The following is a 55,130-nucleotide window of genomic DNA, read 5'->3' as shown; positions in this document are numbered from 1 at the left end:
GAGCTGCTGATCGACGAGTCGCTGCGTCAGCTGGAGGAAACCTATCCCGACCAGCTGATCCGCCTGCACCGCAACTGCCTGGTGCCGCCCGCGCGCCTGCTGGGCCTGAAATCCCTCGCCGACGGCCGCGTGCTCGCCCGCCTCGCCGGTACCGATTTCAGCCCCGAGGTGAGCCGCCGCAACCTGCCGGCGCTGCGCAAGCTGCTGCGGATGGGGTGAACGCCGCCGACCCCGCAGTGGACGCGGCATCGGCGACAATGGCGCATACCGTTGTCGCCGTGGAGCCCGCATGACCCCCAACACCCTGCGCATCGCCACCCGCCAGAGCCCGCTCGCGCTGTGGCAGGCCGCGCACGTGGCGGCGCTGCTGCGCGCGGCCCATCCGGGGCTGGCGGTGGAATTGGTGCCGATGACCACGCGTGGCGACGAGATCATCGACCGGCCGCTGGCGACCATCGGCGGCAAGGGCCTGTTCCTGAAGGAGCTGGAGGTGGCGATGCTGGAAGGCCGCGCCGACCTCGCCGTGCATTCGCTCAAGGACGTGCCGGCGGAGCTGGAGGCGGGCTTCGCGTTGCCGGCGATCCTGCCGCGCGCGGATGCGGCGGATGCCTTCGTCAGCAACCGCTACGCCGACCTCGCCGGCTTGCCGCAGGGCGCGAGGGTGGGCACGTCCTCGCTGCGTCGGCAGGCACAGTTGCGCGCGCTGCGGCCGGACCTGGAATTGCTGGATCTGCGCGGCAACGTGGGCACGCGGCTGGCGAAGCTGGACGCGGGCCACTACGACGCCATCGTGCTGGCCTGCGCGGGCCTGGAGCGGCTGGACCTGGCCGCCCGCATCCGCGGTCGCCTCGCCGCGCCGGACTGGCTGCCGGCGCCGGGCCAGGCGGCCGTCGCCATCGAGGCGCGTGCCGACCAGCCGCATACGCTGGCCTTGCTCGCCGCGCTGGACGATGCCGATACGCGGCTGGAAACGGGCGCCGAGCGCGCGATGAACCAGGCGCTGGGCGGCAGTTGCACGGTGCCGGTGGGCGCGTGGTGCACGCTCACCGAACGTGGCCTGCACCTGTGCGGGCTGGTCGGCGATGCGGCAAGTGGCCGCCTGCTGCGCGCGCAGGCGGACGGCGAGGACGCCGAGGCGCTGGGCCACGAGGTGGCGCGGGCACTATTTGCGCAGGGTGCCGCCGAATTCCTCGGCACATAGACGCCGAAACGAAAACGGCCCCCGCCAGAAGCAGGGGCCGTGCATGCTTTCCCGAATCCCGAATCCCGAATCCCGAATCCCGAATCCCGGCCTTTAGAAGTTGTAGACCAGGTTGGTGGTGGTCAGCGTGTCGGTCTTCTTGATGCCCGGCAGCACGGTGCTGTTGTGGCGCACCTGGAAGCCCACCTTCAGCGCCAGCTTCCTGGTCATGCTCACGGCGAGGCCGGCGTCGTTCTGGATGTAGGTGTTCTTGGAGCCCGCTTCGGTGAGGAACGTGTCCTCGAGCGAGGTGTTGTCGGTGAGGCGGAGCTTGTAGTTGACCAGGCCACGCGCGACGGCCTCGTGCTCCACCGGCTGCGTCTGGTTGACCGAGACGCCGTCGATGACGATGGGGAGCTCGGCCGGGCGGTATTCCTTGTAACCGGGGCCGATTTCGAACGACAGCTCGTTGCGCGCGTCCTTCACCGCGATGTAGCCGTAGCCGATCGAGACCACGCCCTGCCACAGGTTGGCGCCGAAGTCGTCGTGGTCATAACGCGCCGCGCCCACGATGTAGCTGCGCGGGTCGAGCTTGTAGCCCACCGAGGCGCCGCCGTCGTAGCGGTTGGCGGTGGTCTCGAACTGGTCGATGGTGTTGCCGGCGGGGGTGACCACTTTTTCCTGCACCTTGGTGCGCAGCACGTCGAGGAAGAAACTGTTCTTCCACTGCTCGTTTTCCTGGTTCAGGCCGAGCTTGGCGTTGACGTTCTGCGAGCGGGTGTTGCCGGTGGCCGAGGCAAAGCCGAACTCGCCCGAACCGGTCCAGCCGCCGTTGCTGGCGCTCGAGCTGGAGCTGCCGTTGTCGCTGCTGCTGGCGTCTTGTGCGTGGGCGGCAAAGCTGGCGCAAGCCGTTACCAGCAGGGCAGCCATCAGGGTCTTTTTCATGGGTGGGGATCCCGTTTGTTAAGCAAATGTAAGTGGCACACCATAACGGAACCGCTTGAATTTGCAATGAACGTGGCGGTCAGGGCGACTTCGCTTCCCGTGCAGCGGCCAACGTGCCCTCGTACAGGCGGCGTTCCAGCCACTGGCCAAGCACGCAGCTGGAGGCGGCCAGCGCGGCGGCCGGCAAGCTGCCCGTGACGTCGACCAGCAACAGCGCCGTGCAAGGCAGCGCATAAGTCAGCAGTGCCGCGACGAGCCGCGCGGGGAGCGTGCCGCGGGAGGCGCCGGAGGGAGCCTCGGGCTCGCGCGACGATTGCCACAGCGCGCTTTCGAGCAGGCCCAGCCCGAGCGCCAGGGCCAGCAGCATGGTCCGCGGATAGGCGCCGTGGTGGCTGCTGAACTCGCCTTGCGCCAGCACGACCAGCCACAACCACAGGCCGCCGCTGTAGGCCGCCGTGGTGATGCGGCCGGCGGGGAGCAGGGCCGTGGCACGCAGCAGTGCGGTGGGCAGGAGGCTGCGGTCGTCATGGGCGGACAACAGCAGGTTGGCAAGGCTGCACGACATCAGCAGCGCCCCGGCCAACCGGATGGCCCAGAAACCGTTGTTGCCCTGCGCAAGGCATGCCACGGCCAGCACCGGCAACCAGGTTGCCAGCGCCATCAGCGCGGAACGGGCCGGGGAGTGGCCCGGCACGCCATGCCGGCGCGAAAACCCCGGTACCTGCAGGCTGGCCGGCAGCAGGCCGGTGCCCACCAGTGCCGCCCCCAGTCCCAGCGGAACCAGGGTGCCGCTGCGCCCCAGCGGACCCAGCCCCAGCAACAGGGACAGGCCCAGCCACAGCCAGGTGCCATAACCGCCGGTGGCCAGTACCTGCAGCAAGGTGGCGGCACGGGGTGGACGGTTGGGCGGCATCGGCGGGTCCATCGGGGAAGGTGGGCCTTCCAAGGTTAAGCCATGGCGGCGGGCCGGCGTCCGGCAGGCTTGCGGGCATGGCCGGGCATACCCATAGTTCCGGCTTGCCCGCCGTGAATGCCGAGTCGCCATGGATCGCTACGAACGTACCCTCACCCTGCATCGCCTGCTGAAGTCGGCACATTACCCGGTGCCGCTGGCCAGGCTGATGGAGGAGCTGGATTGCTCGCGCGCCACTCTCTATCGCGACATCGCCTTCCTGCGCGACGCACTGGGCGCGCCCATCGAAAGCGTCGGCGGCGAGCAGGCGGCGTGGCGCTACGAGCAGGTCGAGGGCGAGCGCTTCGAACTGCCGGGCCTGTGGCTCACCTCCGACGAGCTGGCCGCGCTGCTCGCGCTCAACGAACTGATCGGCCGCAGCGGCCCCGGCGTGCTGGCCGGTTCGCTGGCGCCGTTCAAGTCGCGCATCGAGCACCTGCTGTCCGACCGCGGCAGCGGCAAGGCCTTGCCGATCGAGCGCATCCGCGTGATTCCCTGGGGCGCGCGCAAGCTCGACCAGCAGGCGTTCCGCGTGGTGGCCGGCGCCGTGCTGGAGCGCCGGCAGCTGCGCTTCCGCTACCGCGCGCGCACCACCGGCGCCGACAGCCGCCGCACCGTGTCGCCGCAACGGCTCACCCATTACCGCGACAACTGGTACCTGGACGTGTGGGACCACGACCGCGAGGCGCTGCGCAGCTTCGCGGTGGACCGCATCGCCGAGGCGCAGGCGCTGGACGGCATCGCCCGCGACGTGCCCGAGGCCGAACTCGACAAGGCGCTGGCTTCCAGCTACGGCATCTTCGCCGGCCAGCCCAAGGCCTGGGCCACGATCCGCTTCTCTTCGCACGCGGCGCGCTGGGTGGCCGACGAGCACTGGCATTCGCAGCAGAAGGGCGAGTGGCTGTCCGATGGCCGCTACGAGCTGCAGTTGCCGTATTCCAATTCCAAGGAACTGCTGATGGACGTGCTCAAGTACGGCCCCGACGCCGAGGTGATCGCGCCGCTGCCGCTGCGCGAGGAGATGAAGATCCTGCTGCAGCTGGCGCAGGGCGCGTACCAGAACCCGCCACGGTAGTAGCACCCTGTGCGCGATGGCTCTGGTGCTTGATCGAAGCAAGAGCATCGCGCACAGGGTGCGCTCCTTATGTCTCGATTCGGGCCCGCGACTGGACCAGAATCACCGACTGATCATCGGTAGGGGCGGGGTGACGCCCATGCGCTCCTTTGGCTTCGAGCCAGTGCCGTAGATTCGCGCCGCTGTCCCGTCTTAATCTGCCGCAAGACGCAACGGTATCTACAGCAACGTCGATTGCGGCGCGGAGTAACTCAGTTTGCCGTCCTCGACCTGCGCCGCCGAAGTCCATGGATGCACCACGCTGTGCTTCAGGTCGAGGATGTGGACCACCTCGATGCCGCGCTGCTTCAGCACGTCGGCGATGATCGAACGGTGGCAGCGCCACCACACCGCTTCGGCGCACATCACGGCGGTGCGCTGGCGCGCCGCGAACGCCAGCAGCGCCGCCAGCCCGTCGGCGAATTCCGCGCTGGCGAGGTGGTCGGCGTAGCCGCGGAACGCGGCATTGCGCCAGGCGGTGTTCGGCGAATCCGGCTGGACCCGGCGGCGTCCGCCCAACTGGGGAAACCATGCGTAGCCGATGCCGTGCCCGGGCAGGCTTGCGGCCAGCGCGTCGCGCGCAAACTGCGGCTGGCGCCGCGAGCCGGGGAAACGGCGCACGTCGGCGACCGCCTCGATGCGGAAGGCCGCGAGCAGGTCGAGGAACTCCTCCAGCGTGCGGGTGGAATGGCCGATCGTCCAGATCGTGGCGGGGGCGGAGGTGTTCACGCGATCTCCCGCGGCGCGGCGCCCTTGCGCATGGCGGCTTGATCGGTCCGGTCGCGCCGGGTCCCGGGCCGCGGGGCGTCCAGGCCGCGGTGCCGCGGACAGCCCTCGTGCGAGGCGGCGGACGTGCGCGCCGGCATGAGGCGACCGGTGGCATGGCCGGTCCCGGAATTCCCGTGCAAGCGGCCGCTGGCGCGGAACTGCTGACTCATGGTGGCGGTCCCAGCCTGTTGACCATACCCGCCATCTTCGCACCGGCGGCATGCCGGCGGATCGTCGCCTGCAGGCAAGTCTCGCAATGGCAGGCTAGGATGGCGGCAATCCGACCAGGAGTACGACATGCAAAGCGGCAATCCGGCACTCAACAAGAACACCTTCCTCGACGCGGCCAGCGGCGCCGTGTTCAGCCGCGACGGCGGCGCGATGACCTTGAACGGCACGGTCAACAAGACCAGCCTGCTGCTGGTGCTGGTGCTGGTCGGCGCGATGTTCAGCTGGAGCCGTTTCGCCGGTCCGGCCAGCCTGCCCGCGCTGGGGCCGCTGGTGCTCGCCGGTGCGCTGGCCGGTTTCGTGCTGGCGCTGGTCACCACGTTCAAGAAGACCTGGGCGCCGGTCACAGCGCCGCTCTACGCGCTGGCCGAGGGCGTGTTCGTGGGTGCGCTGTCGGCGGTCTTCGAGATGCGCTATCCCGGCATCGTGATGCAGGCGGTGGCGCTGACCTTCGGCACCATGGCGGTGCTGCTCATGGGCTATCGCAGCGGGCTGATCCGCGTCACCGACAAGTTCCGCGCAGGCGTGGTCGCCGCCACCGGCGGCGTGCTGCTGGTGTACCTGGCCAGCTTCGTGATGGGTTTCTTCGGCCACTCGTTCGGCTTCATCACCGCCAGCAGCGGCGTCGGCATCCTGTTCAGCCTCGCCGTGGTGGCGATCGCGGCGCTGAACCTGGTGCTGGACTTCGACATGATCGAGCAGGGCGTCAACACCGGCGCGCCGAAGTACATGGAGTGGTACGGCGCCTTCGCGCTGGTGGTCACCCTGGTGTGGCTGTACCTGGAGATGCTGCGCCTGCTGTCGAAGCTGCAGTCGCGCAACTGACGGGCCGGAAGTTGCTCGACAGGGGGCGATGGTTTGCGCCATCGGGACGCGGGAGGGCGGGGCGCAAGCCGGCCGCTGGTTTCCGGGTGTGATTTCGGAAGGAGCTGATTCATGCCGAGCGTATTACGGCTCCAAGCTGGACTCGGCTTGCTTCGCCGCGCCAGCGTTCTTCCGCGTGACATGGTATTTCCGGTCATGAAGCCCCGTTCTTGCGGTTACGCTGGCCGGCATCGCCACGACAGGGAGCCCACATGAGCCAGTTCGCCCTGCTGGGCCAGCGCCGCTTCGCGCCGTTCTTCTGGACGCAGGCGCTGGCGGCGTTCAACGACAACGCCTTCCGCAACGCGCTGCTGGTGCTGGTGGCGTTCCAGCTGGGCCTGGACGACCGCGCCGCGGCCGTCTACACCAACCTCGCGCCGGCCCTGTTCATCCTGCCGTTCTTCCTGTTCTCGGCCAGCGCCGGGCAGCTCGCCGAGAAGATCGAGAAGACGCGCATCATCCGTTGGGTGAAGTGGTTCGAGATCGCCGCGATGGCGATCGCGGCGGCGGGGTTCATCACGCACCACGTGAGCCTGCTGCTGGTGGTGCTGTTCATGATGGGGTTGCACTCCACCGTGTTCGGGCCGATCAAGTACGCGATCCTGCCGCAGGCGCTGAAGCCGGCGGAATTGGTGGGCGGCAACGGCCTGGTCGAGATGGGCACGCAGCTGGCGATCCTGCTCGGCATGATCGTGGGCACCACGGCGATGGGCGTGGCGAAGGTCGGGCCGTGGCTCGCCGCCGGCATCACGATAGGCGTGGCGGTGGTGGGCTATCTCGCGTGCCGCGCGATTCCGCCCGCGCCGGCCACGGCGCCGGAATTGAAGTTCAACCCGAACACGTTCGGCGAAACCGCGCGCGTCATCCGCATCACCCACGCGGACCGCGCGGTGTGGAACGCGGTGCTGGGCATCTCGTGGTTCTGGTTCTTCGGTACCGTGCTGGTCGCGCAGTTGCCGATCTACACGCGCGAAGCGCTGGGCGGCGACAACACGGTGTACACGCTGGTGCTCACGCTGTTCACCATCGGCAGCGGCGCCGGCGCGCTGGCGTGCGAGAAGCTTTCCGGCAAGCGCGTGGAAATCGGCCTGGTACCGCTGGGCGCGTTCGGGCTCACCGCGTTCGGAGTGGACCTCTACTGCGCGCGCCACGGCGTCGCGCCGGTGCGTGGGCTGGACTGGCTGGGCTTCCTGCGCGGCGCAGGCAGCTGGCGCATCGCGCTGGACCTCGCGCTGATCGGCGCCTTCGCCGGCCTCTACGTGGTGCCGCTGTTCGCCTTCGTGCAGGCGCGCGCGCCACGCGAGAAGCTCTCGCGCATCATCGCCGGCAACAACATCATGAATGCCGTGCTGATCGTGGCGGCCGCCGGCTTCGGCCTGGGCATGGGGGCGCTGGGTTTCAGAGCGGCGCAGATTTTCTTCGTCGCAGCCTTGCTCAACGTGCTGGTGGCGACCTACATCTTCACGCTGGTGCCCGAGTTCATCCTGCGCTTCGTCACCTGGGTGCTGGCCAACACGCTGTATCGCGTGCGTGCGGATGGCTTGCGGCACATCCCGGAGGAAGGCCCGGCGCTGCTGGTGTGCAACCACGTGAGCTTCGTCGATCCGCTGCTGTTGATGGCGCACCTGCGCCGCCCGGCGCGCTTCGTGATGTATTACCGGATCTTCAACATCCCGCTGCTGAAGTTCCTGTTCAAGACCGCCAGGGCCATTCCCATCGCCGGGCAGAAGGAAGACCCGGCGGTACTGCAGCAGGCCTGGGACGCCGTGGACGCGGCGCTCGCCGACGGTGAGCTGGTGTGTATCTTCCCCGAGGGCGCGCTGACCCGCGACGGCGCCATCGCGCCGTTCCGCCCGGGCGTGGAAAAGATCCTCGCGCGCCGCCCGGTGCCGGTGGTGCCGATGGCGCTGCGCGGCCTGTGGGGCAGCATGTGGAGCCGGCGCGATTCCGCGCTGGGCCGCGCGCGCCTGCCACGGCGCTTCCGCGCACGCGTGGAGCTGGTGGTGGATGCGCCCGTGCCGCCGGAGCGCGCCAGCGCGGCGGCGCTGGAAGCGCGCGTGCGGGAGCTGCGCAGCGACATGGCGTGATGCCTTGTCGTGTAACAGCGCACCCTGTGCGCGATTGCCTTGGTGCTTGATCGAAGCAAAAGCCATCGCGCACAAGGTGCGCTCCTACGGATTGCCTAGCGCAGCCAGCCGCCGATCACGATCAGCGCCACCACGCTCAGCCAGGCCAGCAGGGCGCGCAGCAGGGCGCTGCGCAGGCGGTGCAGTTCGAGCAGGGCGTCGCTGCGTTCTTCCGCATAGCCTTCGCCGCCCTCGATGTCGACCTGGATGTCCGCGCGCGCCGTGGCGCCGAGGAAGCCCGGGCCCTCGTTGAGCCAGCTGTTCGGCAGGGCCTGCTGGTGCCAGCGGTTCCATGCGCCGATCACCGCATCCCAGTGGCCCACCAGGGCCAGCGTGAACACCATCAGTTGTGCGGGAACCCAGTCCAGCGCATTGGTCAGCTGGCGGGCCGTGCCGCGCGCTTCCGCATCCAGCGGCAGCGTGTCGTCGCGGCCCAGCGTGCGCGCCAGCCGGTACAACAGCGCACCCGCCGGTCCGAACAGGAAGAACCAGAACAGCACGCCGAAGCGTCGGCGCAAGGCGGCATAGACGGTGGCCTCGCCCAGCTCCACCGCGCGCCACGGCACGTGTTCGTCGCCCTCGCCCAGCGCCTGCGCGGCGGCCTCGCGGCTGGCGTCGTCCGGCGCGGCGAGGATCGCCTCGAGGTCGGCTTCGAAGGCGTGCGGGCCGAAACAGAACAGCAGTACCGCCAGCGCGAACAGCAGCTGCAGCAGGTCGGCCAGTGGCGAGTGGCGCAGCAGCCAGGTCGCCAGCGCGCACAGCACGAGCGGCAACAGCAGCGCCAGCACCACGCGGCCGGCGCCGTTGGTGTCGCCCAGCTGCGCGACCCAGCGACGGAAGCCGCCATCGTTGCGCCAATGCGCGAGGCGCGGTTGCCAGTGCAGCAGTCCGAGGGCGATCAGGGCGGCGAGCAGACGAAGGGCCATGCGCGGGGACTCCGTGAAATCGCCTCGCATTGTATGCGAGGCGTCTTGCCGTCACATGGCGATGCGCGCCGGCCCCAGCTCGTCCAGCTCCATGCCGGCGCGCTCGCGCAGCCAGTGCTGGAGCAACCGGTAGGACACCGACAACGGCGAAGAAGGCACGAAGCTGCCATCGGCGATGCCGTCGGCGATCTGCTGCGGCGTGAACCAGCGCGCATCTTCGAGCTCGCGGTCGCGCAGGTGGATCGCGGGATCGAGCGCCACGGCGGTGAAGCCCACCATCAGCGAAGCCGGCATCGGCCAGGGTTGCGAGGAGTGGTAGCGCACCGTGCCCACGCGCACGCCGGATTCCTCCATCACCTCGCGGCGCACGGCGTCTTCCAGGGCTTCGCCAGGCTCGATGAAGCCGGCCAGCGTGGAATAGCGCCCGGGCGGCCATCCGCTTTGGCGGCCGAGCAGGCAGGCACCCTCGTGCTCCACGATCACGATGATCGCCGCGTCGGTGCGGGGGAAATGCATGCGACCGCAGGCGGCGTCCGTGCAGTGCAGGCGATGTCCGGCGGAAACGACGTCGAGCGGTGCACCGCAGTACGCGCAATGCCGCGTTTCGCGATGCCAGTGCGCGAGGCCCTTGGCGTAGGCGAACAGGCCGGCCTCGTCGGCAGGCAGCAGCAGCCCAACCTCGCGCAAGCCGGCGCGGCGGGCCTGCAATGCGGATTCCAGCGCGGCGGCATGTGTGTCGCTTGCCGGTGCCAGCAGGAAGTGCGGGCGACCCTCGGCGATGCCGAGCAGCCACGCCGGCGCATCGGCGCACAGCCGCCGGCGTTCGTCCGCATCGAGCCAGCGCAACGTGTCGCGGTCGGCATGCAGGAAGGCGCGGCCTTCGGCATCGAGCAACAGGTAGCGTGCCGTTGGCGACGCGGCCTGCGCGGCCAGCCACGCCGCGTCGTCGCGGCGTTCGGCCATGCGGTCGAGGATCAGGCTGAGTCCGGCGAAGGTATTGGGCGGCGTCGCGGACATGGGCTGGCGGCGCTCAGGTGGAGAACGAGGAGCCGCAGCCGCAGGTGGTCTTCGCGTTCGGGTTGCGTATCACGAACTGCGAGCCGTTGAGGCTTTCGCTGTAGTCGATCTCGGCGCCGGTGAGGTATTGCAGCGACAGCGGATCGCACAGCAGGGTCACGCCCTCGCGCTCCAGCGCGAAGTCGTCCTCGGCCTGGGCCTCGTCGAAGGTGAAGCCGTACTGGAAGCCCGAACAGCCGCCGCCGGAGATGTACACGCGCAGCTTCAGGCCGGGGTTGCCTTCTTCCGCGATCAGCTCGTGCACCTTGCGCGCGGCAGCCTCGGTGAACACCAGCGGCGCGCCGCTGCTGCGGTAGTCGGGAACGGTGGGAAGCGGGACGACGGTATCCATGGCACTCAGATGGGGACGCTGGCGGGCCGTACAAGCATACTTCGCCCGCCTTGCCGTGGCATGACCGCGGGTGCGATCAGCTCTGCATCTTGCTCTGCAGGTAACGTTCCGCGCCGATGTCCTTGACCAGGCTCTGCTGGGTTTCCAGCCAGTCGATGTGCTCTTCCTCGTCGTGCAGGATGCCCTTGAACAGGTCGCGGCTGACGTAGTCGGCGATGCCTTCGCTGTGCGCGATCGCCGCGCGCAGGTCCTTGGTGGCGGCCAGCTCCAGGTCGAGGTCGCCCTGGATGCACTCCAGCACGTTCTCGCCGATGCGCAGCTTGCCCAGGTGCTGCAGGTTGGGCAGGCCGTCGAGGAACAGGATGCGCTCGATCAGGCGATCGGCGTGCTTCATCTCCTCGATCGATTCCTTGTACTCGTGCTCGGCCAGCTCCGCGTAGCCCCAGTCCTTGAACATGCGGTAATGAAGGAAGTACTGGTTGATCGCGGTCAGCTCGTTGTAGAGCACCTTGTTGAGGAATTCGATGACCTTGGCGTCGCCTTTCATGACCGTCTCCGCTGCCTGGGGATGCGACGACTATACGAAGTTCGCCGTCCCGCGGGCGGAACACGAATGGCTATGGTTTGCGCGTGGGAGCGCGGCAGGCTCAGGCGGCCGCGACGAAGGCCGGCAGCACGGTCGTCGATTCGTGCTGCTCGACCGCCTGTGCGAGGCAGGCGCGGGCCTCGGATTCGCAACAGCCGCAGCAATCCGAACAGCCGGTGCGCGCCTGCAGCTCCGCGAACGAGCGCACGCCGTCGGCGACTTCGCGGCGGATGTCGTGATCGGTGACGGCGTTGCACAGGCAGATGTACATGCCGTACATCTGAACGCAAATGCGAATGATTGTCAACTATCCGGTGGCGTCGGCGTCGCGCTGCTCAGGCGGCGCGCCAGCCATGGGGCGATTCGCCCGCCGCGGCATCGTCGTGCTCGCGTGGCGGGGCGTTGCCCAGTTCGACCTGGCACAAGCCCTCCACCAGCGGTGCGAAATGGCGCAGGGCGCGCTCGTACACCTGCCGCTTGAAGTTCACCACGTGGGCGGCCGGGTACCAGAAATCCACCCAGCGCCAGATGTCGAACTCGGGCTTGTCGCAGGCGTCCAGCCGCAGCGAGGCCTCGCCGCTGACCAGCTTGAGCAGGAACCACACCTGCTTCTGGCCGATGCAGGTGGGGTGCTGGTGGTGGCGCACGTAGCGCTGCGGCAGCTTGTAGCGCAGCCAGCCGCGAGTGGACGCCATCACCTCGACGTGCTCGGGCGCCAGGCCGGTTTCCTCTTCCAGCTCGCGGTACATCGCTTCCAGCGGCGTCTCGTCGCTGCGCATGCCGCCCTGCGGGAACTGCCAGCCGTCGCGGTTGATGCGGCGCGCCCAGAACAGGCGGCCGTCTGCATTCAGCAGCACGATGCCCACATTCGGACGGTAGCCATCGACGTCGATCATCTCGTCATCCTCGGGCCAAGCCGCGCGGCGGCAGCAGCCGGTGCGCGCTAGGCGATGGCCCGATTCAACCATGCAGGCGAAATCGCGGCAAGCCGGATGGGTTGAACCTGGACGTGCGCGCCATTAAACTGCCGCGCCCCGCCTCCGGGATCGTTGCGATCCGGTGCGGCGGCCCACCCCATGGCTATGTAGCTCAGCCGGTTAGAGCACAGCACTCATAATGCTGGGGTCGGTGGTTCGAGTCCACCCATAGCCACCATGCGCTCCATCCCGCGCCCGTGCGATCCGCGGTCGACGGATCGCCGGAGCAATCGCATGCGCATCTTCAAGGTTTTCCAGATCGAGGCGGCCCATCGCCTGCCCAACGTGCCCGCTGGGCACAAGTGCGCGCGCCTGCATGGGCATTCCTTTCGCGTGGAAGTGCACGTGGCGGGCGAGCCCGATGCGCACAGCGGCTGGGTGATGGATTTCGCCGACGTGAAGTCGGCCTTCGCGCCGTTGTTCGAGCAGCTCGACCACCATTACCTCAACGACATCGAGGGACTGGAGAATCCCACCAGCGAGACGCTGGCGCGCTGGATTTTCCAGCGGCTTGCGCCGCGCCTGCCGGGCCTGGACGAAGTGGTGGTGCATGAGACGTGCACCTCCGGCGCCAGCTGCAGTCGCGCCAGTCATTGATGCGGCGCGATGATGGATTTGTGACATTCAAATGACTGTGCCACATGAACATTTTCCAACTGGTCTGGTCGAACGACAAAAAATATATTGCAATGCACAAAACTGCCTGCTAGAGTGCTTCCCACTAACCGCACACCCCACGAGGGCAAGCTCATGACTCAGCAGTTCAACAACCAGTTTTTCGCTTACACCAAGCAGGCCGCCGAGAGCGCGTTCAAGGCGCAGTCGCTGGCGCTGAAGGGCCTGGAAACGGTCGCTGCGCTGCAGCTCAAGGCGTTCGAGCAGCAGACCCGTGATTCCGCCGCGTTCGTGGCCGAGGCGCTGGAAACCCGCGACGCCGACGCGCTGCGCACGCTGTGGGAAAAGGGCGCCACCCTCGGCCGCGAGCAGGCCGAGCGCGCCGTGGCGGTTTCGCAGGAAATCATCGCGGTGGCACAGAAGACTGCGGAGTCGCTGCAGGCGCTCGCGCAGGAGCAGCGTCAGGCCGCGAACGACGCGGTAGCCGCGCCGGTGGCCAAGAAGGCCGCCAAGTAAGTCGTAGAGTCAAGCAGCGCCCTGCCAGCGGCTCCCTCCCTGCCGCGCGGCAGCAAGGGCCGGACTTCCCCAAGTCCGGCCCTTTTCTTTGGGTGGGGCCGGGCGTGGGTGCGGCTGGGCCGGAGGTCGCGGATTGGTCGCGGGGCAGGCTGCCGCTACGTTTGCGGCTTGTCGCTGCAAGCGGGGCACTGATATACTTTTACGGATTGGATCGCGTTCGTGGCTGGTATCGGTGCCGCCTGGCGGGGCCGATGCGGAGGGGTCGCGTGCTCAACAGTCTCGACGCCGGTCGGCGCCTCGCGCTGCGCATTGTGCTGCTGCAGCTGGTGGTGTCGGCATTGGTAGGCGCGGTGTTCCTGCTGAAGGGGCACCGGGAGGCGGTTTCGGCCGCCGCCGGAGGTTTCACGGTGGCGCTGGGTACCGCGCTGATGTCCGTGCAGACCTTCGGTCGACTGGTCGGCGGTGCGGTGGCTTTCTTCCGCCTGTTGCTCGGCCTGCTGCTCAAATGGGCGGTGGTCGTGGGCGGGCTGGGACTGATCCTGTTCAAGTACAAATTGCCGCCGCTGGCTGCCGTGACGGGGCTGGTGGCTGCGTATACGGTTTATCTGGCGGCATTCAGATTCAAGGGTTGATGCATGGCACGCGAGCCGGGCGGTCTTTCCGAATACATCCAGCACCACCTGACCCATCTCATCCCGGTGGGCAAGGATTATGGCGACTTCTGGGCGTTGCACATCGACTCGATCACGGTGTCGCTGGTGCTGGGCGTGCTGTTCTGCCTGTGGTTCTGGTCCAAGGCGCGCAAGGCCACTGCGGGCGTGCCCAGCAAGGGCCAGGCCTTCGTCGAAATCATCCTCGAGTTCGTCGACGGCCAGGTCAAGGACGTGTTCCATGGCGACCGCCGTTTCCTCGGCCCGCTGGCGCTGACCGTGTTCGTCTGGGTGTTCCTGATGAACGCGATGGACCTGCTGCCGGTCGACTTGCTGCCGTGGATCACCGAGAAGTTCGGCATCGGCCATTTCCGCGCCGTGCCCACCGCCGACACCAACATGACGTTCGCGATGTCGATCACGGTGTTCCTGCTGATCATCGTCTACAGCTTCAAGGCCAAGGGTTTCGGTGGCTACATGCATGAGCTGTTCACCGCGCCGTTCGGCAAACACCCGGTGTTGTGGCCGTTCAATTTCGCGCTGAACCTGGTCGAGCTGGTGTCCAAGCCGGTGAGCCTGGCGATGCGACTGTTCGGCAACATGTACGCGGGCGAGCTGGTCTTCATGCTGATCGCCGGCCTGTTCAGCGCGGGCGCGGGCGTGGCCGGCTGGACGCTGTATGGCATGGGAATCATCGGCTACACGGTGTGGGGCCTCTTCCACATCCTGATCATCTCGATCCAGGCCTTCATCTTCATGGTGCTGACCATCGTGTACATCTCGATGGCGCACGATCATCACTGATTCCGGATTTTCTGTTCCAGTTTTTCAACCCTTCAACGCAACAACCGTTTTTCGAGGAGATCACCGTGGACCAAGTCGCCGCTCACATCGTTCAAATCGCCCAGGTGCAGGGCTTCACCGCCATCGCGCTCGGCCTGATCATCGGCCTCGGCGCTCTGGGTGCCTGTATCGGCATCGGAGTCATGGGTTCGAAGTTCCTGGAAGCCGCCGCCCGCCAGCCGGAGCTGGTGCCGCTGCTGCAGGGCCGCATGTTCCTGCTGGCCGGCCTGATCGACGCGGCGTTCCTGATCGGCGTGGCGCTGGCCATGTACTTCGCCTTCGCGAACCCGCTGCTGTCGAAGCTGGGCTGAGTGCCGCTGGCGGCGCTAGGCGCCGTCATCCTTTCGGTGCGGGCCTCACAACGGCCCGCGCCGGTTTCATTCCGGATTTGCAGGTAACGCAGCGATGATTCCCAACGGCACTCTGATCGGCGAAATGATTGCCTTCGCCATCTTGATCTGGTTCTGCGTCCAGTTCATCTGGCCGCACATCAACAAGGCCATCGAGGAGCGGCAGGTCAAGATCGCCGAGGGCCTCAGCGCCGCCGAGCGTGCGCATGCCGAGCTGAAGGACGCCGACACCAAGGTGGCGGACGAGATCCGCAAGGCGCGCCAGCAGGCGTCGGAGATCATCGACAAGGCGCAGCAGCAGGCCAACGGCATCCTCGACAAGGCCCGTGCCGACGCCATCGTCGAGATCAACCGCCTGAAGGCCGTGGCGCAGGACGACATCGCCGCGATGGCACAGCAGGCGCGCGAGCAGCTGCGCGAGCGCGTGGGTGCGCTGGCCGTGCAGGGCGCCTCGAAGATCGTGCAGCGCGAGGTGGATGCCTCCACGCACAAGGCGTTGCTCGACCAGCTCGCCGCCGAGGTCTGATCCATGGCCCAGGCAATCACCCTCGCCCGTCCCTACGCCCGCGCCGCGTTCGAGTTGGCGCATGCCAGCGCCACGCTGCCCACGTGGTCGCAGGCGCTGGCGTTCGCCGCGGCCGTGGCGCAGGACGCGCGCGTGGCCGCACTGGGCGGTGACCCGCGCGTGCAGCCGGCGCAACTGGTGGCGCTGCATCTGCCCGAGGGCATGGCCGCCGATGCGCCGTTCGCGCAGTTCCTGGGCGAAATGGCCGAAAACCGCCGCATGGCGCTGCTGCCGGAAGTGGCGGCGCTGTACGAGCAGTATCGTCGCGAGTCCGAGTCGCAGCTGCTGGTCAAGGTGACCAGCGCGATGGCGCTGGACGCCGCGCAGGCCGAGCAGCTCAAGGCTTCGCTGAAGCGCCGCTTCAAGCGCGAGATCGAACTGGAAACATCGGTCGATGCCTCGCTGCTGGCCGGCGTGGTGGTCGACACCGGCAGCGAAGTGATCGATGGTTCCGCACGCGGGCGCCTGGAACGCCTGAGCGGCGCACTGGTTTAAGTTCCGCGCGAAATCCGGTCATCCGTGGCTGGACAAACATAAGGTTTCACGCGAAGTCCGTTTCGCGAAGAGCAAAAACCAGCCATCCGTGGTTGGACAACTAAAAGTTTCATGCGAAGTCCTTTCGCAGAAGAGCAAAACCGGCCATCCGTGGCCGGACTCTTGAAAAAGCTTTCAAATTTCAGGATATCGACCCATGTCCAGCACCACCCTGAACCCGTCCGAGATCAGCGAACTGATCAAGAACCGCATCGAGCAGTTCAAGCTCGGCGCGGAAGCCCGCAACGAGGGCACGATCATCAGCGTGTCCGACGGCATCGTGCGCATCCACGGCCTGGCCGACGTGATGCAGGGCGAAATGATCGAATTGCCGGGCAACGCGTTTGCGCTGGCACTGAACCTCGAGCGCGACTCGGTCGGCGCGGTGGTGCTGGGCGAATACCAGCACCTGCGCGAAGGCGACGTCGCCAAGACCACCGGCCGCATCCTCGAAGTGCCGGTCGGCCCCGAGCTGCTCGGCCGCGTGGTCGATTCGCTGGGCAATCCGATCGACGGCAAGGGCCCGCTCAACGCCAAGCTCAGCTCGCCGATCGAGAAGGTCGCGCCGGGCGTGATCTGGCGCAAGTCGGTCGACCAGCCGGTGCAGACCGGCTACAAGTCCGTCGACTCGATGATCCCGATCGGCCGCGGCCAGCGCGAGCTGATCATCGGCGACCGCCAGACCGGCAAGACCGCGCTGGCGATCGACGCGATCATCAACCAGAAAGACTCGGGCATCTTCTCGATCTACGTGGCGATCGGCCAGAAGCGCTCGTCCATCGCCAACGTGGTGCGCAAGCTGGAAGAGAACGGCGCGCTGGCCAACACCATCGTGGTGGTCGCCTCCGCCTCCGAGTCGGCCGCGCTGCAGTACATCGCGCCGTACGCCGGCTGCGCCATGGGTGAATACTTCCGCGACCGCGGCCAGGACGCGCTGATCGTCTATGACGACCTGTCCAAGCAGGCCGTGGCCTACCGCCAGATCTCGCTGCTGCTGAAGCGCCCGCCGGGTCGCGAAGCCTACCCGGGCGACGTGTTCTACCTCCACTCCCGTCTGCTCGAGCGTGCCTCGCGCGTCAGCGAGGAGTACGTCGAGAAGTTCACCAACGGCGAAGTGAAGGGCAAGACCGGTTCGCTGACCGCGCTGCCGGTCATCGAGACCCAGGCCGGCGACGTGTCCGCCTTCGTGCCGACCAACGTGATCTCGATCACCGACGGCCAGATCTTCCTCGAGACCGACCTGTTCAACGCGGGCATCCGTCCGGCCGTGAATGCCGGTATCTCGGTGTCGCGCGTGGGTGGTTCGGCGCAGACCAAGATCGTCAAGAAGCTGTCCGGCGGCGTGAAGCTGGCGCTGGCGCAGTACCGCGAGCTGGCTGCGTTCGCGCAGTTTGCCTCCGACCTCGACCCGGCCACCCGCGCCCAGCTGGACCGCGGCCAGCGCGTGACCGAGCTGATGAAGCAGAAGCAGTACGCGCCGCTGTCGATCGCCGAGCTCGCGCTGTCGGTGTACGCAGCGGAGAAGGGCTACCTGGACGACCTGCCGGTGAACAAGGTGCTGGCATTCGAGAAGGGCATGCACGACTTCTTCCACCAGAACCACGGCGAGCTGATGAAGAAGATCGTCGCCACCGGCGACTGGAACAGCGACATCGAGGGGACCTTCAAGTCCGGCCTCGACGAGTTCAAGAAGACCGGCAGCTGGTGAGGAGCCGGGATTCGGGAGTCGGGATTGGGGATTCGAAAGAACCGCAAGCAGCGTCGTTCCGAATCCCGAATCTCCAATCCCGAATCCCCGAGCGAGCATAGCGAGCGAAGAGCATGGCAAGCGGACGCGAAATCAAAACCAAGATCAAGAGCACGCAGAACATGCGCAAGGTGACGCGCGCGCTCGAGATGGTCTCGGCCTCGAAGATCCGCAAGGCGCAGGATCTGATGAAGGCCTCGCGCCCCTATGCGCGCGCCATGCGCAAGGTGATCGCGCACGTGGCGCAGGCCAGCACGGACTTCAAGCATCCGTTCCTGGTCGAGCGCGGGAACGTGGCACGGGTGGCCTACATCGTGGTCTCCACCGACCGCGGCCTGTGCGGCGGCCTGAACTCCAACATGTTCCGCCGGCTGCTGCCCGCGATCCGCGAGTGGCAGGACAAAGGCGTGCAGGTCGACGTGGTGGCGATCGGCCAGAAGGCGCTGCAGTTCTTCCGCCGCATCAAGGGCGTGAACCTCGCCGGCAGCGTCACCCACCTGGGCGAGCGCCCGAAGCTCGAGCAACTGGTCGGCGTCATCAAGGTGGTGCTGGACGCGTACGAGGCGAACGGCCTGGACCGCGTGTTCCTTGCCTACAACGACTTCGTCAACACCATGACGCAGAAGCCCACCATCGACGCGCTGCTGCCGCTGCCGCTGGTGGCCGCGGAGATGGCGGCACAGCAGGCTTCCGGCGAGTCGGCGCAGGCCGGCATCACGCTGGAGCAGGCCCACGACTGGGACTACATCTACGAACCCGATGCGCAGGCCGTGCTGGAGCACGTGCTGGGCCGCTACATCGAGTCGGTGGTGTACCAGGGCGTGCTGGAGAACCTCGCCAGCGAGCACGCCGCGCGCATGGTCGCGATGAAGAGCGCGTCGGACAACGCGAACAAGGTGATCGACACGTTGACGCTGGTCTACAACAAGACCCGCCAGGCGGCGATCACGCAGGAAATCAGCGAAATCGTAGGAGGGGCTGCTGCGGTTTGACCGCAGTTGCTCTCAAAAGAATTTTGGCGACGCGCAGCGGCGCCGCAACAGACACTTAAAGATCCATCCGGAGCACATCCATGAGCCAGGGCAAAGTTGTTCAGATCATCGGCGCGGTCATCGACGTCGAATTTCCGCGCGATCAGGTACCGCAGGTGTACGACGCGCTGAAGATCGATGGCACCGAGATCACGCTGGAAGTGCAGCAGGTGCTGGGCGACGGCGTGGTGCGCACGATCGCGCTGGGTTCCACCGACGGCCTGAAGCGCGGCCTGCTCGCCCGCAACACCGGCGAAGGCATCAAGGTGCCGGTGGGCAACGCCACCCTGGGCCGCATCATGGACGTGCTCGGCAACCCGATCGACGAAGTCGGCCCGATCAACGCCGAAGACCGCTGGGTGATCCACCGCGAAGCGCCGTCGTATGCCGACCAGGCGCTGGCCAACGAACTGCTGGAAACCGGCATCAAGGTGATCGACCTGGTCTGCCCGTTCGCCAAGGGCGGCAAGGTCGGCCTGTTCGGCGGCGCCGGCGTGGGCAAGACCGTGAACATGCTCGAGCTGATCAACAACATCGCGACCCAGCACTCGGGCCTGTCGGTGTTCGCCGGCGTGGGCGAGCGTACCCGCGAAGGCAACGACTTCTACCACGAGATGCAGGACGCCGGCGTCGTCAAGCTGGACAACCTGCCGGAGTCGAAGGTGGCGATGGTCTACGGCCAGATGAACGAGCCGCCGGGCAACCGCCTGCGCGTCGCGCTGACCGGCCTGACCATGGCCGAATACTTCCGCGACCAGAAGGACGCGTCCGGCAAGGGCAAGGACGTGCTGTTCTTCGTGGACAACATCTACCGCTACACGCTGGCCGGCACCGAGGTGTCCGCGCTGCTCGGCCGCATGCCGTCCGCCGTGGGCTACCAGCCGACGCTGGCCGACGAGATGGGCGTGCTGCAGGAGCGCATCACCTCGACCAAGAGCGGTTCGATCACCTCGATCCAGGCCGTGTACGTGCCCGCGGACGATCTGACCGACCCGTCGCCGGCCACCACCTTCGCGCATCTGGATTCGACCGTGACCCTGTCTCGCCAGATCGCCTCGCTGGGCATCTACCCGGCCGTGGATCCGCTGGACTCCACCAGCCGCCAGCTCGACCCGCAGGTCGTCGGCCAGGAGCACTACGACGTGGCCCGCCGCGTGCAGGGCATGCTGCAGCGCTACAAGGAGCTGAAGGACATCATCGCCATCCTCGGCATGGACGAACTGTCCGAAGAGGACAAGCAGGTGGTGGCGCGCGCGCGCAAGTGCGAGCGCTTCTTCAGCCAGCCGTTCCACGTGGCCGAGGTGTTCACCGGCGCGCCCGGCAAGTACGTGTCGCTGAAGGAAACCATCCGCGGCTTCAAGATGATCGTGGAAGGCGACGTCGACCACCTGCCGGAGCAGGCGTTCTACATGGTCGGCGGCATCGACGAGGCGATCAAGAAGGGCGAGGAGATGGGCGCCAAGAAGGCCGCGTAAGCGACCTTCTTCCGGACCCCTTCGAGCGCAGCGAGAACCATCATGACCACCACCATCCGTGTCGAAGTCGTCAGCGCCGAGGCCGCGATCTATTCCGGCGAGGCGACGATGGTCGTCGCCACCGGCGAAATCGGCGAGCTGGGCATCACGCCCCGCCACGCCCCGCTGATCACCCGCCTCAAGCCGGGCAAGGTCGTCGTGACCGAGGCCAATGGCGAGAAGATCGACATCTCGCTCACCGGCGGCGGCATCCTCGAGGTGCAGCCGCAGTCCGTGACGGTGCTGGCCGACACGGCGATCCGTTCCGAGGACATCGACGAGGCCGCCGCGCAGCGCGCCAAGAAGGAAGCCGAGGACGCGCTGGCCAACCGCAGCGATGCCGTCGACGTGGCCGAGGCGCAAGCCAAGCTGGCGATGGCGATGGCGCAGCTGCAGGCGCTGGAGCGGCTGCGCAAGAACCTCAGGCATTGAGCTTGCGATCATCCTGATCGCGAAGATCAAACGGGCGGCCATCCATGGCCGCACTCGGGGATGAAGCGGCCGCTTCGACGAGCATTGCGGGAAAGAACGCCGGCTTCGTGCCGGCGTTTTGGCATCCGGTCGCAGCCGCAGCCGTGCAGGCAATGCTTTAAATTACACATGTAGTCTGATAGCTTCGCCGTCATTCGACGAGCGGAGCATGACCGTGGCGAAACGCATGGGAGCAGGGTTGCCGGGCCTGTTGCTGCTGGGCATGGCGGGGTGCGCCACCGTCGCCAGGCCGCCCGCCAAGGCGCCCAACGAGGGCTCGACGAGCTACCACATGGTCGACGATGGCCAGATGGCGCATTACACGCTGGCGCTGGGCGATGTCGCGACGGGCGGCGGGACGATCCAGCGCGTGTTGCCGGACTATCCGCCGGCACTGCTCGCGGCGTGTCCGCCGGCCGTGGACGTGCAGGCGCAGGTGATCGTGGACGCCGCGGGCAAGGCGAACGACGTGCGGCGCTATCCGGCGGCCGGCGGACCCGCCGCGCCGGTGCCGCCGCAGTTCTTCGACGCGGTGCGCACGGCGGTGATGCAATGGCGGTTCGCACCGCTGCAGATCAGCCATTGGGCCGCCGACGCGGACGGCAACACTCACAAGGTGGATGACGAGAGCAAGCCGTTCAGCCTGGTGTATGCGTTCCGTTTCGAATGCCGCGCCGGCAAGGCGACGGTGTCGTCCGCGCCGGCGAAAGGCTGAGCCGGTGTCGCCAGCCGGCCGCCACCCGGCTGGCCGGAGTCCGGCAGGGTGGGCTGATAGACTTCCCGGCCAACCTACGTCACGGCCGACACGCATGAGCAACGCCCCCCTCCACGTCATCGTCCTCGCCGCCGGTGCCGGCACGCGCATGAAGTCCACGCGCCCCAAGGTGCTGATGCCGCTGGCCGGTCGCCCGCTGCTGGCGCACGTGCTGGCTACCGCGCGTGCGCTGCAGCCGGCGGCGATCCACGTGGTGTACGGCCACGGCGGCGACCAGGTGCAGGCCGCGTTCGCGGGAGAGGCCGACCTGCACTGGGTGCTGCAGGCCGAGCGCCTCGGCACCGGCCACGCGGTGGAGCAGGCGTTGCCCGACGTGCCCGACGCGGCGCGGGTGCTGGTGCTCTACGGCGACGTGCCGCTGACCCGCGCCGATACCTTGCGCGGACTCACGCAGGTGGAGGGCGGTTTCGGCCTGCTGGCGATCCGCGTCGCCGATCCGAGTGGCTACGGCCGCGTGTTGCGCGACGGCAACGGACACGTGCGCTGCGTGATCGAGGAGAAGGACGCCGACGACGAGCAGCGCGCGGTCGACGTGGTGAACACCGGCATCCTGGTCGCGCCCGCCGCCGCGTTGCGCGTGTGGATCGCCGGGCTCGACCGCGACAACGCGCAGGGCGAGTACTACCTCACCGACATCTTCGCGATGGCGAACGAGGAAAAGCGCCCCGCGCTCAGCGTGGAATGCGCCGATCCCGTGGAAGCCTCGGGTGCGAACGACGCGTTGCAGCTGGCCGCCCTGGAGGCCGAATACCGTCGCCGCGCCACGCATGCGCTGATGCTGGGCGGCGTGCGCCTCGCCGACCCCGTGCGCATCGACGTGCGCGGCGAGGTGAGCCACGGCCGCGATGTGGAACTGGACATCGACGTGATCCTCGAGGGCGAAACGCATCTCGGCGACGAGGTGCGGGTGGGCCCGTTCACCCGGCTGAAAGACGTGCGGCTCGCCGCCGGCACCGTGGTGCTGGCGCACTGCGACCTGGAAGGCGTGGTCACCCACGGCCCCTGCACCATCGGCCCGTTCGCGCGGCTGCGCCCCGGCACCGAGCTGGCTGCCGGCGTGCACGTGGGCAACTTCGTCGAGACCAAGAAGACCCGCATCGGCGAAGGTAGCAAGGCCAACCACCTCAGCTACCTCGGCGACACCGTGATCGGCCGCGACGTCAACGTCGGCGCCGGCACCATCACCTGCAACTACGACGGCGTGAACAAGTTTGCCACGCGGATCGAGGACGGCGCCTTCATCGGCTCCAACAGCGCCCTCGTGGCACCGGTGACCATCGGCGCGCAAGCCACCATCGGCGCGGGCTCGGTGATCACCAGGGACGCTCCTGCGGGCGAGCTCACCGTGGCGCGCGGGCGGCAACTCACGATTTCCGGCTGGCAGCGGCCGACGAAGAAGGCGCCGTGAGCCCGGCGGCACGTGCGCGCGCCACGATCATTCCGCGCGCGCGGAATCACGGCGCTCAGGCGTAGCGCCACCCGTCCAGTTCCACTAGCAACTCGCTGCGGCAGACGTCGCCGTGCAGCAGCAGCACGGGCACGCCGGGCAGGCGCCGCTGCAGCTTCTCGCGCACGCGCGCGGCGTCGGCAGGGTGGCGCACATAGGCTTTCAGCGGCGCGTGCGTGTCGAAGCCGGCGGGCATGCCGGCGTTGGCCAGCAGGGCATCGAGGTTGAGCAGGATTTCGCCGAGCTGCGCGACGGCGTCGCCTTCGTGCGCGGAGGCGTGGCCCACCACGGCCGCCGTGCCCGAGATCGCCAGCGCGTCCTCGGCGGGCAGGCGCATCGCGCGGGCGAAGCCGGGGGAGGTGCGCCCGTACTGGCGCGGGTAGCGCCATGCGCTGACCTGGCGTGGATTTTCCACCGCCGTGCCGGCACGCGCGCTGGCGAGCAGGTAGACCTGCAGCAGGTGCGGATCGCCGTGGTGGCCGATGGCGGTGGCGGCGGGGTAGCCGGCGGCGAACCAGTCGCCGCAGCCCTCGGCGCGGCCGTCGCAGAACAGCTTGTAGCGTTCGGCGTCGCCCTCGCCCTGGTTGATCGCGGCCTGGTAGTTCCAGATGCGCAGCACCTGCCGCTCGTCGCGGCCGCGGACGAAGTCGCGCAGCTGCGCGTAGGCGAGCCGGGCCGCGCCCGCGGGGCCACCGTGCTCGCGTTCGTCCAGCTCCAGTGCGGCGAACAGCCAGTCGCCGCCGGCCGACCAGCACAGCGCGCCTTGGTGGCCGTGCTGCACCGGGCCGTCCACCTGCCACAGCTCGCAGGGTGCGGGACCATCAAAGGCCTCCAGCGGCACGCGCAACAAGCGCGGGTCGCCGCTGCCGGCAACGTGCCTGCCGAAGCCGAACACCGCCAGCGTGCCGGGTTCGGCCAGCAGGGCGCTGGGGTCGTCCATGCGGTAGGAAACCTGCGGCGCGCGCACTAGGTCGCTCTCGACCCTCCTGCTTTTTCGACCCTCGACCATGCCTGCAACCGGGAATGACAAGGACGCCATGTTACACTTCACCGCCGCTTTTCACCGTTTCGACGACGTTTCCCGAGCTTCTGCGCACATGGCCGAATTGACCGCTGTCCAGCACAAGCTGGCTACCCTGATCGTCGAAAGCCTGAACCTCGAAACGGTCGATCCCGCGAAACTCGACCCGGACGCGCCGCTGTTCGGCGGCGAGCTGGGGCTGGACTCCATCGACGCGCTGGAAATCGCGCTGGCGGTGTCCAAGCAGTACGGCTTCCAGCTGCGCTCCGACCATCCCGACAACAAGCGCATCTTCGCCAGCCTGCGCGAGCTCAGTGCGTTCGTCGAAGCGCATCGCGGCCACGGCTGAGGCCATCCGCGCATGGGCGACGCCACGCACTGGCGCGAGCAGCGCGAAGGCGGCGGGCGTTTCGCGCTGCGGCTGATCCGCGCGCTGGCGTTGCATGGCGGCCGCCGCTTTGCACGCATCCTGCTGTATCCGATCACGCTGTATTTCTTCCTGCGCCGCGGCACCGAGCGGCGCGCCTCGCGGCAATACCTCACGCGCGTGTTCGGCCATCCGCCGGGCGCGTGGGCGATGCTGCGCCAGTTCCATGGCTACGCCGCCACCACGCTGGACCGGGTCTTCCTGCTGGCCCGCGGCGAGCGTGGCTTCGACATTGAAGTCGAGGGCCTGGCCGAACTGGAACGCCGTCTCGACGAAGGGCGCGGCGTGCTGCTGGTGGGTTCGCACCAGGGCAGTTTCGAAGCCCTGCGCGCGGTCAGCACACGGCGCCCCGGCGTGCCGCTGCGGGTGGTGCTGGACAAGGGCAAGACGCCGGCCATGACCGAGTTGCTGGAGGCCCTGGCGCCCGACGTGGGCCGGGCCGTGATCGATGCTTCGCACGGCGGCGCCAACGTGGTGCTGGCCGCCGCCGAAGCCTGCCGGGAGGGCGCGATGGTGGCGCTGCTGGCCGATCGCGCGGGCGAACACGAAGCGCAGCGCCCGGTGGATTTCCTCGGCGCGCCCGCGCCGCTGCCGGTGGGACCATGGCTGCTGGCGAACGCGCTCAAGGTGCCGGTGCTGCTGTGCTTCGGCCTGTACCTGGGCGGCAACCGCTACCGGCTGGTGTTCGAGCCGTTCGCCGAGTGCGTGGAGATTCCGCGCGACCGGCGCGGCCCTGCGCTGGATGCCGTGCTCGCGCGCTATGCCGCGCGGCTGGAACACTACGTGCGCGTGCTGCCGTACAACTGGTTCAACTTCCACGACTTCTGGGTGGAGGGCGCATCCGCCGGCCCGGACCCTACACCCAATCGCGCGGCTTGAGGTAATCGGCCAGGCGCGCCTCCGCCGAACCCGGCTCGGGCTGGTACGCGTATTCGAAACGCACGCGCGGCGGCAGGCTCATCAGGATGGACTCGGTGCGGCCGCCGGATTGCAGGCCGAACAGGGTGCCGCGGTCGTAGACGAGGTTGAACTCCACGTAGCGGCCGCGGCGGTAGAGCTGGAATTCGCGCTCGCGTTCGCCGTAGGGCGTGTCGCGGCGCCGTGCGGCGATGGGCAGGTAGGCGTCGAGGAAACCCTGGCCCACGGCCCGGGTGAAATCCAGGCAGCGCTCGAAGCCGCCCACGTTGAGGTCGTCGTAGAACAGGCCGCCCACGCCGCGCGTCTCGCCGCGGTGCCTGAGGTGGAAATACTCGTCGCACCACTGCTTGTAGCGCGGATAGGCGTCCGCGCCGAACGGCGCGCACAGGTCGCGCGCCACGGTGTGCCAATGCACCACGTCCTCGTCGAACGGGTAGAACGGCGTGAGGTCGAAGCCGCCGCCGAACCACCATGCCGGTGCCACGCCTTCCTTGCTGGCCTCGAAATAGCGCACGTTGGCGTGCGTGGTGGGCACGTAGGGATTCTTCGGGTGCAGCACCAGCGACACGCCGGTGGCGACGAAGCTGCCGCCGGCGAGTTCCGGGCGGTGCGCGGTGGCGCTGGGCGGCAACGGCGCGCCGCTGACGCGCGAGAAGTTCACGCCGGCCTGCTCGAACAGCGCGCCGTCGCGCAGCACGCGGGTGCGGCCGCCGCCGCCCGCGGCGCGCGTCCATGCGTCCTCGACGAAGCGCGCGGAGCCGTCCAGCCGTTCCAGTTCGGCGCAGATGCGATCCTGCAGCGCACGCAGGAAGGTTTCGGCACGGTCGGCTTGCTCGCTCATCTGGATGCTCCGGTCTGGTCAGCGCGAGCTTAGCAAGAGCGGCCCGCGCGGCCTTGCGCTGGATCAAATGGCATGGACGGCCCGGGCCGGACCGGCCTGTTACCCTTGCGCCATGACGACACCGATGATTCCGCTGGCGGTCAGTGCCAGCACCGTCAGCTCCGCGCTTGGCTGCGGACTGGCGGCGCAATTCACCGCGCTGCGACAGGGCCGCGGGGGATTGCGCCGCAACGATTTCGGCAGTGCGCCGCAACTGGGCTGGATCGGCCGCGTGGACGGCGTGGAAGCCGTGGCGCTGCCCGGCGCGCTGGCGGATTGGGACTGCCGCAACAACCGCCTCGCCTGGCTGGGCCTGCAGCAGGATGGCTTCCTCGAACGCGTGCACGCCGTCCGTGAGCGCCATGGCGCGCGTCGCGTGGCGCTGCTGCTGGGCACCTCCACCGCCAGCATCGGCGCCACCGAGGAGGCGTATCGCCGACTCGATGCCGAAGGCCGCTTCCCCGCCGACCTGCGCCGGCCCGCGCTGCACGCGCCGCACTCGTTGGGCGCCTTCGTCGCCGCCGCGCTGGCGCTGCAGGGGCCGTGCCTCACGATTTCCACCGCCTGCTCGTCCAGCGCCAAGGTGTTCGCCAGCGCCGCGCGCCTGCTCGCGGCGGGCCTGGCCGATGCGGCGGTGGTGGGCGGCGTGGACAGCCTGTGCGACAACGTGCTGTTCGGCTTCAACGCGCTGGAGCTGGTCTCGCCCGCCGCCTGCCGCCCGTTCGACGCGGACCGCGACGGCATCTCGATCGGCGAGGCCGCCGGCTTCGCGCTGCTGGAACGCATCGACGCCGCGCCACGCGCGCCGCGCCTGCTCGGCTATGGCGAGGCCAGCGACGCCTGGCACATGTCCTCGCCACATCCCGACGGCCACGGCGCGGAGCTGGCGCTGGATGCCGCGCTGGCGCGCGCCGGCATCGATGCGACGCAAGTCGACTACGTGAACCTGCATGGCACCGCCAGCCGCGCGAACGACGCGATGGAAGCCGCACTGGTGGCGCGCCGCTTCCCCGCGACCACGCGGGTGAGTTCCACCAAGGGCTGCACCGGCCACACGCTGGGCGCGGCGGGCATCGTGGAGGCGACCATCGCGCTGCAGGCCATCGAGCACGGTTTCGTGCCCGGCAACGTCGGCGCCGCCACGCCCGATCCCGCCTGCGGCGCGCAGTTCGCGTGGCAGGGCGAGCAGCGCCGCGTGGACGTGGCGCTCAGCAACTCCTTCGGCTTCGGCGGCAACAACGCCTGCCTCGTGTTCGGACGTGCGCCATGAGCATGATGGAACTGCATGTCGAAGGCATCGGCCTGTGGTCGCCGCGTCTCGGCGATTTCGCCGCGTTGCGCGCCCTGCTTGCCGGTGAGGCGCCTGCCGTTGCCGCCGCACCGGTGGCCGCGCTGTTGCCCGCGAACGAACGTCGCCGTGCCCCCGCCAGCGTGCGCCTGGCGGTGGAGGTGGCCGGCCAGGCGCTGGCCATGGGCGGTTACGATCCGACGGCACTGGCTTGCGTGTTCGCCTCGGCCCACGGCGATCAGGTGATCACCGACGAGATCTGCACCACGCTGGCGCGCGCGCCAACTGAGTTGTCGCCCACCCGCTTCCATCATTCCGTGCACAACGCGCCGGCCGGTTACTGGACCATCGCCACCGGTTGCCGCGCACCGTCCAGCGCCGTGTGCGCGGGCGCGTACACCTTCGGCGCCGCGCTGCTGGAAGCGGCGACGCAGGCGCTCGCCGAGCGGCGCCCCGTGCTGCTGGTGTGCAGCGACATTGCGGGGCGTGGGCCATTGCTGGAGATGACCGGCTGCGACCATGCCTTCGGCTGCGCCCTGCTGCTGACGCCCGGGGCCGGCGTGAACGCGCTGGCGCGCCTGCGCCTGCGCGTGGCGGACGATGCTGCCGCGCCGACGCCGATACCGGTTGCACTCACGGGCGAGGCCGCCGGCAACCCCTGCACCGCCGCCTTGCCGCTGCTCGCGCTGCTCGCCACGCGCGGCGGTGCCTGCCGTGTCGGCTGCGCCGCGGCGACGGACCTGCTCGTCGACGTCGAAGCCCTCGCGTGAGCACGCCCTTGCCCCGCTGGTGCGTGCTGATCCCCTGCCTCGACGAAGAGGCGGCGATCCGCGGCGTGGTCGAGTCCGTGCTCGCGCTGGGCGTGCACGTGATCGTGGTGGACGACGGTTCGACGGATCGCACGCCGGAGATCCTCGCCACGCTGCCGGTCACGCTGCTGCGCCACGACAGCCGCCGCGGCAAGGGCCAGGCGCTGCGCGACGGTTTCCGCGAAGCGCTGCGCCAGGGCTACGAAGCCGTGCTGACCATGGACGGCGACGGCCAGCACCTGGCATCCGACATTCCGCGCATCGTGGCGGCTGCGGCTGCGCATCCCGGCGAACTGGTGATCGCCGCCCGCCTGCTCGACAAGGCGCAGCAGCCGCAGGGCCGCCGCCGCGCCAACGCCGTCGCCGACTGGGGCATTTCCTGGGGCTGCGGCCAGCCGGTGGCGGACACGCAGAGCGGGCAGCGCTGGTATCCGCGCGCCGCGCTGGACCTGCTCGACCTGCCCGCGCAGGACTTCGTGTTCGAGGCCGCGATCCTCATTGCCGCCTCGCGCGAGTTGCGCATGGGCGTGGTGTCGGTGCCGATCGCCTCGCGTTACCCGCCGGATGCGCGTCCCAGCCACCTGCGCCCGGTGCTCGACGTCACGCGCATCACGCTCTACACGATCGGCCGCGTGCTGCATTACGGGCGGGTGATGGAAAGCCATCGGCGCTCGCGCGGCGCACCGAGGATCGTTTCCGGGTAGTCGTGTGCGAAAGCGCGTGATCTTGCCTGTCGTCCCGGCCTGCACCGGAATGGCGAAGAATCACCCGCCTCACAGAATCCCCTTCACCCCCGCCCCGAACGCGGTGATCAACCGCGTGTAGATCAGCTTCGGCGAGATCGCCACGTCGGGGAAGTCGCCCACCGGGGTGTAGCACTGCTGGAACTTCGGATCGCCGGGGGCGAGCGGGTCGCAGCCGGGCTTGATCTCGTAGCTGGTGGAGTAGCGGAACGGCCACAGGTCGAACAGCGGCAGGCGCGAGGAGAGGTCGCCGATCGCGAGGCTGATGTTGCCGAGCACGGGAACGGTGGGCTCGCGCCTGGCGATGGTCCAGGCGTTCTGCGGCAGGGTGTCGTCGAGGATGGAGTCGCGCAGTTCGCTGGCGAAGCGCGGGTCCTGCACGATCACGCCGGCTTCGGTGTTGTAGTGGTCGGAGCGCGGGTCGAAGTTGTGCGAGCCGACCATGGCGAAGCTGCCGTCCACCACCATCGACTTGGCGTGCAGGCTGTAGCGGCGGCCGCTGCTGTGCAGGGGCGCGGGGCGGTTGCGCTTGCCGCCGCGGCCGAACACGCCGGGGCGCCGCTCGTTGCCGGGGAAGCGGCGGGCCTTGTCCCCCGGCACGATGGGCGTGTCGTCGGGGCCGTCGGCTTCGGCTTCGTTGGCGTCCTCGAAGGCCTCCTCGGCGCTGTCGGCGTGCGGCTTCAGTTCGTGGATCTGGAAGCCGTATTCGCTCAGGTAACGGCCGCGGTGCTTGTAGGAGAGCGCATAGACCGCGAAGGCGTCGGTGGCGGCCAGCGAGTTGGTGGAGACGATGATCTCGGGCGCCGGGTCCTGCTTGTGCAGTTTCTTGAAGATCTCCTGCGCGCGGCGGCTCATCACGAGATAGGGCGTCTGCAGCACCACTTCGTGCCTGGCGTCGGCGACCATGCGCATCAGCTGGGCGGTGAAGTCGCGGGCGTCGCGTTTGTGCGGCTCGTCGGTCTTGGCGGGCAGGTCGCTGAAGTAGTTCACCTGGCTCACGCGCAGGGTGTCGTCGCCTATCCATGCGGCGAGCCAGTCGGGGTCTTCGGCTTCCGATTGCACGCGCGCCACGCGCGCAGGGTCGGTGTAGTGCGGCGCGGGCCAGCCGGGCGGCGCGGCGTCGGCACGGATGCGCCGGTTGACGTCGCGCAGGCGGATCAGCGGCACCGCGCGCTTGTGGTTCCAGAACAGCGCGAAGCTGTCGGCCATTTCCCTGCCCACCGGGCCGCCGGCCAGCACGTCGCGGTCGAGGTAGTCGAAGTCGGGGTCCCAGTTGAAATAGCGGTTCTGGTAGTTGCGCCCGCCGGTGATGCCGACGGTATCGTCCACCAGCAGCAGCTTGTTGTGCATGCGCTGGTTGAACTTCATGAAGCAGCACAGCACGCTGGCGGTGAATTGCAGCGGCGGCGTCTGCGCGTCGCGGAAGGTGGGGTTGTACAGCTTCACCTCGAGGTTGGGGCTGACCCGGGCGAGGCGATCGAGCAGGGCGAGGTCGCCGAACGAGAACAGCTGGTCGGCGAGGATGCGCACCTTCACCCCGCGCCGCGCCGCCTGCACCAGTTCGTCGAGCACCAGCTGGCCGACGTCGTCCTCGTCCCAGATGTAGGTCTGCACGTCGATGCTGTGCTGCGCGGCGCGGATCAGGCTGATCCGCGCGGCCAACGCGGCCTCGCTGTCGTCGAGCAGGGCGACGGTGTTGAGCGGGTGGCCGGGCGTGGAATCGGCCAGCGCCTGCTGCGCATCGGCCAGCAGCGGCGAGGGCCTGGCGCAGTGGTCGGCCTGCTGGCAGGTATCCGCGCGGCCGGGGCTGGCGGCGACGATCGCGCCGGCTTCGCGGATGTGCGCGCGGCTCAGCGTGCAGCCTTGCAGCAGCGCGACGGCGAACAGGAGGGTGAGCGGCAACCAGCGAAACGGCATGAACAGGGAGGCGGGGCGTCGTGCCCCCGAGGCTGTGGTGGTGGAAGTGGACCGGGAACCCGCACCCTGGACGTGGTGCCGTGGGCGCGCCGTCAAAGGGCAGGGGAAATCTGGCGGATGCGTTCCGGTTTCGCGGAACGGCGTACCGTTGCGCCTGGTGCGGGCGGTGCGTCGGTGCTCAGCGGGGTGACCAGAACGCATCCAGCCGCGCGCAGGCCGGTTCCAGCGGACTGCCGAGGTGCAGCACGGCGAGCCCGCCCGGCGGCATGCCGCGGAACTCGTCCGAGCGGCCTTCCACCAGCAGCGCCACCAGCCGTTCGATGCCCGGGTTGTGGCCCACCAGCATCACGGTGCCGGCGTCGGCGTGCTGGTCGAGCAGGGCCAGCAGTTCGCCCGGCGTGGCGTCGTAGATTTCGCCGGCTTCCTGCGGCGTCGGCGAGCCGGGCAGCGCGGCCAGTGCCAGCTGCGCGGTTTCCATGGTGCGCTGGGCGGGCGAGCACAGCACGCGCTGCGGCCGCGCGCCATGGCTGGCCAGCCACGCGCCGGCATCCCGCGCCTCGCGGCGACCGTGTTCGCTCAGCGCACGCTGGCGGTCGTCGCCGCCGTCGGCGGGCAGGGCTTCAGCGTGGCGCAGCAGGATCAGTTCGTGCATGGATGGCTCCGTGGAGGTGATGTCAGGCTTGGCGCTTGATCCAGCGCAGCAGCGGCTTCCAGTCTTCCTGGTGGCTGCGCACCTGTTCGGACTGGTAATCGAAGATGCCCTTGCCCAGCGCGGCCAGCAGCACGTAGGCCTGGCTGTCGCGCAACTGGGCGACGATGGGGAAGGGTGACTCGGCGGCCAGTTGCTCCACCGCGTCCTGGCTGGCGCGCGTCCACGGCTTGAGCCGGTTCGCCACCAGCGCCACCGGCAGCTTGCCGCTGCGGATGCGCTTGATGGCCTGCAGCTCGGCCAGGAAGCGGGTGGTGGCGTCGAGGTCGAAGCTGGACGGCAGCACCGGCACCAGCAGCACGCTGGCCACCTCGATGAAGGGCTCCAGCTCGCGCTCGCCGACGCCGGCCGGGGTGTCGATCAGCAGCTGCTGCGTGTCCGGCGGCACTTTCTGCAACGTCTTGCGGCCGCCCTCCAGGCCCAGCACGCCGGGCACGTTGTCGGGGCGGCGGCTGGCCCAGCGGTAGCTGGAGCCCTGGCGGTCGGCGTCCACGATGGCGGTGTTCTGCCCGGCCTGCGCCCAGTGCGACGCCAGTTGCGTCGCCAGCGTGCTCTTGCCGCACCCGCCCTTGCTGCTTGCCACCAGCGTCGTAAGCATGGGACACCTCGTCGCGAAGGTTGGCCCAAGCCTAGCTGCTATGCGCGATCAAGGGGAGTGTGCCGATGCCGGGGCATCGGTCGCGGCGGCGGGCGGCTGCGGCTGCCAACTGCCCGGCGCAGTGAGCGAGACGCCGCGGGCGCGCAGCGTGGCGATGGCCTGGCTCATCTCGGTGCCGCCATGCCGGGCGGCGGCCAGCAGCAGTTGCGCCAGCGCGGGATCGTCCTGCACCTGCAGCGCCAGCTGCGAGTAGTTCTGCACCTGCCAGGTCAGGTCGCGGCGCTGTTGTTGCGCGGCGGCCTGTTCGGCGGGATCGCCGAGCACTTCGTACAGGTGCAGGCCCAGCGAACGCGACAGCGGGCTGGAGCCCCATTCCAGCAGCTTGCCGAGCTTGCGGCAGTCGGCCGTGAGCGCGGCGTCGTCACCGGCGTCCCCGCACATCTTCGCCACCAGCGGCAGCGCGGGCTGCGGCTGCAGGCGGGCGTTGGCCAGCACGATCAGCGCCTGCACGCCGACCGGGCCGGCGGGGCCCTGCGTGGCCGGCGGCGGAGGCAGCGTGTCCACCACGCTGGCCAGCGCGGTGCTGCTGCTGCCGGTGTAGTCGTCGTAGATCTTGCCGGCGGCGGCCCTGGCGAGGTCCTCGCGGGCGGCCTTGGCCTTCATGTCGCGCGTGTCGACGCCCAGCTTGAGCAGCCACACCGCGGCGTTCTCCGGCGCCTGCTCGGTCAGCTTGCGCAGCGCGGTGGCGTTGGGGCAGGTGCCGGCCTGCGCGTCGCAGTCGGCTAGGCGCGCCCACTGCACGGCGGGGCCGGAATCGCTGGCCGCGGCGGCGCGGTTGATCAGCGCATGGAAGCTGCCGGTCTTGTTCGGGTTGGGCAGCGGGCGGGCCAGCAGGGCTGCGCCCAGCAGCGGCTCGGCCGTGGCGCGCAGCGCCAGCACGCTGACCATGTCACGCTGGAACGACTGCAGGGCCTGGTCGCGTACCTGTCCGGCCAACGCCGGGGTTGGCGCCGAGGCCGTGCCGGGCGGATTCGTATCGTCCGCCACCGCGGCCGCGGCGATCAGCGACAGGGTGCCGGCAAGGGCGAGGCGATGCCATCCACGCATGGGGTGCTCCAGCAATCGTGAAGCAGCCAGCTTAGCGGCCGTGCCTTGAGGATGCTCTGAACGGTTTCTGAGCCATGGGCGGCGGTGGCGGATGCAGGCGCGTCCCGGTTGCTAGGATGGCCGTTCGCTCGCGCGCAGGCGCGCTCCACCCACCACAGGGGGCGGAGGAATCACGTGAGTTCTTTTTCGAGCTTTGCCGATGGCGTGCCGTGGTTTGCCGGCTGGGGCACGTTGGCGCTGATCAACGCGGGCCTGGCCCAAGGCAAGAACCGCAGCGGCCTGCTGTGGTTCCTGCTGTCCCTGTTGTTCGGCCCGCTGGCGACCCTGGTCCTGGTGCTGCTGCCCAAGGAGCGGGCCAAGCTGTTTTGAAGGCTGGGATTCGGGATTAGGGGATTCGGGATTCGAAAGAGCTGCAGTGTCGCGAGGTTCGGCTTTGCCGAATCCCCAATCCCGTCTCCCGAATCCCGGCTCTTAACTCATTCGCCAAAAGCTTCGCGCATGAATTCGGGCTGGGCCAGCGCGGCCTTGTGGATCTCGGCGTTGTAGTACTTCGTGGGGAAGTTCTTGCTCAGCGCGCCGCGCTCGCGGAAGCCGCTGAGGTCGCCGCCCTTGCGCGCCATGGTGCAGCTCCACCAGCCGGTGGGGTAGCAAGGCTGCGGGAACGGCAGGGTCTTCACCGCGCTGAAGCCGGCGGTGCGCATGGCCGCGCGCATCGACTTGATCAGTTCGATGTGCGCCAGCGGCGATTCGCTCTGCTGCACCAGCAGGCCGCCGTGGCGCAGCGCCTTGAAGCAACTGGCGTAGAACGCGGCGTTGAACAGGCCTTCGGCCGGGCCTACCGGGTCGGTGGAGTCCACGATCACCAGGTCGATCGACTCCGGCTCGGCCTCGGCCATGTACTTGATGCCGTCGATGAACAGCAGCTCGGCGCGCGGGTCGTTGTTGGACTCGCACAGCTCGGGAAAGTACTGCTCGGCGAGGCGCGTGACGCGCTCGTCGATCTCCACCTGCACGGCGTGCTCGACTTCCTCGTGCTTGAGCACCTCACGCAGCGTGCCGCAGTCGCCGCCGCCGATGATCACCACGCGCTTGGCGCGCGCATGGGTGAACAGCGCCGGGTGGGTCATCATCTCGTGGTAGAGGAAGTTGTCGCGGCTGGTCAGCATCACGCAGCCGTCGATCACCATCAGCTTGCCCCAGTCGGTGGTCTGGTGGATCTCGATGGTCTGGAACGGCGTCTTCTCCGCGTGCAGCAGTTGCTCGGTACGGAAGCCGATGGAGGAGCCGGAGGCCTGGTGGGCCTCGGTGAACCAGCTGATCTGCTGCGACATGGGTGTTCCTGGGTCGGACGCGAAGTTTGGCCGCCCATTGTAGCCGAGCTGTCGTGGATGGGCTGTTACAATGGCGGTTCCGGTGCGCGACTGCCCCGGCTGGCGCGATGGGCCCCGCGGCGTGCGAGGCTTCCGGCCCATCGTGCTTATCTGCGTCAAGGCTCGCCGCTGCGACGACATGCCTTCTTTCCGTTTGCACAAGGAGACATTCCCATGTCGAAGCCCTGGAGCGTGGCCGATGCCCGCCACACCTACGCCGTGGCCCATTGGGGCGACGGCTACGTCGACGTCGGCGCGGACGGCGGGATCGCGATACGCCCGCAGGGCGTGCGCGGCCCCGCGCTGTCGCTGCCGGCCATCGTCGAGCGCGCCCGCGCCGAAGGCCTGCGCCTGCCGCTGCTGGTGCGCTTCCCGGACATCCTGGCCGACCGCCTGGCGCGGCTGCAGGCCGCGTTCGCCAAGGCCATCGGCGAGTGGGGCTACGCGGGCGGCTATACCGCCATCTACCCGATCAAGGTGAACCAGCAGCGCGGCGTGGCCGGCGAGCTGGTGGCCGCGGGCAGCGCGGGCTTCGGCCTGGAGGCCGGCTCCAAGCCCGAGCTGATGGCCGTGCTGGCGATGGCGCGGCCCGGCTCCATCGTGATCTGCAACGGCTACAAGGACCGCGAATACATCCGCCTCGCGCTGATCGGGCTGAAGCTCGGCCTGCGCGTGCACATCGTGATCGAGAAGCTGTCCGAGCTGGACCACGTGTTCGCCGAGGCCAGGGCGCTGGACGTGGAGCCGCTGCTCGGCGTGCGCGTGCGCCTGGCCTCGATCGGCGCCGGCAAGTGGCAGAACACCGGCGGCGACAAGGGCAAGTTCGGCCTGTCGCCGGCGCAGGTACTCACCCTGATCGAGCGGCTGGACCGGGCCGGCCTCAAGCACACGCTGAAGCTGCAGCACTTCCACATGGGCTCGCAGATCTCCAACGTGCGCGACATCGCCAACGGCATGCGCGAGGCCACCCGCTACTTCGTCGAGCTCACCCGCATGGGCGTGCCGCTGGAGATCGTCGACGTGGGCGGCGGCCTGGGCGTGGACTACGAGGGCTCGCGCTCGCGCAGCCACAACTCGATCAACTACTCGATCGAGCAGTACGCCGCCACCATCGTGCAGTCGCTGGCCGAGGCGGTGGAGGCGGAGGGCCTCGCGGCGCCGCACATCCTCACCGAGGCCGGCCGCGCGATGACCGCGCACCACGCGGTGATGGTGGTCAACGTGAGCGAGGTGGAGGAAGTGCCGCAAGGCACGATCCCCGCGCCGGGCGCCGACGAGCCGGCCGTGCTGCGCCGCCTGCGCGAAGTGCACGCCGAGCTCGACCAGCGCCCGCCGCTGGAGCTGTTCCACGAGGCCCAGCACCACCTCGCCGAAGGGCAGGCGCTGTACGCGCTGGGCCAGCTCGCGCTGGCCGACCGCGCGCGGCTGGACGAGATGTACTACGCCATCGCCGGCGCGGTGCGCGGACGCCTGCTGCCCGGCGAGCGCTCGCATCGAGCCGCGCTGGACGAGCTGGACGAGAAGCTGGTCGACAAGTACTTCGTCAACTTCTCGGTGTTCGAGTCGGTGCCCGACATCTGGGCGATCGAGCAGATCTTCCCGATCGTGCCGATCGCGCGGCTGGACGAGCAGCCCACCCGGCGCGGCGTGATCGTCGACCTCACCTGCGACTCCGACGGCCGCATCGACCACTACGTGGACGCCGAGGGCGTCGACGTCTCGCTGCCGCTGCACGCGCTGAAGGACGGCGAGAGCTATCGCCTCGGCATCTTCATGGTCGGCGCCTACCAGGAGACGCTGGGCGACATCCACAACCTGTTCGGCGACACCGACGCGGTGAACGTGCGCGTGGACGGCGACGGCTACGTGTTCGCACACAAGCGCCGCGGCGATACCACCGACCTGATGCTGGACTACGTGGGCTACGACCTTGCCGCGCTGCGCGCCAGCTACCGCGAGCGCATCGCCGCGGCGGGCGTCGCGGGCGGCGAGGCCGAGGTGCTGTATGCGGCGCTGGATGGTGGCCTCACGGCTTATACGTATCTTGCGGAAGATGCGTGTTGAGGGTGGCTCATCTCCCCTCTCCCTCCGGGATCTGATTGGCGTCGAGTCTCAGTGGTGAGCCGATTTGCTCCTCCCCCTGCTTGCAGGGGGAGGTTGGGAGGGGGTGAACCCTTGCGAAAGACCCTCATGGATGGCTTTCGCAAGAGCCTGACCCCACCCCAGCCCTCCCCTGCACGCAGGGGAGGGAGACAGCACATGGCACGACTGAGACTCGACGCTAATCAGGCCGTAGGGAGAAGGATTCACTCGGCAAGTCTTTCGCAGGGCGGCCAATACCCGCCTTCGTTCCTGGCGGACGGTGTCCGCCCTGCTTGCCATCGCAAGCTATGATCCGCCGATCTTTTCCGGGGAGCGAACCCATGTCCTTGCCGAGCCGAATGCTCCGCCACAAGTCCATCGAGCAGTTGCAGGGCGAGGTGGGCAGGCGCAGCGACTTCCGCCGCGTGCTGGGCCTGTGGCAGCTCACCGCGATCGGCATCGGCGGCATCATCGGTGTGGGCGTGTTCGTGCTGGCGGGCCAGCAGGCGGCGCTGAATGCCGGCCCGGCGGTGATCCTCTCCTTCCTGATCGCGGGCATCGCCAGCGCGGCGGCGGCGCTGTGCTACGCCGAGTTCGCCGGCATGATCCCGGTCACCGGCAGCGCCTACACCTACGGCTACGCCGTGCTCGGCGAACTGGCCGCGTGGCTGATCGGCTGGGACCTGCTGCTGGAATACGCGCTGATCGTCGCGGTGGTGGCGATCGGCTGGTCCGGCTACGTGCAGTCCGCGCTCGCCGGCATGGGCATCCCCGTCCCGCTCTGGGCGCAGGGCGCCTTCGGCACGGGCGAGGGTCATGTGTTCAACGTGATCGCCGCGCTGGTGACGCTGGGCGTGGCGGCGCTGCTGACCTTCCGCACCGAGTGGGGCGCGCGCTTCAACACGCTGGTGGTGGCGATCAAGGTGGCCGCCGTGGTGCTGGTGATCGGCATCGGCGCGTTCTACGTGAAGCCGGGCAACTGGCTGCCGTTCATCCCCGCGCGCGCGATGGGTGCCGACGGCGCGATGCATTTCGGCTTCCAGGGCGTCGCCACGGCGGCGGCGGTGGTGTTCTTCGCGGTGTTCGGCTACGACACGCTGACCACGGCGGCGGAAGAATCGAAGAATCCGCAGCGCGACCTGCCGCGCGCGGTGCTGCTGTCGCTGGGCATCTCGATGGCGATGTACCTGGCGGTGTCGCTGGTGCTCACCGGCATCGCGCACTACACCACGCTCAACACGCCGGCGCCGGTGGCCGATGCGTTCAAGGGGCTGGGCCTGCCGTGGGTGGCGTTGACAGTATCGGTGGCAGCGGTGTTCGGCCTGATCAGCGTGCTGTTCGCCTTCATGCTGGGCGCCACGCGCATCTGGTTCGCGCTGTCGCGCGACGGCCTGCTGCCGGGCTGGTTCGCCAAGGTGCACCCGCGCTACGGCACGCCGCATCGTCCGACGGTGGTGCTCGGCGTGTTCACCGCCCTGGTGGCCGGCCTGCTGCCGATCGAGGAGGTCGCCAAACTGGTGAACATCGGCGTGCTCTCGGCCTTCATCGTGATCTGCACCTCGGTGCTGCTGCTGCGCAGGCGCAAGCCGGAGCTGCACCGCGCGTTCCGCACGCCGTGGGTGCCGGTGGTGCCGCTGGTCGGCATCGCGTTCTCGATCTGGCTGCTGGCGGAGTTGCCGGCGATCACCTGGAAGGTGTTCCTGATCTGGGTGAGCCTCGGCATGGTGATCTACCTCGGCTACGGCATGCGGCACAGCAAGCTGGAGCGGCCGGACTGAACCGCGCCGCGTTCGGGCCGGCTTCCGGGCCACGCCACGCCGCCGCCATGTCGGCCGAGTGCCGCCGCCTGCGCGAGGCGGCGCCGCGCCGCAAATAATTTCGTCGCGTGGCATGACCTCTGGCAGGGTGATGCCGTGCCCCCGCGGCCTAGCATCCAACGGCCATCCCGTTGTTGCCGGAGCCACCCGTGAACCGTCATGCCCTTCGTTCCAGCCTGATCGCCGCTGCGGTGGTCGGGGCGCTTTCGCTTTCCGTCGCCCATGCGCAGGATGCCCGCCGCGCCGCGCCCGTCGATACGCCATACGACGGCACGCTCATGGTGAACGTGGACCTCACCGACGCGCCGAAGCGCATGTTCCGCGTGCAGGAGACGATCCCGGTGAAGCCGGGCGAGGTCACGCTGCTGTATCCCGAGTGGATTCCCGGCGAGCACGCGCCGTCCGGCCCGATCCAGAACGTGGCCGGGCTGGTCATCACCGCGAACGGCAAGCAGCTCGCCTGGCGGCGCGACCTGCGCGACATGTACGCGATCCATCTCGACGTGCCGCAGGGCGTGGGCCAGCTCGACCTTTCGTTCCAGTTCCTCTCGCCCGCGCCGGGCGAGGACAGCCTGTTCGGCGCCAGCGCCTCGTCCACGCCGAACCTGGTGGACGTGGAGTTCAACCAGGTGGCGTTCTACCCGGCTGGCTACTACTCGCGGCAGGTGAAGATCCAGCCCACCGTGCAGCTGCCCGCGGGCTGGAAGTTCGGCAGCGCGATGGAAGTGGCCAGCCAGAGCGGAAGCACCGTGCAGTTCAAGCCGCTGACCTTCAACAACCTGGTGGATTCGCCGCTGATCGCGGGCGAGCACTTCAACCGCGTGGATCTCGCACCGGGCGTGAAGGTGCCGGTGTACCTCAACGTGGTGGGCGATGGCGCCAAGGACGTGAAGCTCACCGACAAGCAGCTGGAACAGCAGCGCGCGGTGGTGACGCAGACCAACCTGCTGTTCGGCGCACACCATTACGAGCATTACGACTTCCTGCTCACGCTGTCCGATCACACCGGCCACTTCGGCCTGGAGCACCACCAGTCCAGCGACGACCGCCTGCCGGCCGACTTCTTCACCAACGACGACATGCACACGCTGGCGGCCAGCCTGATGCCGCACGAATTCGTGCATTCGTGGAACGGCAAGTTCCGCCGTCCGGCCGACCTGTGGACGCCGAACTTCAACGTGAAGATGCAGGACGACCTGCTGTGGGTGTACGAGGGACTGACCGACTACTGGTGCAGCGTGCTCACCGCGCGCGCCGGCCTGTGGTCGCCCGAGCAGTTCCGCGACACCATGGCGGACATCGCCTCGCAGATGAGCGAACGCACCGGCCGCGCCTGGCGTTCGCTGCAGGACACCGCCGATGCCGCGCCGCTCACCTACTACGGCGGCGGCGGCTGGTCGAACTGGCGCCGCGGCACCGACTTCTATCCCGAAGGCCAGCTGCTGTGGCTGGACGTGGACACCAAGATCCGCGAACTCTCCGGCGGCAAGCACTCGCTGGACGACTTCGCGCATGCCTTCTACGGCATGGACAACGGCAGCTACGTCACCAGGACCTACACCTTCGACGACGTGGTGAACACGCTCAACCAGGTGCAGCCGTTCGACTGGGCCAGCTTCCTGCGCGAGCGTCTCGACTACACCGGGCCGAACCTGCCCGAACACGGCATCGAGCGCGGCGGCTGGAAGCTGGTCTACACCGACCAGCCGAACGCGCAGACCAAGGCGATGGAGGGCATTCGCCACGGCGCCGACTTCGCCGCCTCGCTCGGCCTGTCGGCCTCGAAGAGCGGCAACATCTACGACGTGCAGTGGAACGGCCCGGCCTTCAAGGCCGGCCTGGTGCCGGGGCTCGTCATCGTCGCCGTGGACGGCAAGGACTATTCGCCCGACGCGCTGAAGGACGCGGTGACCGCGGCCAAGACTGGCAGCGCGCCGATCGAGCTGCTGGTGAAGAACGTCGACGTCTACAACACCGTGAAGATCGACTACCACGGCGGCCTGCGCTACCCGCATCTGGTGCGCGCGGACGGCAAGGACCTGCTCGGCGCGATCGCCACGGCGCGCAGGTGATACGCACCCTTGAAACAATGACGGCCGCCATCGGGGCGGCCGTCGCTTTTTGTTCGTCGGTATGCCGTCCAGCTCAGAAACGGTATTCCAAAGATGCCGAGAACGCGGCAACGTTGACGTCATCGCGGAAGCTTCCCGGATGGCCGTACTGCAGGTGGTAATTGTCGTAATTCAGGGCAAGGCTCACGTTCCGGGTCAGGTCATAGCCCACGCCCAATCCGCCGTACCAGCCGTTGTTCCAACTCGTATGGTCGCTGGAAGTGCCGAGGACGTAGTAATTCACCTCGTTCGTGCGTCGTGAGCGCAGGTAGCCGGCATGACCAGTGACAAACCAGTTCCGATAGAAGTTGTATCTCCCGTTGACGCCTATGGTGGCGGCACGCGAGTTCACTGACGTTTCCCTGTGAATGGGAGCGGCGGAGAAGGAAGGGGGGAGGGAAGGGGAGGTGACGATAGATGGGGGTAGGGTAGGAAGGAGAGTGCCGGCCCTGTTGATGACATCCTTGCGGTGACCGAGATAGGCATAGCCGACTTCCGCACCGATGTAGTCGTTCCAGCGCCAGCCGAAGCGTACGTTCTGGAACACGCTGTTGGGGTGGCTGATATCGGTACGGTACTTTGTTTGGCCAAGGTTGCCTGCGACGTAGAAGTTGTCCAGCCGATCACCGTTGTTGGTGCTGTCGTCCGCGCGTGTTGTCAGCGGCGCGATGAGCATGACGGCGATTGCGCCTGCAACTAGTGCCTTGTTCATGGAAAACCTCCGTATTTTCTTGTGGGTCCGTATGAGCGGGGAAATTGAAGCGTGGCGCATCGTGCGGGGGCGGGTGATGGCGGTCAAGGTTGTCCAGCGATTTTCCGGGAATTTTCGCCCAGCAGTCCTGGTGGCGTTTTGCCCGGTGAATGACCTTTGGCAGGGGGAGCGCAGCGTACGGCCGGTCTAGCATCGAGCCCTTGCCCTCGCACCATCTCGCCGCGCGGGCCGTTGCCAAGGGAGAATCCATTGAAAGCCACACGCCTCGCTTCCGCCATCGTCGCCAGCGCCTTCGGCCTGGTCAGTCTCAATGCACTCGCCGATGTGCCGCCGCCGCAGGATGTGGCCTACCCGGGCACGCTGCAGATCAGCGTGGACGCCACCGACCTCGCCCATCGCATTTTCCGCGTGCACGAAGTGGTGCCCGTGCAGGCCGGCCCGCTGACCCTGCTCTACCCGCAGTGGCTGCCCGGCAACCACTCGCCCAGCGGCCCGATCGACAAGTTCGCCGGTCTGGTGGTGAAGGCCAACGGCCAGGTGATCCCGTGGACGCGCGACCCGCTCAACGCCTACGCGTTCCACCTCGACGTGCCGCAGGGCGCGAGCAATGTCGAGGTGGACTTCCAGTACCTCTCGCCGCAGAACACCCGCCAGGGCCGCGTGGTGATGACGCCGGAAATGCTCGACCTGCAGTGGAACGCCAATACGCTGTACCCGGCCGGCTACTACACCCGCCAGATCAAGGTCGATGCCAGCGCGAAGTTCCCTGCCGGCTGGCAGTTCGGTACCGCGCTGGAAACGGCCTCGCACGACGGCGACACCGTGCACTTCAAGACCACCACCTTCAACACCCTGGTGGACTCGCCGATCTACGCCGGCAAGTACTTCAAGCGCCTCGACCTCGACCCGGGCGCCAAGGCCGGCGTGCACATGGACATCGTGGCCGACGACCCGAAGTACCTCGAGATCAAGCCGGAGCAGGAGAAGCCGTTCCACAACCTGGTGCAGCAGATGTACAAGCTGTACGGCGCGCACCACTACGGCCACTACGACTTCCTGGTCTCGCTCAGCGACAAGATGGGCGGCGAAGGCCTGGAGCACCACCAGTCCAGCGAGGACGGCACCGGCGCCGACTTCTTCAGCGAGTGGGACAAGAACGCGCTCGAGCGCGACCTGTTTTCGCACGAGTACAACCACTCGTGGGACGGCAAGTACCGCCGCCCGGCCGACCTGTGGACGCCGAACTTCAACGTGCCGATGCAGGACTCGCTGCTGTGGGTATATGAAGGCCAGACCCAGTTCTGGGGCCAGGTGATGGCCTCGCGCGCCGGGCTGTGGAACGACGAGCAGGCGCACGACATGTGGGCCTACGTGGCCGCCACCTACGACAAGGGCCGCCCCGGCCTCGCCTCGTGGCGCAACGTGCAGGACACCACCAACGACCCGATCATCGCCCAGCGCGCGCCGCTGCCCTACCGCAACTACCAGAGCAGCGAGGACTACTACAGCGCCGGCCAGCTGATCTGGCTGGACGTGGACGGCAAGCTGCGCGACATGAGCGGCGGCAAGAAGAGCATCGACGACTTCGCCAAGGCCTTCTTCGGCATGGACAACGGCAGCTTCGTCACCAACACCTACACCTTCGACGACGTGGTGAAGACGCTCAACGACATCCAGCCCTACGACTGGGCGAAATACCTGCGCGACCGCCTCGACGGCCACGGTCCGCTGACCGGCGGCTTCGAGGCGCACGGCTGGAAGCTGGTCTACACCGACAAGCCCAGCGCCGCGGTGAAGGCCATCGAGGCGCGCCGCCACTTCGCCGACCTCACCTATTCGCTGGGCGTGTCGGTGGGCAAGGGCGGCCAGATCGCCGACGTGCTGTGGGACGGCCCCGCCTTCAAGGCCGGCCTCGCGCCCAGCATGACCATCGTCGCCGTCAACGGCCGCGACTTCGATCCGGATGGCCTGAAGGACGCCGTCACCGCCGCCGCGAAGGACAAGAGCCAGCAGATCCAGCTGCTGGTGAAGGACTTCGACCAGTACAAGACCATCACCATCGACTACCACGACGGCCTGAAGTACCCGCACCTGGTGCGCGACACCAGCAAGCCCGACACGCTCGCCACGCTGTTCAAGGCCCGCTGATCGCCCGCCTTCTCCCCTCTCCCGCTTGTGGGAGAGGGGCTGGGGGAGAGGGCGCTCTTGCCGCACCACCCCGCGTAAGCCCGGATCGCCCCGCATGGGCGATCCCCGCCATCTCCGCTATACTGCCCGCCCGCCACGGATCGCAACGATCCGCACGCGGCCTCGCAGCACCACGCGCCCGTAGCTCAGCCGGATAGAGTAGTGGCTTCCGAAGCCATTGGTCGGGGGTTCGAATCCCTCCGGGCGCGCCATCTTCCGAGACACCGTGAAGATCCCCCAAGGCTTGCGGGCGCTGATCGACGACGGCGTCATTGATGAAGTGATGCGCCCGCTCAAGAGTGGCAAGGAAGCGGCCGTATACATTGTCCGCAGCGGCGGCGAAGTGCGCTGCGCAAAGGTCTACAAGGACATGGCGCAGCGCAGCTTCCAGCAGCGCGTGCAGTACCAGGAAGGGCGCAAGGTACGCGGCAGCCGTGAGGCACGGGCGATCGGCAAGGCGAGCAAGTACGGCCGCAAGCGGCAGGAAATAGCCTGGAAGAATACCGAGGTCGATGCGCTCTACCGGTTGCGCGACGCCGGCATGCGTGTGCCCGAGCCGTTTGGCTAGTTCCACGGCGTGCTGGCGATGGAGCCGGTCGCCGACGCCGAAGGCTTCTCCGCGCCACGCCTGGGCGAGATGGAACTCCGTGCGGAGCGGGCGCGTGAATACCATGGCGTGCTGGTACGGCAGGTGGTGCGGATGCTGTGCTGCGGGCTGGTTCATGGCGATCTGGCCGCGTACGACGTACTGGTCGGTTCGGATGGGCCGGTGGTGATGGATTTCCCGCAAGTCGTCAGTGCCGGGGGCAACAATGCGGCGCGCACGATGCTGCTGCGCGACGTCAACAACCTCGCCGCGTATCTTGGACGCTGGGCGCCCGGGCTGCTGGACACGTGGTACGGCGAGGAAATGTGGGCGTTGTTCCAGGCCGGCGAGCTGCGGCCCGATACGGAACTGAGCGGCGAGTTCACGCCGGACGAAAGCGGGGTCGATCTCGACAGCATCCGCCAGTCCATCAACGATGCGCGCGAAGAAGTGCTGATCCGGCAGCAGGGCCGCGAGGCGGCCGCGGAAGACTGGAACCTCATGGAGGCGCCGACGCGCCCCGGCCTCAGAATTTCTCGCCCGCGGGCAGGTATCGCCAGGCTCCCGGTGGCATCGCACCGTCCGGGCCCTTGCCCAGTGCGATCCTGCCGATGCGCAGGCGGCGGATCGACACGACGCCCAGCCCGACCTGCGCGCACATGTCGCGCATCTGTCCGCCTTGCACGCCCTTGATCGCGAAACGCAGGCGCGTCTCGTTCTGCCAGCTGACCTTGCACGGCGGCAGCACGCGGCCGTTGAAACTCAGGCCATGGCTGAGTCGGCGCAGGCCGTCGGGCGCGATCTCGCCGCTGATTTCGACGATGTACTCGTGCTCGATGAGGCCGGCATCCTCGGTCAGGCGGCGCCATATCCGGCCGTCCTGGGTCAGTACCATCAAGCCGCTGGCTTCGGCGTCTATCGGCACCGGCGACGTCAAGCGATGGAAATGGCGCCGCAGCAGACGTTCCCCGCTGGGGTCGTCGGCCCAGCGGGTCGCCGGCGTCACCAGGCTGCTGGCGGACTTGTCGCCGTAGATGGCATCGACGCCCGGCGGCTTGTGCAACAGGATCGTGGCCGGCTCCACCGCTCCCAGGCGCGCGTCGGGGGCGAGCTCGACGCGCTCGACGGTTACCTTGTGTTGCGGCGCCTCGATCACCTGCCCATCCACCGACACCCAGCCGTTCCGGATGAACTGCTCGGCTTCGGCGCGCGAGAGGCCGAACAGCTCGGAGACACGATGGTTGAGTCGAACCGGGGCGGACATGGACATGGCCAGGGAGCGGGACGCGCAGTGTAACGACCGGAAAGCCGTCGATGCGCAGGGCGATGGGACGGCATCCTTGGCGGTCGCCCTCCGGGTCATCGCTGGCGCGATTTTTTGGGTTCTTCTCCCGGGCGTCAGTGCGTCGATGGCGGGCTGCGTGGCTTCGGCGGTCACGCGGCAGCCGTCCACATCGTAGCGGCGCGTCTGCTTGCCGTTGCCGTTGTCCGGCACTTGCCGCGCTGGGCCGGTGATGGATTCGGCCCATCCATGCTTTCTTTTGTTCAAAGGCGTGGAACCCGAATGCTCACTACAAGCAGTGGGATCAAACCCCAGACAGGTGATGTCACCGGGCGCGAGAGAAGTGTGGGAGGCCGCGGCCTCGCAGGTCGAGGCGAGTCGTTCTGCTGACCGGTGTGCCTGCGCCGGCGTAAAGCAAAAGTTCCAGGCGGTCGGCACCGGGGTATGCGCGTCTTTCCTGTCGATGCCATGCAAGGCGCCGGTTCTTGCCATCTGCCACCGTGCGGGCGCCGGCGACGGCCGGACCCCTTGGCTTTATCTCGGCCTTGATCTGCGCTAATGTGACAAAAATGTGATCTAGTTCACATTTTTTGGCATGGTGGCTAAACCATGTCCTCCAGGGGAAGGGGGCTCACGCTACAGCGCATCTGTTCCAGGTCTGCCATGTCCAGGCCGCACGCGGTCGTCGGCGTCCCGGCGCCGGACCGGCGCGCAGTGCCGCATGTCGCACGATCGGGCATCCACGTTGCAATGCGCCTCGCCGGGCCCGTCCTGGCGTTTCGGGGCGCGCTGCTCCAGTCGTGTCCCGACAACGCCGGCACGTCCGCCTGAATGCCGCAGGGGTACCGGGGCCGGGCCGCGGCTGGCCACGGGCAGGCGTCGATCCGGGTGGGGCGGGGGCATGCGGTGTCGCCATCCGTGTCTGGAACGGGTTATGCATCTACTGGACGTGGATCGGACCACGTGTCGCATAAGGAAAGGGGGCTGTGATGGATGTTCATGCCAATGGGGCGACGCTGCTGGCCGTGGCGTACTGGGTGGCGGTGCTCACCCTGCTGCTGGCCTTCAGCCTGCTGACGATCATCGTCATCCTGCGGGCGCGCTCGCAATGGCGCGAGCGGCGCGACAAGCGCGCGCAGCAGCACTGGCTGCAGGTGATGCGGCAGGTGCTGGCGGGCAAGGAGGTGCAATTGCGCCTGCTTGGCAAGGACGAAGTCACCGGCTTCATCGAGGTCTGGAACACGACCCATGAGTCGCTGTCCCAAGCGGATTCGGCGCGGCTGTTGCCGCTGGGGCATCGCGTGGGGCTGGTGGACGCGGCGCGCCGCATGCTGCGGGGCAACTACCACGATTGCGCGATGGCGATCATCGCGCTCGGCCACCTGCGCGACCGCAGCGTGTTCGACGAACTGGTGCCGTTCCTCAACGACCACAGCCCCATCGTTTCGCTGTGCGCGGCGCACGCGCTCGGGCAGGTCGATCCGCCCCAGGCGATGGCGATGTTCGTGCCGATGATACTCGAGCGCGACGACTGGATGCCGGGCAACGTGGCACGCATCCTGGCCCGTAACGAGGACGGCAGCGCAGTGCGCGAGCTCGACAACACGCTGCTGCGCGCCAGCACCAGCTCGATGGTGAAGCTGGTGCGGTTCCTGGCCGACATCGATCCCGATCGGGCCGCCGTGGTGATCCGGCAACTGCTCGACGGCTCGATCGACGACCACGCGATCTCGGTCTGCCTGCAGCTGGTGAACGACAGGCAGGACCGCGAGCGGGTGGCCGGCTTCCTCGACGCGCCGCGCTGGCACGTGCGCATGCACGCGGCGTCGGCGCTGGGGCGCATCGGCGAAGCGGCCGACAGCCAGCGGCTGGAACCGATGCTGGCCGACAAGGTGTGGTGGGTGCGCTATCGGGCCGCGCAGGCGCTGCTGGCGTTGCCGGGCATGGGCGCGGCGGCGATGCGCGAGATGCAGCACCGGCAGGGCGACGCCTACGGCCGGGACATCATCGACCAGGTGCTTTCCGAGCACGACATGGGAGTCGTGGCATGAACACATACCTGAGCGCGTCCGTGGCCAGCCTATCGTATGGGCCATGGGACCAGGTGCTGGTTTCGATCCAGTGGATCTTCATGATCTATTTCGTGGCGATCAACCTGGGCTACCTGATCCTCAACTACATCTCCGCCTACCAGATCGTGCGCTACATGCGCGAGTACCGGGCCAACTACCTGCCGCCCGGCCTGCGCGACTACCAGCCCCCGGTAAGCATCGTGCTGCCCGCGCACAACGAGGAGAAGTCGGTGGTGGCCTCGGTGCACTCGCTGCTCAAGACCAACTACCCCGAGTTCGAGATCGTGGTGGTCAACGACGGTTCCGACGACCACACCCGCGAAGCGCTGATCGAGGCCTTCGGCCTGGTGAAGGTGCCGGAGGCCTATCGTGCCCGCCTGCACACGGCAGAGGTGAGGGGCGTCTATGCCTCGGCGCGCCACCCGCGCGTGCGCATGGTGGACAAGGCCAATGGCGGCAAGTCCGATGCGATCAACGCCGGCGTCAACTGCGTGCGCTACCCGCTGTTCTGCGTGGTGGATGCCGACTGCATCCTGCAGCCGGAAAGCCTTTCGCGGGTGGTGCGGCCGTTCCTGGAGGACCGGCGCGTGGTGGCCAGCGGTGGCGTGTTGCGCGTGCTCAACGGCTGCACGGTCGCCAACGGCATGCTCGCCAAGGTGGGGCTTCCCGACCGTTGGCTGCCCAGCTTCCAGGTGATCGAGTACCTGCGCGCGTTCCTGTTCGGGCGCATGGGGTGGTCGCCGATGAACGCGCTGCTGATCATCTCCGGCGCCTTCGGCGTGTTCTACAAGGAGCGCGTGATCGCCATCGGCGGCTACCGCGACGACACGGTGGGCGAGGACATGGACCTGGTGATCCGCCTGCACCGCAACCTGCGCAAGGAGAAGCGCGACTACCGCATCGTGTTCGTGCCGGACCCGGTGTGCTGGACCGAGGTGCCGACCGACGTCGCCTCGCTGGGCCACCAGCGCGTGCGCTGGCAACGCGGGCTGGCCGAAAGCCTGTGGTCGAACATCGGCCTGATGTTCAGGCGCAACGGCGGCGCGGTGGGCTGGGTGGCGTTCCCGTTCATGCTGGTGTTCGAGTTCCTCGGGCCGATCATCGAGGTGGTCGGCTACCTCTCGATGATCGTGCTGGCCCTGGCCGGGCTGGTGCCGCTGAAGGGCTTCCTGATCTTCCTGGCGGCGGCGGTAGGCATGGGCATGCTGCTCTCGGTCAACGCGATGCTGCTGGAGGAGCTGTCTTTCGGCCTGTATGCAAAGCCGGTGCAGCAGTTGCGCCTGTTCCTGGTGGCGGTGCTGGAAAACTTCGGCTACCGCCAATTGAATTCCTGCTGGCGCTTCTACGGCACCCTGCTCTGGCTGTTCGGGTTGCGGAAGCACCACCGGTGGGGCCACATCCAGCGCGATGGCTCGTGGCACCACGACCAGGCGGAAGAGGAAGCGATGCCCATCGACGCGCAGGCCGGCGGGAGCCACCACTCATGAAATGCAGGAATCCAGCCGTGGCCACGCAACGGCGCCCCACCCGCACGCTCCGCACCCTGTGCCCACTGCTGCTGGCGTTGACGGCGTTTTCGCCCTGCCTGATGGCGCAGTCCGCCGCTCCCGACTCGCTGACGGTGCAGATGGCGCAGATACGCCAGCTCGCGACCGGCGGCCAGCGGCAACTGGCGATCCAACGCTACACGGACCTGCTGGCCGCACACCCTGGCAACGGCGACCTGCTGCTGGCGCGCGGACGCACCTACGCCTGGGACGGGCAATACGATGCCGCCGAAAGCGACCTGCGCACGGTGGTGCAGCACAGCCCGGATTACGCCGATGCCTGGTCGGCGCTGGGCGATGTCTATCGCTGGAGCGGCCACCCGCAGCAGGCGGCCGATGCCTACTCGCACTGGGTGACGCTGGCGCCGCGCGACCCGGACGCGTACATCGCGCGCGGTCGCGCCCGGCGCGACCTGGGGCAGCTCGCCGCCGCCCGCGCCGACTTCGATGCCGCCGCGACGCTGGGGGCGAACCCCGCCGAAGTGGACAGCCTGCGGCAAAGCCTGCAACCGCGCGCCACCAGCCTCACCACCGGCTACGACTGGGGCGCCTCCCTCGGCTGGGACCACACCGGCTTCACCGGCGGGCAGCAAGGCTGGAACGACATCGACCTTTCGCTGCGCCGCTATTTCAGCCAGGGCTCGCTCGCCCTGGAGTTGCTGCGTTCCGACCACTTCGGCATCAACGACAATGCCTGGGCGCTGGATGGCTACGTGCCGCTCTGGTCGCGCGCCTACGCCAACCTGCGCTACCAGCAAGGCCCCAGCTCCGGCGTCCTGCCGCAGCAGGAGTGGCGCGCGGAAGTGTTCCAGGGCGTGGGGCGCGGCTGGGAATTGTCGGCCAGCGTCGATCACCTGCGCTTCTCCGGCGACACCCAGTTCTACGGCGTCGGCGTGGGTCGCTACTGGGGCAACTGGTATGCGCGCTACAAGCTGCAGTACGTGCCGGGCGTGGGCTCCGGCAGCTGGAGCAACCGCTTCCTGCTGCGCAACTACTACCGCGGCGACGCCTTCGACTATCTGGAAGTGAGCGTCAGCAATGGCCGCAGCACCGACTTGAACACCTATGGCACCCAGGTGATGAACAACAGCGCGGCCATCGGCATCGCCTGGAGCCACTATCTGTCGCCGCAGTGGGGTTTCAAGCTGAGCGCCGGTTACGCCGAAGGCAGCGACATCCCCGGCGTCAACGAGCAGCTTCTCTCGCTGACCCTGTATTCGCTATGGTGAGGGCATCGTCGGCCGCCGCCGCCGCGGCGCAGGGCAACCTCTGGTCGCGTTTCGCCGCCGCGTTCCCGGCGCTGCTGCCGGCGCAACTCGCGCTGGTGGCCTGCGCGGTCGTCGACGGCGTCGCCGATGCCGCCTGGGGCGGCGACCAGAAATGGGCCGTCGCCGGCATCGCACTCGCGCAGGCGGCGCTGGTGCTGCTGCGCGCGGTGCCGATCCTGCTGCTGTTGTCGCTTCCGCTGCTGGCCCTGCGGCGGGAGCGCTTGCGCATCGTGGCGCTGGCTGCGTTGTGGTCGCTGTTCGTCGTGGCGCAGGCCGGGCTCGACCAGTACTTCCAGGTGGCGCACGTGCCGCTGGGGGCGGACCTGTTCGGCTACAGCGTCGCGGAAATCCGCACCACCCTGTCCGGCGACACGCCGCTGGCCCCGCGCAACGTGCTGGCGTATGTCCTGCCATTGCTGCTGCTGTGGGGTGGCCTGTACCTGGGCGTGCGCCGGTGGGCCGCCGGCTCCATGCGGTGGACCTCGCTGCTGCTGGTCGCCGGCCTGCTGGCGTGGTCGTTGCCGCTGCCGACGGGCGCGCAAGCCTTGCGCAACGACGCGGCGCGCGACCTGGCCGGCAACAAGCTGGCATGGTTCTGTGCCGATGTCTGGCGCTGGTCGAAACGCGATGCCGTGGCGATGCCCGCGTCCGGCAAGGCTGCGACGGCCGGCGCCGACGAGCCGCCGCTGGACCCGCAGTTCCCGTTCCTGCATCCGGAGCAGACGCCGGACACGCTGGGCCCGTACTTCACCCCCACCTCCGACGGCCGCCCGCCCAACGTGGTGATGATCGTGGTCGAAGGGCTGGGGCGCTCGTTCTCGGGGCCGCAGGCGTCGCTGGGCAGTTTCACGCCCTTCCTCGACGGGCTGGCGGCGCGCAGCCTGTACTTCGACAACTTCCTGTCCAACCAGGGCCGCACCTTCGGCGTGCTGCCCAGCCTGTTCAACTCGGCGCCGTTCGCCAAGGAGGGTTTCACCTCCCTGGGCGCGCGCATGCCGCCGGGCCCGGGGCTGTTCAACCTGCTTGAGCAGCAGGGCTACCACACCGCGTTCTACAACGGCACCGACACCACCTTCGACGACGAGCGCGCCTTCATGCAGCTGCAGGGCGTGCAGCATCTGGTGGACAGGAAGGGTTTCGGCCCCGGCTACCAGCTCAACCCCTTCAGCGAATGGGGCTACCCGGACAAGGAACTGGTGTCGCGCGTGCTGGCCGACAGCGCGCAGCTGCAGGCGCCCTTCCTGCTGGCGATGCAGACCATCTCCATGCACACCGCCTACCAGTTCCCGGGCCAGGACGCCTGGCGCGTGCGCTTCGAACAGCGCCTGCGCGAGCTGCACGTGCCCGATGCGCAACTAGCGTCGTACCGGGCCGACGCCGACATCTACAGCACCATCCTCTATACCGACGACCAGCTGCATCGCTATTTCGACGCCGTGGCGAAGCAGCCGTGGTACGCCGACACCATCTTCGTGGTCACCGGCGACCATCGCCTGCCGGAGATCCCGATGGGCGAGCACATCGACCGCTACCACGTGCCGCTGATCGTCTTCTCGCCGCTGCTCAGGCAGGCCAGGCACTTCCGTGCCGTGTCCTCGCAGCTGGATGTCACGCCGTCGCTGCTGGCGCTGCTGTCGCATACCTACGGGCTGAAGCGGCCGGCGCAGACGCCGTGGCTGGGCACCGGCCTGGACGTGGCCGACAGCTTCCGCAACATCCACCACCTGCCGCTGCAGCAGACCAAGACCAGTGCGCCGGACTACCTGGCCGGCCGCTGGTGGCTGCACAACGGGCAGCTGTTCGAGCTGCAGGACGGCATGCACCTCGCGCCCGCGGACGATGCCTTCGCGCTCGAGTGGGTGACGCGTCGCCTGCAGCGCTACGAGCAGGCGAATGCGATCTTCATGCAGAAGCTGGCGCTCGCACCCGACGGCGCCAAGCCGAAACTGGTGGCCTACCAGGAGGTGGCGCAAAAAGAGCCGGCCATCGGCGAGGCGCCGGTCATGCATGGCCTGTCGACGGACGCGACCGAGGTGACGGTTGCCGGCCACGGCCTGCAGCTGACGGCGATGTTCGGCAACGGCGATGCGCAACAAAGCCGCGCGTTCGTGCCGCTGGCCGTGCTCACCGCCGAGGACGGCCACGAACTGCAGGAAACCTACGGCCACACCATGCAGCTCCCCGCGAACGGGCACCAGCAGGTGCAGCTGAGCCTGCAGCGTCCCGATGCCTGCAGCAGCCGTTGCTACGTCTCGGTATTCCCCTCCGATCCGCAGACCGGCAAGGCGATCGGGCAAGGGCGGTACCACGTGCCGGTGGATGCCGGCGCCGCAGCCGGCAGCGCGCCGTGAACCGCCTCGCCGGCCTGGGCCTGCTGCTCCTGCTGTGCGCGTTGCCGGCCGGCGCGATGGCCCGCGCCAGCCGCGCCGTCTGGACCTGGGAGGCCGACTCCTACGCCATGGTCAGGGACCCTGCCGTCGCGCAGGAAGCCGTGAGCTACCTGCAGTCGCAGCACATCGACACGGTGTACCTCTACGCCGACGCGTACCAGGGCCGCGACCTGCTCGTCGAGCAGCCCGCGTTGTACCGCGCCTTCATCGAACGGCTGCACCGGCAGCACATGAAGGTGTACGCGCTGCTGGGCTCGGCCTACCTGCACACCGAGAATTACGTGTTGCCCGCCTATCGCCGGCAGGCCGAGGCCATGTTCCGCCGGGTGGTGCAGTACAACGCCGGTATGCCGGCGGCGGCACGCTTCGACGGTGCCAACCTGGACATCGAGCCGCACATCCTCGACGAGTGGAACGACGGCAGCCGCGAGCGCCTGCTCACCGATTTCCTGGACATGGGCGACGCGCTGATGAAGATCAAGCGCGAGTACCACGCCACCCTGGCCGTGGGTCCCGCCATCCCGTTCTGGCTGGACGGCATCGACGTGGTGTGGAACGGCGCCAGGCGCCCGGTGAGCGAACACGTCATCGACCTGTTCGATTACGTCGCGTTGATGGACTACCGCCACAAGGCCGAGGGCCGCGACAGCATCCTCTCGCACGCCGCCAGCGAAATCGCCTACGCCGACCGCGTCGGCAAGAAGGTGGTGATCGGCCTGCAGGTGTCGCCGGACGACCCGGAGAAGGTCACCTTCGACCAGGCGGGGCCGAAAGTGTTCGAGCAGGCGCTGGGCACCGTGGAACAGGCATTGCGCAACGATCCGTCGTTCGCCGGCTTCGCCATCCATCACTACCGCACGTACCGGGCCTGGATCGAGCGGAATCGCGATTGAGCGCCGGGTCCGGTCCCGCACCAGATTCACGTCCCGCCGCACCCGCCCGTTGCCTTGCGCGACGCCCTCCCTGCATGCCTTGGATGGCGCGCGGGTCCTGCCCGTGGCGTCAGTTCTTTCCCACTGCGCCGTCGACCACTTCGAAACCGCTGTGCGCCACCGGCTTGCCATCCAGCGAGATTTCCACCACGTATTTGCCAGCGGGCCAGCGGTTGGGGTTCTGCACTTCGAACGTGGTGACGGCGGGGCCGTCGGTGGCGATGGTCTGGCTGAGCTCGTTGACCAGCACGCCCTGGCCCTCCAGATAGCGCCAGCGCGCGTCCAGCCTGGCGCCGCTGGCGTGGCCGGTGGTGGCGACGCTGGCGTAGATCGTGTGGGTGTCGGCGCTGAAGCGGGTGGCCGGCATGGTCACGGCATAACCGGCGTCGATCGCGGTGCCGAGGGTGAGGGCGGCCACGCGCAGGCCCTGGTCGACCGCGGCGGCGGTCCTGGGCGCGCTGCCGGCGGGGGCGGGCGCGGGTGCCGTCGCCGCGGGTGCTGGCGCCGGTTTGCTGCTTTGCGCCTTGGCCGGCGCCGTGGTGCCTGGCGCGCTTGCCGTGTCGCCATGCCGGTGGCAGCCGCACAGCAATGCGATGGCGCAGCACAGGGCGAGTGGTCGGGCGTGACGGTGCATGGCGCAACCCCTGGTGGTGGCGGCGATGCCGCCGCAGTCGAGTCCCGTCGAGGCTAGTGGCAAGGGTCTGAAGCGCGAGTTACTGCAGGGGGGGGCCACGGGCTATTGCCGCGCGCCGCGGAGGTTGTCCGGCGTGGCCGGCGCGCTGCTGCGGAACGGGTTGATGTCCAGCCCGCCGCGCCGGGTGTAGCGCGCGTACACGCTGAGCCGCGCGGGCACGCAGCGCGCCGTCACGTCCATGTAGATGCGCTCCACGCATTGTTCGTGGAATTCGGTGTGCGTGCGGAAGGAGACCAGGTAGCGCAGCAGGCCTTCGCGATCGATCGGCGCACCGCGGTAGGCGATCTGCACGCTGCCCCAGTCGGGCTGGCCGGTGACCGGGCAGTTGGAGCGCAGCAGGTCGCTGACCAGGGTTTCCTCGACCACGCCGGCGCCCGCGTCGGCGCGCAGGTAGTCGGCCTTGGGCGGGCCGTAGTCGTCGATCGCCACCGGCAGGTCGTCGATGGATTCACCCGCCAGGTCGGCGAAGGCATGCGCGGCGGTGCGGGCAGGACGCAGGGTCACGTCCACCGCGGCGCCGGCGGCGGCTCC

The 55,130-nt window shown here is 68.4% G+C and carries 54 protein-coding genes, 2 tRNA genes and 1 pseudogene (2 of these 57 cut by a window edge); 36 read left to right on the top strand and 21 right to left on the bottom strand.

All coding sequences use genetic code 11. The annotated features are described in order from the left end of the window. Both IHE47_RS16755 and hemC read left to right on the top strand, forming a co-directional pair. Nucleotides 1-219, top strand: partial view of a LytTR family DNA-binding domain-containing protein gene (locus IHE47_RS16755; RefSeq protein ID WP_192107964.1) — the final stretch only. It extends 486 nt beyond the left edge of the window; the window shows 219 of its 705 coding nt (coding positions 487-705); the start codon falls outside the window, past its left edge; the stop codon is at nt 217-219. Nucleotides 220-289: 70 nt separating this feature from the next. Continuing rightward, nucleotides 290-1,201 carry a hydroxymethylbilane synthase gene (hemC, locus tag IHE47_RS16750; RefSeq protein ID WP_192107962.1) on the top strand — a complete coding sequence of 304 codons (912 nt, stop codon included), beginning with the start codon at nt 290-292 and terminating at the stop codon, nt 1,199-1,201. Nucleotides 1,202-1,294: 93 nt separating this feature from the next. On the opposite strand, the gene IHE47_RS16745 is transcribed toward hemC, so the two are convergent. Both IHE47_RS16745 and IHE47_RS16740 read right to left on the bottom strand, forming a co-directional pair. Beyond that, complete coding sequence (locus IHE47_RS16745) at nt 1,295-2,125, bottom strand: DUF481 domain-containing protein (RefSeq protein ID WP_192107960.1); 831 nt, start codon at nt 2,123-2,125, stop codon at nt 1,295-1,297. Between the two features lie 79 nt (nt 2,126-2,204). Next, entirely contained in the window at nt 2,205-3,038 is an 834-nt protein-coding gene (locus IHE47_RS16740; RefSeq protein ID WP_192107958.1) for a hypothetical protein, read from the bottom strand. A 130-nt stretch (nt 3,039-3,168) separates the two neighbouring features. Here IHE47_RS16740 and IHE47_RS16735 point away from each other — a divergent pair, with 130 nt between their 5' ends. Further along, the gene (locus tag IHE47_RS16735) at nt 3,169-4,152 is read left to right on the top strand and encodes a YafY family protein (protein ID WP_192107956.1); all 984 of its coding nucleotides are present in this window, start codon (nt 3,169-3,171) and stop codon (nt 4,150-4,152) included. 219 nt (nt 4,153-4,371) lie between these two features. On the opposite strand, the gene IHE47_RS17835 is transcribed toward IHE47_RS16735, so the two are convergent. Beyond that, nucleotides 4,372-4,920 (bottom strand): DUF488 domain-containing protein, encoded by a 549-nt coding sequence (locus IHE47_RS17835; protein ID WP_343227500.1) that lies wholly within the window; start codon nt 4,918-4,920, stop codon nt 4,372-4,374. Beyond that, complete coding sequence (locus IHE47_RS17830; RefSeq protein WP_225562033.1) at nt 4,917-5,129, bottom strand: hypothetical protein; 213 nt, start codon at nt 5,127-5,129, stop codon at nt 4,917-4,919. Before IHE47_RS17830 ends, IHE47_RS17835 begins: the two co-directional genes overlap by 4 nt. 127 nt (nt 5,130-5,256) lie before the next feature. Here IHE47_RS17830 and IHE47_RS16725 point away from each other — a divergent pair, with 127 nt between their 5' ends. Together IHE47_RS16725 and IHE47_RS16720 are read left to right on the top strand one after the other, a co-directional pair. After that, nucleotides 5,257-6,012 carry a Bax inhibitor-1/YccA family protein gene (locus tag IHE47_RS16725; protein ID WP_192107952.1) on the top strand — a complete coding sequence of 252 codons (756 nt, stop codon included), beginning with the start codon at nt 5,257-5,259 and terminating at the stop codon, nt 6,010-6,012. A gap of 251 nt (nt 6,013-6,263) precedes the next feature. Beyond that, nucleotides 6,264-8,138, top strand: coding sequence for an MFS transporter (locus IHE47_RS16720; RefSeq protein WP_192107950.1), 1,875 nt, complete (start codon nt 6,264-6,266; stop codon nt 8,136-8,138). A gap of 95 nt (nt 8,139-8,233) precedes the next feature. Here IHE47_RS16720 and ampE read toward each other — a convergent pair whose 3' ends face one another. From ampE to IHE47_RS16690, 6 genes are all read right to left on the bottom strand, one after another. Then, nucleotides 8,234-9,103, bottom strand: coding sequence for a regulatory signaling modulator protein AmpE (ampE, locus tag IHE47_RS16715; protein ID WP_192107948.1), 870 nt, complete (start codon nt 9,101-9,103; stop codon nt 8,234-8,236). A gap of 51 nt (nt 9,104-9,154) precedes the next feature. Beyond that, the gene (gene nudC / locus IHE47_RS16710) at nt 9,155-10,120 is read right to left on the bottom strand and encodes an NAD(+) diphosphatase (RefSeq protein ID WP_192107946.1); all 966 of its coding nucleotides are present in this window, start codon (nt 10,118-10,120) and stop codon (nt 9,155-9,157) included. Between the two features lie 13 nt (nt 10,121-10,133). After that, the gene (gene erpA, locus IHE47_RS16705) at nt 10,134-10,511 is read right to left on the bottom strand and encodes an iron-sulfur cluster insertion protein ErpA (protein WP_192107944.1); all 378 of its coding nucleotides are present in this window, start codon (nt 10,509-10,511) and stop codon (nt 10,134-10,136) included. A gap of 76 nt (nt 10,512-10,587) precedes the next feature. Next, nucleotides 10,588-11,058 carry a bacterioferritin gene (bfr, locus tag IHE47_RS16700; protein WP_192107942.1) on the bottom strand — a complete coding sequence of 157 codons (471 nt, stop codon included), beginning with the start codon at nt 11,056-11,058 and terminating at the stop codon, nt 10,588-10,590. 100 nt (nt 11,059-11,158) lie between these two features. Next, nucleotides 11,159-11,377 (bottom strand): (2Fe-2S)-binding protein, encoded by a 219-nt coding sequence (locus IHE47_RS16695; RefSeq protein ID WP_192107940.1) that lies wholly within the window; start codon nt 11,375-11,377, stop codon nt 11,159-11,161. 55 nt (nt 11,378-11,432) lie between these two features. Further along, entirely contained in the window at nt 11,433-11,993 is a 561-nt protein-coding gene (locus IHE47_RS16690) for an RNA pyrophosphohydrolase (protein ID WP_192107938.1), read from the bottom strand. A gap of 182 nt (nt 11,994-12,175) precedes the next feature. Between IHE47_RS16690 and IHE47_RS16685 the strand changes: the two genes are divergently transcribed. From IHE47_RS16685 to glmU, 14 genes are all read left to right on the top strand, one after another. Then, nucleotides 12,176-12,252: transfer RNA gene (locus IHE47_RS16685), tRNA-Met, on the top strand. Nucleotides 12,253-12,308: 56 nt separating this feature from the next. Beyond that, nucleotides 12,309-12,671, top strand: coding sequence for a 6-carboxytetrahydropterin synthase QueD (gene queD / locus IHE47_RS16680; protein WP_192107936.1), 363 nt, complete (start codon nt 12,309-12,311; stop codon nt 12,669-12,671). Between the two features lie 153 nt (nt 12,672-12,824). Then, the gene (locus IHE47_RS16675; RefSeq protein ID WP_192107934.1) at nt 12,825-13,205 is read left to right on the top strand and encodes a phasin family protein; all 381 of its coding nucleotides are present in this window, start codon (nt 12,825-12,827) and stop codon (nt 13,203-13,205) included. A 266-nt stretch (nt 13,206-13,471) separates the two neighbouring features. Continuing rightward, nucleotides 13,472-13,837: a hypothetical protein gene (locus tag IHE47_RS16670; RefSeq protein ID WP_343227499.1), complete on the top strand. Its 366-nt coding sequence runs from the start codon at nt 13,472-13,474 to the stop codon at nt 13,835-13,837. A gap of 3 nt (nt 13,838-13,840) precedes the next feature. Then, nucleotides 13,841-14,659, top strand: coding sequence for a F0F1 ATP synthase subunit A (gene atpB / locus IHE47_RS16665; RefSeq protein ID WP_192107930.1), 819 nt, complete (start codon nt 13,841-13,843; stop codon nt 14,657-14,659). Between the two features lie 65 nt (nt 14,660-14,724). Beyond that, the gene (gene atpE, locus IHE47_RS16660; RefSeq protein WP_343227498.1) at nt 14,725-15,009 is read left to right on the top strand and encodes a F0F1 ATP synthase subunit C; all 285 of its coding nucleotides are present in this window, start codon (nt 14,725-14,727) and stop codon (nt 15,007-15,009) included. Nucleotides 15,010-15,103: 94 nt separating this feature from the next. Continuing rightward, nucleotides 15,104-15,574, top strand: a complete 471-nt coding sequence (locus IHE47_RS16655; protein ID WP_192107928.1) for a F0F1 ATP synthase subunit B — start codon at nt 15,104-15,106, stop codon at nt 15,572-15,574. Between the two features lie 3 nt (nt 15,575-15,577). After that, nucleotides 15,578-16,108: a F0F1 ATP synthase subunit delta gene (locus IHE47_RS16650; RefSeq protein ID WP_192107926.1), complete on the top strand. Its 531-nt coding sequence runs from the start codon at nt 15,578-15,580 to the stop codon at nt 16,106-16,108. A gap of 196 nt (nt 16,109-16,304) precedes the next feature. Then, a complete protein-coding gene (gene atpA, locus IHE47_RS16645; protein ID WP_192107924.1) occupies nt 16,305-17,855 on the top strand; it encodes a F0F1 ATP synthase subunit alpha in 1,551 nt (516 codons plus the stop codon). Between the two features lie 113 nt (nt 17,856-17,968). Beyond that, nucleotides 17,969-18,886 (top strand): F0F1 ATP synthase subunit gamma, encoded by a 918-nt coding sequence (gene atpG / locus IHE47_RS16640; protein WP_192107922.1) that lies wholly within the window; start codon nt 17,969-17,971, stop codon nt 18,884-18,886. An 80-nt stretch (nt 18,887-18,966) separates the two neighbouring features. Further along, entirely contained in the window at nt 18,967-20,400 is a 1,434-nt protein-coding gene (atpD, locus tag IHE47_RS16635; protein WP_192107920.1) for a F0F1 ATP synthase subunit beta, read from the top strand. A gap of 42 nt (nt 20,401-20,442) precedes the next feature. Beyond that, a complete protein-coding gene (locus IHE47_RS16630) occupies nt 20,443-20,871 on the top strand; it encodes a F0F1 ATP synthase subunit epsilon (RefSeq protein ID WP_192107918.1) in 429 nt (142 codons plus the stop codon). A gap of 208 nt (nt 20,872-21,079) precedes the next feature. Further along, complete coding sequence (locus IHE47_RS16625; RefSeq protein ID WP_192107916.1) at nt 21,080-21,625, top strand: hypothetical protein; 546 nt, start codon at nt 21,080-21,082, stop codon at nt 21,623-21,625. A gap of 94 nt (nt 21,626-21,719) precedes the next feature. After that, complete coding sequence (gene glmU / locus IHE47_RS16620; RefSeq protein WP_192107914.1) at nt 21,720-23,093, top strand: bifunctional UDP-N-acetylglucosamine diphosphorylase/glucosamine-1-phosphate N-acetyltransferase GlmU; 1,374 nt, start codon at nt 21,720-21,722, stop codon at nt 23,091-23,093. A gap of 55 nt (nt 23,094-23,148) precedes the next feature. On the opposite strand, the gene IHE47_RS16615 is transcribed toward glmU, so the two are convergent. After that, nucleotides 23,149-24,141, bottom strand: coding sequence for a pteridine-dependent deoxygenase (locus IHE47_RS16615; protein WP_192108356.1), 993 nt, complete (start codon nt 24,139-24,141; stop codon nt 23,149-23,151). An 88-nt stretch (nt 24,142-24,229) separates the two neighbouring features. Here IHE47_RS16615 and IHE47_RS16610 point away from each other — a divergent pair, with 88 nt between their 5' ends. Both IHE47_RS16610 and IHE47_RS16605 read left to right on the top strand, forming a co-directional pair. Next, on the top strand, nt 24,230-24,502 hold the full coding sequence (locus tag IHE47_RS16610) for a phosphopantetheine-binding protein (protein ID WP_192107912.1): 273 nt from the start codon (nt 24,230-24,232) through the stop codon (nt 24,500-24,502). Nucleotides 24,503-24,514: 12 nt separating this feature from the next. Next, nucleotides 24,515-25,459 carry an acyltransferase gene (locus IHE47_RS16605; RefSeq protein ID WP_192107910.1) on the top strand — a complete coding sequence of 315 codons (945 nt, stop codon included), beginning with the start codon at nt 24,515-24,517 and terminating at the stop codon, nt 25,457-25,459. Here IHE47_RS16605 and hemF read toward each other — a convergent pair. Further along, nucleotides 25,437-26,339, bottom strand: coding sequence for an oxygen-dependent coproporphyrinogen oxidase (gene hemF / locus IHE47_RS16600; RefSeq protein ID WP_192107908.1), 903 nt, complete (start codon nt 26,337-26,339; stop codon nt 25,437-25,439). The two genes, IHE47_RS16605 and hemF, sit on opposite strands and share 23 nt — an antisense overlap. 112 nt (nt 26,340-26,451) lie before the next feature. On the opposite strand from hemF, the gene IHE47_RS16595 reads away from it, so the two are divergent. The 3 genes from IHE47_RS16595 to IHE47_RS16585 are packed head-to-tail and all read left to right on the top strand — an operon-like array spanning nt 26,452 to nt 29,179. After that, nucleotides 26,452-27,648 carry a beta-ketoacyl-ACP synthase gene (locus IHE47_RS16595; RefSeq protein WP_225562032.1) on the top strand — a complete coding sequence of 399 codons (1,197 nt, stop codon included), beginning with the start codon at nt 26,452-26,454 and terminating at the stop codon, nt 27,646-27,648. Beyond that, nucleotides 27,645-28,436 carry a beta-ketoacyl synthase chain length factor gene (locus IHE47_RS16590; protein ID WP_192107906.1) on the top strand — a complete coding sequence of 264 codons (792 nt, stop codon included), beginning with the start codon at nt 27,645-27,647 and terminating at the stop codon, nt 28,434-28,436. Before IHE47_RS16595 ends, IHE47_RS16590 begins: the two co-directional genes overlap by 4 nt. Continuing rightward, nucleotides 28,433-29,179 (top strand): glycosyltransferase family 2 protein, encoded by a 747-nt coding sequence (locus tag IHE47_RS16585; protein ID WP_192107904.1) that lies wholly within the window; start codon nt 28,433-28,435, stop codon nt 29,177-29,179. The genes IHE47_RS16590 and IHE47_RS16585 overlap by 4 nt, the downstream gene beginning before the upstream one ends. Before the next feature lie 69 nt (nt 29,180-29,248). Here the strand turns inward: IHE47_RS16585 and IHE47_RS16580 are convergent, their stop codons facing one another. The 4 genes from IHE47_RS16580 to IHE47_RS16565 all read right to left on the bottom strand — a co-directional run bounded on the left by IHE47_RS16580 (nt 29,249) and on the right by IHE47_RS16565 (nt 33,549). After that, nucleotides 29,249-31,135: a phospholipase D family protein gene (locus IHE47_RS16580; protein WP_192107902.1), complete on the bottom strand. Its 1,887-nt coding sequence runs from the start codon at nt 31,133-31,135 to the stop codon at nt 29,249-29,251. Between the two features lie 178 nt (nt 31,136-31,313). Further along, on the bottom strand, nt 31,314-31,787 hold the full coding sequence (locus IHE47_RS16575) for a histidine phosphatase family protein (RefSeq protein WP_192107900.1): 474 nt from the start codon (nt 31,785-31,787) through the stop codon (nt 31,314-31,316). Nucleotides 31,788-31,809: 22 nt separating this feature from the next. After that, the gene (locus IHE47_RS16570) at nt 31,810-32,442 is read right to left on the bottom strand and encodes a ParA family protein (protein ID WP_192107898.1); all 633 of its coding nucleotides are present in this window, start codon (nt 32,440-32,442) and stop codon (nt 31,810-31,812) included. Between the two features lie 48 nt (nt 32,443-32,490). Then, entirely contained in the window at nt 32,491-33,549 is a 1,059-nt protein-coding gene (locus IHE47_RS16565; protein ID WP_192107896.1) for a hypothetical protein, read from the bottom strand. 174 nt (nt 33,550-33,723) lie between these two features. On the opposite strand from IHE47_RS16565, the gene IHE47_RS16560 reads away from it, so the two are divergent. Next, entirely contained in the window at nt 33,724-33,918 is a 195-nt protein-coding gene (locus IHE47_RS16560; RefSeq protein WP_192107894.1) for an antitermination protein NusB, read from the top strand. Between the two features lie 107 nt (nt 33,919-34,025). Here IHE47_RS16560 and speE read toward each other — a convergent pair whose 3' ends face one another. Beyond that, nucleotides 34,026-34,880, bottom strand: coding sequence for a polyamine aminopropyltransferase (gene speE, locus IHE47_RS16555; protein ID WP_192107892.1), 855 nt, complete (start codon nt 34,878-34,880; stop codon nt 34,026-34,028). Between the two features lie 213 nt (nt 34,881-35,093). On the opposite strand from speE, the gene speA reads away from it, so the two are divergent. From speA to IHE47_RS16540, 3 genes are all read left to right on the top strand, one after another. After that, nucleotides 35,094-36,983, top strand: a complete 1,890-nt coding sequence (speA, locus tag IHE47_RS16550; RefSeq protein WP_192107890.1) for an arginine decarboxylase — start codon at nt 35,094-35,096, stop codon at nt 36,981-36,983. Between the two features lie 359 nt (nt 36,984-37,342). Further along, complete coding sequence (locus IHE47_RS16545; protein WP_192107888.1) at nt 37,343-38,779, top strand: amino acid permease; 1,437 nt, start codon at nt 37,343-37,345, stop codon at nt 38,777-38,779. A gap of 188 nt (nt 38,780-38,967) precedes the next feature. Then, entirely contained in the window at nt 38,968-40,890 is a 1,923-nt protein-coding gene (locus tag IHE47_RS16540; RefSeq protein ID WP_343227497.1) for a M61 family peptidase, read from the top strand. Nucleotides 40,891-40,963: 73 nt separating this feature from the next. Here the strand turns inward: IHE47_RS16540 and IHE47_RS16535 are convergent, their stop codons facing one another. Continuing rightward, nucleotides 40,964-41,641, bottom strand: coding sequence for a porin family protein (locus IHE47_RS16535; RefSeq protein WP_192107884.1), 678 nt, complete (start codon nt 41,639-41,641; stop codon nt 40,964-40,966). A gap of 249 nt (nt 41,642-41,890) precedes the next feature. On the opposite strand from IHE47_RS16535, the gene IHE47_RS16530 reads away from it, so the two are divergent. The 3 genes and pseudogenes from IHE47_RS16530 to IHE47_RS16520 form a co-directional block, all read left to right on the top strand. After that, entirely contained in the window at nt 41,891-43,789 is a 1,899-nt protein-coding gene (locus IHE47_RS16530; RefSeq protein WP_192107882.1) for a M61 family metallopeptidase, read from the top strand. A 174-nt stretch (nt 43,790-43,963) separates the two neighbouring features. After that, nucleotides 43,964-44,040: transfer RNA gene (locus IHE47_RS16525), tRNA-Arg, on the top strand. A 14-nt stretch (nt 44,041-44,054) separates the two neighbouring features. Continuing rightward, nucleotides 44,055-44,912, top strand: a pseudogene (locus tag IHE47_RS16520) (PA4780 family RIO1-like protein kinase); the annotation flags it as partial. Nucleotides 44,913-44,940: 28 nt separating this feature from the next. On the opposite strand, the gene IHE47_RS16515 reads toward IHE47_RS16520, so the two are convergent. Continuing rightward, entirely contained in the window at nt 44,941-45,678 is a 738-nt protein-coding gene (locus IHE47_RS16515) for an rRNA pseudouridine synthase (protein ID WP_192108352.1), read from the bottom strand. Nucleotides 45,679-46,685: 1,007 nt separating this feature from the next. Between IHE47_RS16515 and IHE47_RS16510 the strand changes: the two genes are divergently transcribed. The 5 genes from IHE47_RS16510 to IHE47_RS16490 are packed head-to-tail and all read left to right on the top strand — an operon-like array spanning nt 46,686 to nt 53,866. Next, nucleotides 46,686-47,747 carry a HEAT repeat domain-containing protein gene (locus IHE47_RS16510; protein WP_192107881.1) on the top strand — a complete coding sequence of 354 codons (1,062 nt, stop codon included), beginning with the start codon at nt 46,686-46,688 and terminating at the stop codon, nt 47,745-47,747. Then, nucleotides 47,744-49,255 carry a glycosyltransferase gene (locus tag IHE47_RS16505; RefSeq protein WP_192107879.1) on the top strand — a complete coding sequence of 504 codons (1,512 nt, stop codon included), beginning with the start codon at nt 47,744-47,746 and terminating at the stop codon, nt 49,253-49,255. Before IHE47_RS16510 ends, IHE47_RS16505 begins: the two co-directional genes overlap by 4 nt. Nucleotides 49,256-49,272: 17 nt before the next feature. Next, on the top strand, nt 49,273-50,544 hold the full coding sequence (locus IHE47_RS16500) for a YaiO family outer membrane beta-barrel protein (protein ID WP_192107877.1): 1,272 nt from the start codon (nt 49,273-49,275) through the stop codon (nt 50,542-50,544). Continuing rightward, nucleotides 50,538-52,934 (top strand): LTA synthase family protein, encoded by a 2,397-nt coding sequence (locus IHE47_RS16495; RefSeq protein WP_192107875.1) that lies wholly within the window; start codon nt 50,538-50,540, stop codon nt 52,932-52,934. Before IHE47_RS16500 ends, IHE47_RS16495 begins: the two co-directional genes overlap by 7 nt. After that, the gene (locus IHE47_RS16490) at nt 52,931-53,866 is read left to right on the top strand and encodes a hypothetical protein (protein ID WP_192107873.1); all 936 of its coding nucleotides are present in this window, start codon (nt 52,931-52,933) and stop codon (nt 53,864-53,866) included. Before IHE47_RS16495 ends, IHE47_RS16490 begins: the two co-directional genes overlap by 4 nt. A 109-nt stretch (nt 53,867-53,975) precedes the next feature. On the opposite strand, the gene IHE47_RS16485 is transcribed toward IHE47_RS16490, so the two are convergent. Together IHE47_RS16485 and queF are read right to left on the bottom strand one after the other, a co-directional pair. Further along, on the bottom strand, nt 53,976-54,539 hold the full coding sequence (locus IHE47_RS16485) for a hypothetical protein (protein WP_192107871.1): 564 nt from the start codon (nt 54,537-54,539) through the stop codon (nt 53,976-53,978). A gap of 102 nt (nt 54,540-54,641) precedes the next feature. Then, nucleotides 54,642-55,130, bottom strand: partial view of an NADPH-dependent 7-cyano-7-deazaguanine reductase QueF gene (gene queF / locus IHE47_RS16480; RefSeq protein ID WP_192107869.1) — the 3' portion only. It continues 336 nt past the right edge of the window; 489 of the gene's 825 nt are visible here — the last part of the coding sequence; its start codon lies beyond the right edge, outside the window — the gene reads right to left on this strand; it ends in the stop codon at nt 54,642-54,644.

The sequence above is a fragment of the Rhodanobacter sp. DHB23 genome (genome assembly GCF_014842975.1).
In the GTDB taxonomy this organism is placed as follows: Bacteria; Pseudomonadota; Gammaproteobacteria; order Xanthomonadales; family Rhodanobacteraceae; genus Rhodanobacter_A.
The sequence above is the reverse complement of the archived record's forward strand: the minus strand, read 5'-3'. Positions and strand labels throughout refer to the sequence as shown.

Excerpts from the sequence above, each read along its gene's own strand:
- ampE (WP_192107948.1), bottom strand. The coding sequence starts at position 9,103 with ATGGCCCTTCGTCTGCTCGCCGCCCTGATCGCCCTCGGACTGCTGCAC.
- IHE47_RS16650 (WP_192107926.1), top strand. The coding sequence starts at position 15,578 with ATGGCCCAGGCAATCACCCTCGCCCGTCCCTACGCCCGCGCCGCGTTC.
- atpG (WP_192107922.1), top strand. The coding sequence starts at position 17,969 with ATGGCAAGCGGACGCGAAATCAAAACCAAGATCAAGAGCACGCAGAAC.
- speA (WP_192107890.1), top strand. The coding sequence starts at position 35,094 with ATGTCGAAGCCCTGGAGCGTGGCCGATGCCCGCCACACCTACGCCGTG.
- IHE47_RS16745 (WP_192107960.1), bottom strand. The coding sequence starts at position 2,125 with ATGAAAAAGACCCTGATGGCTGCCCTGCTGGTAACGGCTTGCGCCAGC.
- IHE47_RS16735 (WP_192107956.1), top strand. The coding sequence starts at position 3,169 with ATGGATCGCTACGAACGTACCCTCACCCTGCATCGCCTGCTGAAGTCG.
- IHE47_RS16510 (WP_192107881.1), top strand. The coding sequence starts at position 46,686 with ATGGATGTTCATGCCAATGGGGCGACGCTGCTGGCCGTGGCGTACTGG.
- IHE47_RS16575 (WP_192107900.1), bottom strand. The coding sequence starts at position 31,787 with ATGCACGAACTGATCCTGCTGCGCCACGCTGAAGCCCTGCCCGCCGAC.
- IHE47_RS16740 (WP_192107958.1), bottom strand. The coding sequence starts at position 3,038 with ATGCCGCCCAACCGTCCACCCCGTGCCGCCACCTTGCTGCAGGTACTG.
- IHE47_RS16580 (WP_192107902.1), bottom strand. The coding sequence starts at position 31,135 with ATGCCGTTTCGCTGGTTGCCGCTCACCCTCCTGTTCGCCGTCGCGCTG.
- IHE47_RS16690 (WP_192107938.1), bottom strand. The coding sequence starts at position 11,993 with ATGATCGACGTCGATGGCTACCGTCCGAATGTGGGCATCGTGCTGCTG.
- IHE47_RS16615 (WP_192108356.1), bottom strand. The coding sequence starts at position 24,141 with ATGGTCGAGGGTCGAAAAAGCAGGAGGGTCGAGAGCGACCTAGTGCGC.
- IHE47_RS16570 (WP_192107898.1), bottom strand. The coding sequence starts at position 32,442 with ATGCTTACGACGCTGGTGGCAAGCAGCAAGGGCGGGTGCGGCAAGAGC.
- IHE47_RS16610 (WP_192107912.1), top strand. The coding sequence starts at position 24,230 with ATGGCCGAATTGACCGCTGTCCAGCACAAGCTGGCTACCCTGATCGTC.
- IHE47_RS16655 (WP_192107928.1), top strand. The coding sequence starts at position 15,104 with ATGATTCCCAACGGCACTCTGATCGGCGAAATGATTGCCTTCGCCATC.
- IHE47_RS16590 (WP_192107906.1), top strand. The coding sequence starts at position 27,645 with ATGAGCATGATGGAACTGCATGTCGAAGGCATCGGCCTGTGGTCGCCG.
- hemF (WP_192107908.1), bottom strand. The coding sequence starts at position 26,339 with ATGAGCGAGCAAGCCGACCGTGCCGAAACCTTCCTGCGTGCGCTGCAG.
- hemC (WP_192107962.1), top strand. The coding sequence starts at position 290 with ATGACCCCCAACACCCTGCGCATCGCCACCCGCCAGAGCCCGCTCGCG.
- IHE47_RS17830 (WP_225562033.1), bottom strand. The coding sequence starts at position 5,129 with ATGAGTCAGCAGTTCCGCGCCAGCGGCCGCTTGCACGGGAATTCCGGG.
- queD (WP_192107936.1), top strand. The coding sequence starts at position 12,309 with ATGCGCATCTTCAAGGTTTTCCAGATCGAGGCGGCCCATCGCCTGCCC.
- IHE47_RS16625 (WP_192107916.1), top strand. The coding sequence starts at position 21,080 with ATGACCGTGGCGAAACGCATGGGAGCAGGGTTGCCGGGCCTGTTGCTG.
- IHE47_RS16515 (WP_192108352.1), bottom strand. The coding sequence starts at position 45,678 with ATGTCCGCCCCGGTTCGACTCAACCATCGTGTCTCCGAGCTGTTCGGC.
- IHE47_RS16595 (WP_225562032.1), top strand. The coding sequence starts at position 26,452 with ATGACGACACCGATGATTCCGCTGGCGGTCAGTGCCAGCACCGTCAGC.
- atpD (WP_192107920.1), top strand. The coding sequence starts at position 18,967 with ATGAGCCAGGGCAAAGTTGTTCAGATCATCGGCGCGGTCATCGACGTC.
- IHE47_RS16720 (WP_192107950.1), top strand. The coding sequence starts at position 6,264 with ATGAGCCAGTTCGCCCTGCTGGGCCAGCGCCGCTTCGCGCCGTTCTTC.
- IHE47_RS16505 (WP_192107879.1), top strand. The coding sequence starts at position 47,744 with ATGAACACATACCTGAGCGCGTCCGTGGCCAGCCTATCGTATGGGCCA.
- IHE47_RS16630 (WP_192107918.1), top strand. The coding sequence starts at position 20,443 with ATGACCACCACCATCCGTGTCGAAGTCGTCAGCGCCGAGGCCGCGATC.
- IHE47_RS16535 (WP_192107884.1), bottom strand. The coding sequence starts at position 41,641 with ATGAACAAGGCACTAGTTGCAGGCGCAATCGCCGTCATGCTCATCGCG.
- IHE47_RS16725 (WP_192107952.1), top strand. The coding sequence starts at position 5,257 with ATGCAAAGCGGCAATCCGGCACTCAACAAGAACACCTTCCTCGACGCG.
- IHE47_RS16565 (WP_192107896.1), bottom strand. The coding sequence starts at position 33,549 with ATGCGTGGATGGCATCGCCTCGCCCTTGCCGGCACCCTGTCGCTGATC.
- IHE47_RS16675 (WP_192107934.1), top strand. The coding sequence starts at position 12,825 with ATGACTCAGCAGTTCAACAACCAGTTTTTCGCTTACACCAAGCAGGCC.
- IHE47_RS16545 (WP_192107888.1), top strand. The coding sequence starts at position 37,343 with ATGTCCTTGCCGAGCCGAATGCTCCGCCACAAGTCCATCGAGCAGTTG.
- glmU (WP_192107914.1), top strand. The coding sequence starts at position 21,720 with ATGAGCAACGCCCCCCTCCACGTCATCGTCCTCGCCGCCGGTGCCGGC.
- nudC (WP_192107946.1), bottom strand. The coding sequence starts at position 10,120 with ATGTCCGCGACGCCGCCCAATACCTTCGCCGGACTCAGCCTGATCCTC.
- IHE47_RS16495 (WP_192107875.1), top strand. The coding sequence starts at position 50,538 with ATGGTGAGGGCATCGTCGGCCGCCGCCGCCGCGGCGCAGGGCAACCTC.
- speE (WP_192107892.1), bottom strand. The coding sequence starts at position 34,880 with ATGTCGCAGCAGATCAGCTGGTTCACCGAGGCCCACCAGGCCTCCGGC.
- erpA (WP_192107944.1), bottom strand. The coding sequence starts at position 10,511 with ATGGATACCGTCGTCCCGCTTCCCACCGTTCCCGACTACCGCAGCAGC.
- bfr (WP_192107942.1), bottom strand. The coding sequence starts at position 11,058 with ATGAAAGGCGACGCCAAGGTCATCGAATTCCTCAACAAGGTGCTCTAC.
- atpB (WP_192107930.1), top strand. The coding sequence starts at position 13,841 with ATGGCACGCGAGCCGGGCGGTCTTTCCGAATACATCCAGCACCACCTG.
- IHE47_RS16485 (WP_192107871.1), bottom strand. The coding sequence starts at position 54,539 with ATGCACCGTCACGCCCGACCACTCGCCCTGTGCTGCGCCATCGCATTG.
- IHE47_RS16695 (WP_192107940.1), bottom strand. The coding sequence starts at position 11,377 with ATGTACGGCATGTACATCTGCCTGTGCAACGCCGTCACCGATCACGAC.
- IHE47_RS16605 (WP_192107910.1), top strand. The coding sequence starts at position 24,515 with ATGGGCGACGCCACGCACTGGCGCGAGCAGCGCGAAGGCGGCGGGCGT.
- atpA (WP_192107924.1), top strand. The coding sequence starts at position 16,305 with ATGTCCAGCACCACCCTGAACCCGTCCGAGATCAGCGAACTGATCAAG.